Consider the following 56,746-nt stretch of genomic DNA (forward strand, 5'->3'; position numbering starts at 1 on the left):
TGACTGCCTTGCGCGCCCCCGTCGTCGCCCCTCCCCCCGCGGCGAAGCCGGAGGCGCGCAAGGCAGTCAAGCTCTCCTACAAGGACCAGCGAGAGCTGGACGGCATGGAGGCCACCATCGAAGTGGCCGAGACGCGCAAGGCGGACCTGGAGGCCCAGCTCGCCGACCCGACCATCTACAGCAAGAGCGGCAAGGTGGCGGAGGTGCAGAAGGAGCTGGACGCGGCCATCGCCGACATCGACCGCCTCTACGCGCGCTGGCAGGTCCTCCAGGACCTCGCGGCCGGCCTGACCTAGCATCGTCTCCATTCGCGGCTGGAGTTGCTGGCACGCGAAGTTTGCCATTCAATCCAGGGGCTCTCGCGGAGCCATCCCTTCCCTCCAGGGAGTCCCCTGACATGTCTTTCATTTCGTGCCGCCCGGTGCGCCGGGTGTTGTCACCGTTGTGTCTGCTGATGGCGTGGGGCTGTCATTCGGAGGAGGCGGGCCTGGAATCCGCGCCGCCCTCCCTCGCCACCTCGCGAGCCGCCGTGGAGGAGGCCCCGCCGGAGAGCCTCCCCGCGGACTTCCTCCAGGATATCCAACTGGCGCTGCCCGAGGGACAGTCCGTCCTGGTGCGCCATCCGGAGTACCTGTCGTCCAGCTTCGACCCCAACGTGCGCGTCGTCGCGGAGGCGGATGTCTGGGTGACCTTCGTGTCGGAGGCCGCGACGTTCCTCAACGCCTTCGGCTACTTCACCTATCCGGAGGGCAGCCCTCCCACCACGACGGTGGGACTGCAGAAGCACCTCGTCTTCGGCAACGCATCGGCCTGGGCCTCCGGAGGCGCGCTGTCACCGGGTGACCGCATGCGCCTGGGCCGCTTCCCGGCGGGCACCCGGATTGGCTTCTTCCTGGTCTCCAACGGCTGGGATTGGGGCCAGGTCGACTACAGCCGGACGACCTACTACTCACTGGACGCGCTGAACCCGGAGCCCCTCGCCTCGCAGCGCCGGCACCTCGTCTCGCTCTACCACCCGGGCGCGCAGCGGCGCGTGCTGGCCTTCGAGGACTTCGACCGCGCGCACGAGCAGGCCAACAACAACTTCTCCGACCTCATCGTCTCCGTCACCAGCAACCCCGTGACGGGCACGGACCCGTCGGGCCCCAGCATCCCCGACAAGCCCTGCCCCGAGTCCCCCACCGCCGCGCCCGCCTCGTGCCGGCTGCTGCACCAGTACTGCCCCGCCCTGCCCAGCGGCGTGTACGCGCTGAATCCCTGCGGCACCGGCGCCACGCAGAACTACTGCGACATGAGCACGTCGGGTGGCGGGTGGACCGTCGCGGGCTGGCAGGCGGCCTCCGCCAGGACGAGCCTGGGACTCACCTCGCGCGGCACGGTGGGGAGCGAGGACTGGTCTCGCGGCCTCGCCTGCCTTCCCTTCACCGAGATTCGCGTCTTCAACCGCACCTTCAACGAGAGCTTCGTCCAGACCTACCCGGCGCAGACGTGGACCCACACCGCCGTCAACATGGCCATCGGCACGGCCGGCATCGCCTTCAAGCAGGGCACCTACGGCCCGGCCAGCTCGGAAATCATGATGGGCTGCGTGGGCTTCAGCTGGCGAGGCGGCGTCTACCCCGAGATTGCCTGCGACAATGACCACGAGGGCCGGGCCCGAGGACACTTGGCTGACTACGCGGGCGAGTACTGCGCGGGAGGAAGGCTCGACAACACCTGGGCCTGGAGCGACGGCATCACCTGCCGCTACCGGAGCACGCCCTACACCTGGGGCTTCGCCATCCGCTGACATACGCGGGGCCCACGCCCGGCTCGCGCGTGGGCCCCGTCGCGCCGCTCAGTCGTACTTGAGCGCGATGATGGGGTCCACGCGCGACGCGCGAAGCGCCGGCAGCCACGTGGCGACGAGTCCGACGACGAGCAGCACCAGCGGCGCGATGACGAAGGCCCACGGGTCCAACGCGCTCACGCCACGCACCATGCTGGAGACCACCCGCGTCAGCCCGAGCGCTCCCACGAAGCCCAGCGCCACGCCCGCGCCCACCGAACCCAGGCCCTGGAGGAACACCAGCCGCACCACCTCACCGCGCGTGGCGCCCAGCGCCAGCCGCACGCCCATCTCCCGCGTGCGCTGGCTCACCAGATAGGACAGCACCCCGTAGATGCCCACCGCGGCCAGCCCGAGCGCCAGCGCCGCCATCATTCCCAGCAGCACCATGTTGAAGCGCTCGGAGCCCAGCGTGCGCGCCACATGGTCTCCCAGCATCAGCGACTCCGTCACCGGCTGCCGCGAGTCCACCGCCCACAGCTCGCGTTGCACGGACGACACGAGCGCCGCGTGGCCCCCGGAGGCTCGCACCAGGAGGTTCTGCGGCAGCATGCGCACCAGCATCCCGTTGAGCACCGGTGACACCTGCCCCGAGGGCACGTACAGCACCGCGGGCGATTCCCGGTCCAACCCGTTCTCGCGCACGTCCCGAACCACGCCCACGATGAGGCGCGGCGCGGTGTCCCGCAGCGACGGCACCGTGTGGGCCACTCGCAGGCTCTTGCCGATGGCGTCCTCACCCGGCCAGTACTTGCGCGCGGCCGTCTCGTTGATGACCACGACCAGGGGAGCCCCCGCAGCGTCCGCGTCCGCCAGCAACCTGCCTCGCACCAGCCCCAGCCCCAGGGCCCCGAAGTACCCCGGCGACACCGACCGGTACTGGCCAAACCCCACGCCGGGGCCATCCTCGCGGCCCTCGTACCTGCCCTCGATGGCGAAGCCCATGCTGGGCCCCAGCTCCATCGGCAGGGCGGGCGTGAAGCCGACCGCCGTCACCCCCGGCAGCGCTCGCATCCGCTCCTCCACCTGACGGTGGAAGCGCTCCAGGGCGGCCACCTCGCCATAGCGCCCCTCCGGAAGCGACAGGCGAAGCACGTGCACGTCGCTCGCGTCGAATCCGGGACTGACGACCTGGAGCGCGCCAAAGCCCCGGATGAGCAGCGCGGCCCCCACGAGCAGCACCACCGCCAGCGCCACCTGCCCCACCACCAGCAGCTTGCGCGTCCTGCCTCCTCCGGGTCCCGACGTCGCCCGTTGCGCCCCTTGCCGCAGCGCATCCTGGAGGTCCGGCCGCGACGCCTGCCACGCGGGCAACAGCCCGAAGAGCACGCCCGTCAGCAACGACACGCCCACGGAGAACGCCAGCACCGCGCCATTCAGGCCCACCTCCGCGCCGGGCACGGCCAGCTCCGCGGGCGCCAGGGACAACAGCGCGGGCAGCACCGCCGAGGCGAGCACGACACCCAATCCTCCGCCGACCACGGACAACAGCAGGCTCTCTGTCATGAGCTGCCTCACCAACCGCCGAGGCGGAGCCCCCAGCGCCGCGCGCACCACCAGCTCCCGCTGTCGCGCCGCCGCCCTCGCCAGTTGGAGGTTGGCCAGGTTGACGCACGCGATGAGCAACACCAGCCCCACCGCGCCCAGCAACACCCAGAGCGCCAGCCGCAGGTCCCCCGCCAGGAACGTCCGGAGGTCCTCCGCGACGAACCCCTCCCTCGCGCGCAGCAGGTGTGGCTTGTCCGCGCGCAGCCGCTCGGACAGCGTCTTCAGGGCCGCGCTGACGCCCTCCGAAGACACCCCCGCTCGCACCCTGCCGACCACGTGGAGGAAGTTGGAGTCATCGGTATTGGTCCGGTCCAACTGGAGCGGCGTCCACAGCTGCGCCTCCCGAGGATGATGGAAGGACTCCGCCGCCACGCCCACCACCGTATAGGGCTGGTCATTGAGCGTGAACGAGCGGCCGATGACGTCGGGAGCGCCTCCGAATCGCCGCTGCCACAACCCATGGCTGAGCACCACCACCCGAGGCCCGCCCACCACGTCCTCTTCCGGCAGGAAGCCGCGCCCCATCGCGGGCCGCACGCCAAAGGTCTCGAAGAAGTTCCCCGTCACCCGCATGCCAGACAGGCGCTCCGGGAGCCCATCCCCGACGACGTTGAAGCCCGTGGGCAGCAACTCGGACGCGGCGACCTGGGAGAAGGGCGAGCCCTCCGTCGACAGCCAGACGTATTGCGCGATGGCCTGCGAGGTCGCCCGCCCGTCCTCATCCTGACGAAACACCTGCACCAACTGCTCCGACTCCGGGTACGGCAGCGGCCGGAGCAACACCCCGTGCACCACGCTGAAGATGGCGGTGTTCGCCCCAATGGCCAGGGCGAGCGTCAGGATGGAGACAGCGGTGAAACCCCGGCTCTTGAGCAACAGCCGGACGGCGTAGCGGAGATCCTCGAGGAGGATGGCCACGGCAACTCCTGGTGGGGGATACGAGCCCTACGCGCCTCTCCTGTCAGCCATTTCACGGGCCGCCTGCTTTCCCATTCATGGGACGGGGCAATGACTTCACCGCAAGCCAGGGAGAATCTGGATGCGTCTCTCGTCAAGCCGTTCGGCGGGGCGAGTTCCCGATACTTGCTTGGAAAGGGTGACCTGGAGGTGCGCTTGCGTTGACCTCGTCGCCGTGCGACTCCTGCGCGCTTGTCCAATGAGTGAAGGAGTCGTCTTGTCGTTACGGCCCGCGGTCGCGTTGCTGTCGGCGCTGTTCTCTGTCGCCCTGGCCTTCCCCTCCACTGCCGCCGCACAGTCGGCCTCGCTGCCTGGCTTCAACCTGCAGCGGTTGGAGATGGACCCGGCGGGCCTCGGCTCGCTGCTCGTCAGCACCGGTCGCACGCTCCCCGCGGGCATGGTGCGCGTCGCCGTCCAAGGCCACTACGAGCAGCTCCCCTTCCACTTCCAGACGCGCTGGGAGCCAGGCGGCGGCTCGGGCCTGGTGGAGAACAAGTTCACCATGGATGTGACGGCCGCCATCGGCGTGGTGGACTGGCTCCAGGTGGACGCGGAGGTGCCCTTCATCGTCTCCCAGGGCGGCACGGCCTTCATGAATGTGAATGCACCGGAAGGTCAGGGCCTGGGCTCACCATGGCTGGGGGCTCGCGCCGCGCTGGTGCGGCCGGACTTCGGCCTCCAGGTCGCGGTGGACCTCTCCGCCGCCCTGCCGGTGGGCAAGAAGGAGCTGCTGGCGCGCGACGACTACGCGGTGCACCCCAGCCTCCAGCTCGGCTTCCTCGCGGAGACGTGGCAGCTGGGCGCCGAGGTGGGCGTCCTCCTGCGCAAGAAGCAGGACCTGGGCTCGCTGTCCAACGAGACGGCGGACGTCATCGGCAACGAGCTGCGGCTGGCCGGCACGGTGACGTCGCGGGCCGGAGAGCTGACGCGCAGCGAGGTGAGCATGCTCGTCGGCGTGCCGCTCCAGGGAGGCCGGCTGGGCGCGGAGCTGATGGTGGCCATCCGCCGGCACACCACGTCCTGGCTGGACCTCTTCGTCATGGGCGGCCCGGGCGTCGGCGCGGGCCTGGACACGCCCACCTTCCGCTTCCTCGCCGGGGCCTCGTTCGCCACCGGCCGCGTGGACTGACAGAAGCAGGACTGGCGCCTCGCTCTCCCCTCCCGGGGATTCGATGCGAGGCGCCGCGCGCTTCAACTACTTGGGCATCACCCCGAAGGCCTTCGCCATCGCGATGCCGATGCCCAAAAGGCTCTCTCCCGCGATGAAGCCCGAGGACACGGGCAGCACGGTCTCCTCCGCGAGCTTCGGCGCCTTGCGACGCATCACCTCGGCGATGGCGGAGCCCAGGAAGAAGGCGATGGAGCTGGAGCCGGGGATGACGATGGCCAGCCCGAAGCCCGCGGGTGACGGCACGTAGGCCTTCAGCTTCGCCGGCGCCCACCGCTCCAGCAGCACGAGGAGGATGCCGAGCGTCCCGCCGCACGCGGCACCCCAGCGCGCGGTGACGGGCATCGCCGACACGCCCGTGGCGAGCAGCTTCGACACGCCGGCCCACACCATGGTGGCGGGCGCGGGGAACTCGGCCGAGCCGAGCACGTCCGGCGTCGGGATGAGGATGTTGAACACCGGCACCACCACCGCCGCGCCGGCCACCACGCCGAACAACTGCGCGACGAACTGCTGGCGCGGGTTGGCGCCCAGGAGCCAGCCGGACTTGAGGTCCGTCAGCAGGTCCGCCGCGTGCAGTCCCACGCCGCCCGTGGCGTTGGCGCTCATGACGTTGGCGGGGATGTTGCCCGGCGCCAGGCCTCCGAAGATGAGCTGCGTGACGGGGCCCAGCGCCTTGGTGGGCGTGGTGTCCGTCTCACCGGTGACGCGGCTGGCGATGACGCCCATGACGACGGCCAGCGGCATGGCCAGCACGCCCGCCCACCACGGAATCTGGAAGAGGTACGCCATCAGGAAGATGGCGATGGGGCCCAGCACCGCGAAGCCCAGGGGGAACCAGGACGGAGGACACTCGATGCCCGCCAGCGGATCCTCCGCCTCCTGAGCCCCACCCTTGCCGAACAGGCCCGACAGCGCCTTGAACGAGCGCGCCACGCTGCGCCACTGGAAGGCGAAGGCCAGGAGGCCCGAGGACACCAGCACCGCCGAGCCCGTCCACACCATCCACGTGTTGATGGCCCGGTACGTCACTTCCGGAATGGCGCCCTGGGTGACCATGGCCGGCGCGAGGAAGCCGTACGTCAACACCGCGCCCAGCAACATGGACCAGCCCGTGCGGAAGCTCACCAGCGCGCCCGCGCCCACCAACAGGAGGCTGAAGTCGAACGACAGCGTCCACGCGGAGGCCTTCTTGCCCAGCAGGGTGAACGGCATGCTCACCTTCTCCGGGATGTTGGTCAGCCACGAGAAGCGCGCGTCGCGCACCAGCACCAGCAGGGCGCCGATGAGGCCCGCGCCCGCCAGGAGCTTCGACTTGCGCCGGGCCACCTCGCCGTGTCCATGCAGGGCGCGGATGGTCTCCGCGGTGGCGGTGCCGGTGGGGAACGGCAGCGCCTCGATGTTGATGAGCTGGCGCTTGATGGGGATGGCCGCGAAGACACCCAGCGCGGAGATGACGGCGAACCACGCCACCAGCCAGCCGGAGGACGGCAGCGCGCCCGTGAGCATCAGCAGCGCGGGGACGGCGGCCATGTTGCCACCGCCCGTCATGTAGCCGGCGGCCGACGCCACCGAGCCCATGGCGTTGTTCTCCAGCGCGGTGAAGTCGTTCTTCAACAGCTTGAGCGAGCGCAGCGTGCCGAACACCGCGAAGGCCAGGATGCACGCCGTAATCGTGACGCCCAGGCTCCAGCCCGTCTTGAGGATGACGTACAGGTTGGACAGGCACATCACCGCGCCAATCAACATGCCCGCGATGACGGCGCGCACGGTGAGCTGGCGCGAGCCGCCCTGGTAGACATTCTTGAGCCAGTACAGCTCCGGGTCCTGCGTCGCGGAAGCACCCGGCTCGCCTGCATGCGAGTCTGTGGGCTGGAGGCGAAGCCCACTGGGGCTCGGAGTCGGTTGAGAGGGGGACTGGCTCATTGGGGCGGCAAAGATAGTGCAGGCCCCCTCCCCGACGAAGAACTCACTCCGGCAGGCAAGCAAAAGGGGCGAGGCATTCCGGCCCCGCCCCTCGGTGTCGCCGCACGGCGTCACGCCCTGGCGTCAGGCGTGCTCGTCGTGCCCACCGGCGCCATGGTCGTGCCCACCGGCCCCATGGACGTGGCCGTGGGACAGCTCCTCCGAGGACGCCGGGCGGATGTCCTTCACCGTGACGTCGAAGTGGAGCGTCTTGCCGGCGAGCGGGTGGTTCAGGTCGATGACGACGTCGTCGCCCCGCACTTCCTGGATGCGCAGGGGGATGTCGCCCTGCTCCGTCTGGGCCATCAGCGTCTGGCCGGGCTGCGGGTTGAAGCCGGGGGGCAGCATGGCGCGCGGGACGACGCGCACGCCCTCCGGGTCATGCTCGCCGTAGCCCTGGCCGGGCTGCACCACCACCTGCTTGCTGTCGCCCTGGCCCAGGCCCTCCAGCGCGCCCTCGAGCCCGGGGACGATTTGGCGGTGCCCATGCAGGTAGGCGAGCGGTTGATCCGGCGCGCTCTGGTCGATGACCTGTCCGTCACCGAGGTGCAGCCGGTACTCCAGCGAGACAATCGAATCCTTGGTGACCCTCATGCGGGCTCCTATGGCGGGTGAGGCGGTGAGACGGCTTCCGGTGGGAAGGATGGGACGGCTTATGCCCGGCGTCAGGAGGTGGTGGGGCCTGTCGCTCGCTCGACGTCCGTGCGAGCGGGCGGTTCTCCGCGCGCCACGTACACGGCGGCGGCCAGGTCACCGGTGACGTTGAGGGTGGTGCGGCACATGTCCAGGAAGCGGTCCACGCCGAGCACGAGGCCCAGGCCCTCCACCGGAATCTTGAACATGCCGAGAATCATCGCGATGACGGGGATGGAGCCCGCGGGCACTCCGGCGGTGCCGATACCGGCCAGGATGCAGATGAACATGATGAGCGCCTGCTGAGACAGGTCCAGGTGCACGCCATACACCTGCGCGAGGAAGAGCACGGTGACGCCCTCGAAGAGCGCGGTGCCGTTCTGGTTCATCGCCGAGCCGGCGGTGAGCACGAAGCGCGACACGTTGGGCGGCAGCTTGAGGTTCTCCTCGGCGACCTTGAGCGCGGTGGGCAGGGTGGCGCTGGAGGAGGACGTGGAGAAGGCGGTGACGATGGCCAGGCGGCTGTCGCGGAAGAACTCGATGGGATTGCGCCCGCCAAGGAAGCGCACCGACAGCGAGTAGACGATGAACATGTGGATGGAGAGCGCGAGCAGCACCGTGCCCACGTACGCCGCGAGCTGACCGAGGATGCCCAGGCCCAGCTTCGCCGTCATGGAGAACAAGAGCGCGGCCACGCCGAAGGGCGCCAGCTTCAGCACGCCGTCGATGAGCTTCATCATCACGTCGTAGAGGCCTTGAATCGTGTCGCGCAGGTGCCGCACGGGCTCGCCGGGGGTGAGCGCCACGCCCAGTCCGAAGATGAGCGAGAAGACGATGAGGCCAATCATGTCTCCGTCGGCCGCGGCCTTCAGGGGGTTGGTGGGCACCATGGACATCAGCACCGCGCCGAAGGACGTATCGGACGGGGGCGGCGCCGCCTTGATTTGCATGCCGTTCCGCGCGAGCGCGCGGGCCTCGTCACTGAGGCCCACGCCGGGCTGGATGAGGTTGACGAGCAGCAGGCCGATGAGGACGGAGATGGTGGAGAAGACGATGGTGTAGCCCAGCGTGCGGATGCCCAGGCGGCCCACCTGCTTCAAGTCCAGCTCCGCCACGCCCATGACGAGCGCGGCGAAGAGCAGCGGCACCACGAGCATGAGCAGCAGGCGGATGAAAATCTGGCCCACCGGCGAGGCCACGTTGGTGACGGTCCAATCCAGCCAGGGGGCACCGCCCGCGAGGGCATTGGCGGCGAGTCCCGCCACCGTGCCGGTGACGATGCCGATGAGCATCTTGTGGTGAGCCTTCATCGAGCGGACTCCGCGTACCTCCGGTGAGGAGGGCAATGGGGCGGGCAGCCTACCGGCAAAGGAAGGTGGCGCCCACCCTTCGCATGGGACAAAGCTGCGGTCTCCCGTGGAAACCCTCGTCCAGCTCACTGAAGGCGCCGTGTCCCCTCCCCTCTTCCGGCGCCTGCTGCGGCGGCTGGGCGTGCTCGGGCGCGAGCGGCTGAAGGACACGTATCAGACGACGTTCTGGTACGACTTCGGGCCACCGACGAACGTGGTGGAGGACGTCATCTCCAGCCTGAGGCCCCAGGTCGCCGGGCGGCGGAGAATCGCCGGGGTGGAGTGGTGGCTGTCGCGGATGTACCCGACGGACGTGCGGGTGGACTTCCACCAGGACCGGGACGAGAAGCTCGCGCTGCGCACGGGGACGCTGGTGCATCCGCGCATCAGCAGCGTGTTGTTCCTCAACCGGGTGCGCGGCGGGGCGCTGGTGGTGACGCGGGAGAAGCCGGACGAGGACAACCCGTCGCTCGCGCCCTCGCGCATGGACACCGCGGACCTGGTGACGCCGCGGCCCAACCGGCTGGTGTTGTTCGACGGCGCGCTGACGCACGGGGTGCTGGACGCGGAGAACCAGATTCCGGACGGGAAGCTGCCGGGGCGCTCACGGTTGCGGCGCACGCTGGTGATGAACTGGTGGGGGCACCGGCCCACGGACGTGCCCTGCTGGTCGGAGACGCGGCTCTACCGGGCGCTGGGGAGCTGAGGGAACGCGGCGGCCGTCTCGCGCAGGCGGTGGGTGACGCGCTCGGCCCACTCGGGCTCGATTTCCAGGCACGCGGGCTGGCGGCCCAGGCGCAGGGCGGCGGCGGGCATCGAGCCACTGCCGGCGAAGGGGTCCAGCACGGTGTCGCCGGGGCGGCTGTACGTGCGCACGAGCGGCTCGACGACGGAGAAGGGCTTGTGGTGGGGGTGGCTGCCCCAGCGCGCGGCGTCACCGTCATCGTCATAGCCGCCGACGACGGCCCAGACGGTGGGCAGGTCGCCGGGGGCGAGGACGGGCTCGGGGGTGCGGGCGATGACGAGGGCCACTTCGTAGACGCGCAGGGTCTGCTCGTTGGCGTTCTTGTCGGTGGTGCGCTTGCCCCAGGTGAACTCGCCGCGCAGGTGGGGATAGCCCAGGGCCCTGGCGGCGGTGAGGATGGGCTCCTTGCCGAGCAGGTTGGTCCAGATGACGAGCGGGGCGTCCGGCGTGAGGTGGGCCAGGGCGCGGGAGAGCCAGGCCTCGGAGAAGACGCGGTAGTCGCGCACGGTCTCGAAGCGGACGATGGGGTTCTGGTCGATCTTCTTGTGGGCGCGAGGGTCTCTCAGGTCGCCGCCCTTGCGCCGCCGGGTGAGCAGGCAATAGGGCGGGTCGGTGAGCAGGAGCGAGGCGCGGCGCTCGCCGAGGGCGGCGCGGTAGCCCTCGGGCTCGCGAGAGTCGGCGCGGATGCAGCGGAGGGCGTCGGAAGGGAGCGGGGAAGTCATCGTCCGGAGCGGCACCCTACACGGAGGGCCGCGAGGCTCAAGGCCCGACGTGGGGGCATCGGCTCCAGGTAGCATGCGAAACCGTTGCGGGAGGGCTCTTCGAATGCGGCGTCCAGGTACGGCGGTTCCATGGCTGCTCCTCATGCTGGGATGAGAAGGTACCGTGACAGCCAAGCAAGGGAGACCCGGAACGTATGCCCAGGCCCTCGACTCGGGGAATGCCGCCTGCAAGCAAAACCCGGCCTACTGCGCCGCAACGGCGGGGCAGGAGCGCATCGTTCCGCTCGCCGTACGGGCCGCGCAGGTATCCGCGGCGGGTAAGGCTACCGCAAAGGTACTCGTAACCAAGAGCCGGAGTTGGTCACCCACCAAGAAGAGCTGGACCTCCTGCGTGCGGGGGCCAGCACGGCACTGGAAGGAACGGTGGTGCCTGACCTCGTCCTCCATACGGGCAACCCGGTTCAGGTCCAGCGTGTCTACGATTTCAAGTTCCCCTGCCCCGACACCAATCCCCCCAGGTGGAGGCAGTCGCCGCCAGGCAATCCACTCAGGGCACGGCACCAGGGCGATGCGTACAGATTGACCTTCGGCACGACTCCCGTCCTGGTGACGCCCAGAGGTCTGTTCCCATGAGTGAGCACTTCCCTCGCATTCGCATCGAGTCGGACGAACAGGGATACGTCGTCGTTCGTGACGGGCTCACCTTCTGCTTCTATTTCCACCGCGCTCATGAAGGGCTCGGGCCCGCCATCCTTCAAGCGCTGGAGCGCTTCCAGCGAGCACTGCCCCCACAGACGCTGACCCTCCAGCCCGACTCGGAAGGATATTGGATGACCCTGAAGCCCTCGGACTGGGAGAACATCCAGCGCAGCCTGCTTCAGGACGAATGGCCCCAGGTCACCCTCATCAGTGACTCCAGGGGCGTTCCCGAGTTCTCCTTCAGTTACTCAGGAGTCCCGATGGACGTCACCACGAGAGGTGATTCCATCGATCGGTCCTGCGTCGCTACCTTCAGCCTGCCAACGGAGTATCTCGAACAGCAGGGCCCCGAGAGTGTCCGTGAGCTGGCGTTGGAAATCGCCGCGTCGCTGCCGTTCACCTCCGGCTACGCGAGCCCCTGCTTCAACGCCCTGATGGACCTCATGGGTGTTCGCCAACGCGTGCGTGAGCTGGCTTTCAGCTATCCCGGTATGGAGATCATCGACGACTCCGTCAGCCTGGACATCGGCTCGCGGGTGCGCGGGGCACACTGGCTGACGTTCTTGGGACAATCCCTGCTGAGCGCGCTCGGCGGTGCGAGCAAGCTCCGCGCACGGCTCTCGACGCCAGGAATCGAAGTGCTGGAACTGGATGCCCAGCGCGCCGTCATCACCCTGGGAACGTGGCCCGAGGCGGGCGACTCGACACAAGGTGCGACACTACCGGCCTATCGCGAACTCGCCCGCATCCTGGAGCCGTGGCTCTACCACCGCGACTCGGACACGCTCTACGACCCAGACTTCCCACCCAAGGAGCAACTTCGATGGGAGCGCCGTTTCCTCGACTGAGGATGCGGCGAGACAGTCACTTCAACGAAACCCCTTCTACCATCACCGTGCGCCCCTTCGCGTCCCACAGCTTGAGAATGAATCGACCCGACTCCACCTCGGTGGAGGACTCCACGAGGACCACCAGGGTCTGCGCCACGTCGTCACGCAAGGGAGCGGACTGCCAATGCGACACGCCCTTGAGGTTTCGCCCATTGCTAGCAGTCAGCGAGGCTCCCGTCGCCACCCAACCTGCTCCCCCAGCCCGTGCTCGCAACCTCAGACGAATCGCACGCCAACGAGGCCGATACGCCACAAGGTCTATGTGCGAGACGAACACATCGGGAGGCACCACCACCTTCGAGCGAGGCAACTGCCCTATCCAAATGCTCTCGGTGCCTTCAAGCGTGGCAAAGAACGTCTCGAGCTCTCCCGACGACCGCCCTTCCAACTGAAGCCTGTCCAGTTCGAACTGGACCTGCAACAGACGCCCCCTCAGCTCATCCACCTCCTGCCGGTAGGACTCCACAGAACGGGCACGGCGGTAGACCTCAACCTGGGATTCGCTCAGCGACGAATCCACCACCAGCACGAACGTCACCCGCTCCGGCGCCGCGCCATCTCGGAAGCGCAATCCCAGGCGCAGCCGCTCACCCTCCCGGAATGCACTCGACGGAACAAGCACGAGGTGGTCCTCGGAGAGCCCCAAGCGCTGGAACCGCTCACGCCCCTCCAAGGAGATTTCGTCCGGCAGGATGCGCGCATCAAAGAAGAACGTCGTGGATCGCCCGGGAGCAATACGAATCTCTGAAGCGGACACACGCATTTCCGCCCCCACTTCGATTCGACGCACGGGGGCCAGTTCCCCCCCCAGGGCCACCATCATTCCCCACGCAAGAACGAAGACCGCAGGCACGGCAGACAAATCACGGCCTTCCTAGATGAGTCGTAGCGGAAACGTCTAGGAATACCTCAATCTTCTTCTCGCCCGGGTAATTCTCCAGGTAGGGAATTCCGATATTCTCTTTACCAAACCAGGTGAGCTGGAAGCATACGGGGATGCGCTTGCCATTGGGGAGCTCGGCCTCGGTGAACCAACCGAAGAAGCGCTCCGTGCCAGGAAAACTGGTGCCGTAGAAGCGGGTGTCCAAGGGGAAGATCACAACGCCATCCCTGTTTCTGATGTCCTCCGAGGCGGCGTAACCAATCAAGGGCCCTTCCGGCGGAGCCGTCGTCTCTCTTTGGTCCATGGAGTTGAAACTGGAATTGGGAATGAGCCAGATAGCCCCGCCTGCCACCCCACCCACCACCTTTCGAGGTGGCTTGATGCCCAGCTTCGTCATGGCCTCGATAGCCGACTGCGGACACTCCTTCTCCGGAGACGTCGTCCGGACCTGAGGAGCCCCTCCGGCACAAGCCCCGGCGAGGCATGCGACCGCCGCTGTCTTCCCCAGGGTGCTGCTCACCGATGACCGCTTCCTCGTGGCGACCGCCACCTCGTTGGGGGCCTCCATGGCGCGCTCGGCCGTCAAGACGGGCGCCTGCGGCGGGACCTCGGGAGACGCCTCGACAACGCGAGGCATCGACGAAGAAGCAGCTGTATCAGAGGGGTGCGGGGAACGACTCGTCACGACGGGACTTCCTTTCTCAGCAGGAGGTGTGAGGGGGACGACCGCCTGCATGGAACTCGGGGACGGCTCGCGGCGGGCGAGACCCAACGCCGCGAAGCAGACGACGAGGAGCGCGACGACTCCGACCCCGAGCGGCCAGCCTCGCGACCTTCGCGTCGGGGCCCGCTCGGCCCGCGGTGGCTCCACGGGCGTGACAATCCCTGAAGCCACTGCCAGCGAGTCCTCGACGCGAGGCGAGACCAGGGCCGCTTCGGCGACGGCCTCACGAGGCGGCGGTGGCTCCTCGAACTCCGGCGAAGCAGAGAGCGACTCGGAGGGAGCGGACCACACGACCTCGGGCACCATGCGCACCCGAGGCGTGTCCGCGTCCACATCGCGCGGAGACTCGGGGTCCGGAGGTCGGTCGAGCGACACCTTCCACGCCGGCTGCCGCTTCTCCTTCGCGACCTCCCAGAGCGCCTGCAACAGCGCCTCGGTGCCCGCGTAGCGATCTTCAGGACGCTTGGCCAACAGCCTCAGCGCGATGTCTCCCAGCGCGGGAGGCACCTTGGGATTGACGACGTGCGGAGCACGAGGCGTCACCGTCTCGATGGCCGGCAGCAGCCGGTCATACGGGAGCCTCGGGTCGAACGCATAGCCATCCGTCAGCGACTCATACAAGAGCGCGCCCAGCGCATAGAGGTCGCCCGGAATGCCCGCGTCGAACCGCGCGCCCTGCTCCCACTGCCCCTCGCGCAGGAAGGCCACGCACTCGGGCGGCAGGAGGTGCGGCGAGGCCGGCGCCACGCCCACCGTCAGCGTCGTCGCGCCCGGCATCCGCACCGTGCCCAGGTCGATGAGGAACGGGCGCTCGTCCTCGCGACGGATGAGCAGGTTGTCGCCCTTCACGTCGCGGTGGTGCAGGCCACGCCGGTGCAGGTCCGACACCGCGCGCACCACCTCGGTGAACACGGACAACAGGTGCGCCGCCGACGGCTTCACCCTCCAGCGCCACTCGTGGAACGTCTCTCCGTCGATGAAGTCCGTGACGAAGAACAGGTACCCATCGGGTGGCTCGGGCCAGCGGTCCACCGCGTGGACTCGGGGCAGGTTCGGATGGGGCGCGCAGGCCAGCAGCGTGGCCACCTCGTGCGACAGCCGACCGTTGACGTCCTCCTCCTCGGACACCTGGGGCCCGGCGGGACGCAACGCCATCTTCATCGTGTAGAAGTTCCCTCCCCGCTCGACCTTGAACACGCGGCCGAAGCCTCCCGCGCCCAGCGAGGCCACCACATTCCACGGCCCCACGGCGCTGCCTGGCGCGAGTTGGTCAGGATGGAACGGCGCGGACCTCACGGCGACGACTCCTCCCGCGAAGGTCCGCTTTCCTCGAAACTCCCCAGCCCACGTACGCCAGGGCCCGCGGACGCCCACGCCTCGATGCGCGCGGCCCCCTGCGGAGCGAGGGGCTCGGTGACCACCCAGTGAACGGGGTTGAGCAAGGGTAACCTCCAGGGTTGACCCTAGCCTTTCTTCAGGGACTGTCACGATTTTTCCCACCCGGCAGGTGGGTTGGCGGTGGCGAAGGGGACCCAACTCCCTCCGTTGGCTCCCGGCCATCCTCCCTGCTCAGTCCGCGTCGTGCTCGAGCACGTCCACCTCGTCGCTCTCGGCCACCGCGAGCGCGGCCTCGGCCCAGCGCCCGCGCAGTCGGGACTCGGAGGCCAGCGCCTCCTCCCAGGACGGGCCATCCGGGAGCAGCCGCGTCGACTGCGTCAGCACGAGCCGCTCCAGCGCCAGTTCCTCACACAGCGCGCGCAGCCCCTTGGCATCCAGTCCATTCGCGACCAGCCACGCGTCGCGCCTGCGCACGGGCACCGCGCGCTCGCGCCACCACGCGGCCTGGGCCTCCTCCACCTCGTCCGCAGTGGGGGACAACCCCATCGTCCGGGCCCACCCCGCCAGCAACGCCCGTCGCAGCCCCGCCTCCGCGAGTGCGCGCGCATCGGGGGCCTGGCGCAGCACCTCCAGCACCTGCCCCGAGGGCACGACGGCGCCAGGAAGCCGCGTCACGTCCTCCACCAGCCGTCGCCGCCGCACCAGGGACGAAGGAGACCGCCGAATCCCAGGCACCGGGGGCACTCGCGAGGCCACCCACTCCGCGGCGGCCTGGATGCAGGCCCGCGCGTCCCGCTGCTTCAAGTCCTCCATGCCCTGGGGGAACCAGCGCTCCCAGGCATCCCGGGTGGCCTCCGACCACCCTTCCCTCGCGCGCTCCATCAGCCGGGGCCACGTGCGCTCCTGGTAGAAGAGCGCGCTCGCCGCGTCCACCAGTCCCCGGGCCAGCCGCGCATTCAACACGCCCGCTTCCCGAGCCCGCTCCGCCACATGCCGGACGTTGACGAGCGGCACCGTGAGCGGGCGCCAGCCGTGCTCCGCATCCGCGTGCAGCAGCGCCACCTCCGCGTCGTCCGAGATGACGCCGTCGCGGTACCACTCGAAAATCCGTCCGACGCCCACCATGCCATGAGGCGCCAGCTCCACCGCGCGCAGCGCTCCCATGCTGGAGCCACCGAAGACGGCCACGCCCGCCTCCAGCGCGGCCAGCAGTTCGTGGTGCCACACCGACGGCTGGGCCTCGAAGACGCCGTCCACCAGGGCAATCGCACGCGGCCGGGCGCCGAGCGCGCGCCACACATCTCCCTGCCGGGCCGGGGGCACCACCACGCAGGGGGCCAGCTTCCGAGCCTCCTCCGCACGGAGCGAGGGCCCCAGGAAGACCACCAGTTCCTCCGCGCGCCGCTTCATAGGAGCTCCGAGATGAGCATGCCCGGCACCACCACCCGCCGCACGTGCAAGCCGGGCACGGGCGCGTCCATTTCCACCGAGGCCACGCGAGCAAACCCCGCGCGCTTCAACCGCGTCAGCACCCGTCGCACGGCGACCTCGGCGGGCCCTCGCGCCACCGCGCCCAGGTCCGGCAGCTCCCCGGCCCGCCGCCTCGCGCGCACGCCCGCGCACGCCTCCGCGAAGTCCCGAGCCGCCTGCCGGTCCACCGACGCCACGTCCTCGCGCGCGCCGTGGATGTCCGTCAGCCGTGACTGCGCGGCCTCCAGCAACGCCTTCAAGAGCGCGGTGTCGCGCTCCAGCGCGCAGGCATACCCCGCCGTGAGCGGCACGGGCCCTTCCTCCAGGTCCACCAGCACCGCCGCGCCCACGGGCAGGCCCACCGCGCCCGGCGTGCGCGCGGACGGCGTGGCATCGAACAGGTACACCGCGAAGCCTCGCTCCCGCAGTTGCTCGGCCAGCGCCGCCGTCCGAGGCGCGGCCCTCGCCAGCTCCGCCGTCCGCAAGAGCCGCCCCCGCACGGCCTCCTCCGTCCACCCCTCCGGAAACACCCGAGCGAGCTGATCTCTTTCAACGGCCTCCAGGAGCGCATGCAAGAGCGCCTTCGCCGCCTCTGGATGCGCGCCCGAGCCGTTGCTCGTCCACGCCGCCGCCACCGGCCCCAGCGACGGACCTCCCGGCGGAGTCACGTGCACACCTTGCGCGGCGACCCAGACCGCCTGGCCCGAGCCCAGCTCTCTCGCCTCGCGCCAGGCACACCGCACCGCATCGCCCCACAGCCGAGGCTCCACGAGCGCCCCCGCGGAGCCCAGCGAGTCCGCGCCCCACAGCGTCCCCAGCCGTCCCTCCAGCTCCGCGCGAGCCCCCCAGGCGAGCCGCCCCGGCACCACCGTCTCCGCTGCCCAGAGCTCCGCGGTCTCGAACAGCGCGCCCCACGCGGCCTCGTCCGGGGTGAGCCCCTTGCCGTTGCACACCTGGAGCACGTGCCCGCCCGGGCGCACCGCGCACGCCACCTCCACACCGGTGCGGTCCAACCCGGTGACGCGAGCCACCCGCGTCACCCCCATGGCCCGGGCCAGCCGGGACGACGTCATTCGCTCGAAGGACACCCCCGGCGGATAGCACCTCGGCCGGGCAAGGTCAGCAGCGACGCGTGAAGCCCTCTCCCTCGGGGTGGCACGCGACACCCGCGGCGCCCCCATCCCCCCGCCTTAATCGGACTTAATTCCGCTTAATCCCTGGCAGAGGGAAACGTCTGGGATAAGGCCGCCACTCGCTGGACGCGCCTGGCCTGTCCAAGGCAGACACCGGGTGGCTGGCGAGCAGACACACAACCGATGGAGTCGAACCATGTCGAAGCACTTCGTGCGTTCGTTGTTCCTGGGGGCGGTGGTGGCTTGCATGAGCGCTTGCGGCGGCGCGGAGACCGAGACGCCGGAAGCCGAGGTCGTCGTGGGTGACGTGGAGCAACGGGTCTGTTCGGTGGGCTCGTTCACGAACAATTGTCGTGATTGGGGCGGCGGTGGCTACGTGGACTCCGCCTGCACCGGCGGCACGTATCGATGGAAGTTCTGGGCCTGCAAGCAGTACCAGGCGGGCACCCAGAAGTACCGCCAGGAGTGCGGCTCCGAGCAGTACGTCTGCGGGAGCAGCGCGACGGTCCGCCCGAGTTCATCCGTTTCGGCGTGCGTCCAGAACTGCTAGCCGGCTGACTCACCGCCGGGCGAAGCGGCCCCTTCGCCCGGCGTGGGAGCTGGAGACCACGAGCGCCTCCAGCCGATGCTCACGTCAGACTCAAGGGACGGTGATGGGAAAGAGCGTGGCGCGCGCGGACTGGGTGCTCACCACCACGCCCGAGCTGTTCCGGATGGTGACCGTCATCGTCAGCCGCGTGGTGGCCCGGGCGGGGATGACACAAACGGGTCCGGTCGTCCCGCAGCGGGAGTCGCTCCACTCGTAGGTGTATCCAGGGCTCGCGCCAATCATCTCATAGAAGAGGTAGGTCGGCCCGTCATGGTAACCGATACACCGGACCGGAGTCGGCACGTCCAGCGCATCCGTGTCGACATAGCATCCCAGTGTCCCCACGGTGAGCTCGGCCTCGTCCACCGCCAGCGCTTCTCCTTCCCGCTGCTCCGGACCTCCACACCCCACACCCAGCCAGAGCGCGGCGCCCACTGACAGCCATCCAGCGCGGGAAGAGAAACGGGCCTTCGGGGTCTTCTGCGACATCAGCATCTCTGTCGGGCGCATGGGGCTCCTCGTGAGGTGGGGGCTTCGCCGTGAGTGGCGCGCAAAGACTAATCAACCTCCATCCCCTCAACCACTCGTCTATCACTGACGGAAATATCCACACGAATCAGCAACCCGCTTCGCCTGCTGCTCTTCCAGGAATGCGCTATCATGTCAGCGCTGCGCGACGATGAGTGCTTTTCCGGGAGATCACATGCGAAGAATGCCTTTGTTGGGTGTCTCGTTCCTGGTGGCGGGTCTGGTGATGGGCTGTGGTGGTGTGGAAGCGGAGGTGTCAGAACCGGCTGACGCCGAGCAGGAGCAGTCGCTCGCGCCAAGCTGCCCCGCGGGTTTCACGGAAGTGTATCTCTGGGGTTGCAATCGACTGGCGGCCCACCAGCCGCCCTGCAACTACGCCGGGCCCGGGCACTACAACGTCCTGCATCTGCACTGTCAGTCGAGCACGCAGTTCTACGATGCGGGCCCGACGGGCGACTACGCCTGTGGGGACTGCTTCTAGGGCGCGGGAAGGACAGACGGGCCCGTGTCGCCTCCCAGCCCGTCGCCTCCGATGGAGGGTGCGCGTCCGCTTCCGTGAGCGGCTCTCACTCACGGACATACCGGCCGAAGTTCACGTGGGGCATCGCACGGGAGAGCTCCGCGAGCAGGGCCGCGCCCGCATCCGGCAGTCCCTCGAACCACCAGCGGGTGAGCCCCAGCTCCTCGACGGACGCCGCCCAGGGCGCCTTGGTGAATCCGCGCAGGACCGCCTCCGTGTGAAGGTTCCCGGAGAGGTTGAGTGACTTCAGCCCCGAAAGGTGTGGGGCCGCCGCGAGGGCGCTCATGCCCGCTTCCCCAATCTCGCTCTGGAGGAGATTCAGCGTCCGGAGTCGAGAGAGGTGACGCGCCTGGGCCAGCGCCTGGACACCTCCGTCCCTGATTTGACTGATGCTGAGATCCAGCGCGGTCAGGTGCTGGAAGTGCTCACCGGCGGCCAGCGCCCGGCATCCCGCCTCATCGATGAAGGTCAACGACAGGTTCAGCGTCGACAACTGACTCAAGGAGGATGCGCCGCCGAGCGCGCACGCCCCTTCCGAGCCGATGGGATTGCCGCCGAGGTCGAGGGACCTCAATCCCGACATCGATGGTGAGTGGGCGAGCGCCCTCGCACCCTCGGGACCGACGCCATTGTGGGAGAGCATCAGGGTCTTGAGCTGAGACAGGTGGGGGAGGCTCGCGAGCGTCCGTGCCCCCGCATCTCCCACCTCGGAGGAGAACAGCCACAGCTCGCGCAGGCCCGTCAGGCGGGGCGCTTCAGCGAGGGCCTGGGCGACTCCGGGCCCGTTGTCGCCCAGGTCGAGCGACGTGAGCCGGCTCAACGACGACGTCACCACGCGCATCCCCGCGAGCCCGAGCCCATTGATTCGGATGTCCAGGTACTCCAGCCGCGTCATCCGCTCGAACAGCGCGCGCGCCCCATGGCTGCGCACGTCGTTTCCCGCCATCGACAGCTTGCGCAGGTCCGCCAGGTGGGGCGCCTCCGAGAGCAGCCGGGCGCCCTTCTGGGTGAGCCCGCTCCACTCGATTCCGAGCGCCCTCAGGCGTGGCAGCTGGGTGGCCCGGGCCAGCACATGCGCCCCCGCATCGCCGAGCAGTCCGTCGGACTCCTCATCCTCCCGGTCCTGCCAGGACCCCAATCCCAGCTCCCGCAGGTTGGTCAGGTACGACGACTTGACGAGGGCCCGAGTTCCGCCGGGGCCCACGCCGTTGCCGTGCAGGTCCAGATGCGTCAACTCGCGCAGCCCCGGCGCGGAGGCGAGCGCCCGTGCACCCTCGAAGCCCAGCCTGTTGCCCTTCAATTGCAACCCACGAAGTCGGGTGAGGCCCTGGGCCCTCGCGAACACCTCGCCCGCGTCCGGCCCCAGCCGGCAGTGCGTCAGGTCGAGCACCTCGATGGCATCGAGCAGGGAAGAACCCAGGGCCTGCTCCAGCCTCTCGGCGCGACTGTCGAGTCCCCCCAACTTCAGCGTCCGGACCGGCTCGCCGCGCAGGAGCCGGGGGCCCACCTCCTCGAGCCGCGCCGGTGTCAGCGTCACCTCATCGACGAAGCCGCGGGCCCACTTCACCTCGCGGCGTCGCAGTCCCAGGGGCGCCAGCCACTCCTCCTGGTGCTTCGCCAGCAGTGCCTCGGAGCGGGCAAGGAGGGTGTCCCGCGTGAGCGTGTCATCCGGATAGCGGGCGAGCGCGCACTGCATCTCGATGAACTCACCTCTCGGGTCTCCCCGCGCGGTGAGGGTGCTGGCCAGCGCGAGCCGGGGCGCATCGTCGTCCAGCCGGTCGCGAATCGCGGTGATGTCCTCGAGGCTCTTACCCAATGCGTCGGACAATAACGGAGACCCGGTTGTATTTGCCAACCGGAAACCCGGGCCCTCTTTCGAGGGCGCGCATCCGGTAGGGCTCCGCGAGGCGGGCGCGAGCTTCACGGCCCCGGAGAGGGAAGCTGACACCGGGGTCCACTGTCAGACCCGACTGCTATTCCCGTGGTACCTCGAATTCATCGAGACACGTCGAGTCGACCGGGATTGCCACTGACACGGACCTCAGGACGGGGCGTCGCCCGGGAGTTGCACTTGTACCCGGATGTAGAAATGCCCCTCGAGGCTCATCTCAGCGTCACCCGGAACGACTGACACCGCGCTGCAGTGCCAGCCACCGAGGAGCCTGAGTCCATGCGCCGTCCCATCACGGATGGGTATCGCCATTCCCTTGTCCTCGCTGTCGGTCTCACCCTCTTCGCGACGGGGGCGCTCGCCCGTCCCGGGAAGCCTCCACCCGCGCAGTCCACGTGGAAGGCCCACGGGCTGGAGCACACCCATCGCCGCATCCAGCCCGCCGAGCGCGAGCCGGATGTCGCCCCCGAGCTGTTGCGTGAGGAGCCAGCCCTCGCCACGGCATCGCGGGCCCTGCTCGCCTGTGACACGGCGGCCTTCGCGGCCGCCAGTGGCCCCTCGCTCGTGACATTGGTGAAGGGCTCCACGGAGGAGTGCATCAACACGCTGTTCGGTGTGACGGGCACCCAGGCCGGGCAGGTCTTCATGGAGAGCAAGATGGTCACCATTGCCACCGCGCTCACCCCCAACGCCCAGCTGTACGTGGGCGACAACACCGCGCAGACGCTCCAGCTCATCCTGTTCCTGCGCGCTGGCTACTACGTGCAGTTCTACCAGTCAGGCGCGGTGGGCAGCTACGGCACAGCGCTGCGCAGCGCCATCCGCCCGGCGCTCGCGGCCTTCATCGCCAACTGCCACTTCAGGGACGTCAACGACGCGCACGGCACGGTGCTCCAGGAGTTCGTCACCCTCATCGACAGCGCGGGGGAGACCGCCTGGCATCTGGGCACCTTCAAGGGCCTCTTGGACCGGTTCAATGACACCACCGTGGCCTCGTCGTCCATGCGAGGCGCCACCAACAGCGTCTTCAACGGCCTCTATCGGGGCCACTACAACACCGACTTCGTGACGGCCGTGCGAGCGGACACGTCCATCCTCGACTCGCTCGACTCCTTCATCACCCGCACCCGACACCTGCTGGCCACCTCCAACCAGTACCTCACCGTCAACGCGGCGCGCGAGCTGGCCCGCTTCCTCCAACACCCTGGAACCCTTCAGACGCTGACGCGCCTCAAGGTGAAGGGAGTCTTCGACAACCACTCGATGACGGGCCCCACGGCGGGTCTCTGGGTGGGCACGGCGGAGATGGCCGAGTACTACGACAGAGCGAACTGCGCCTGGTACGGCATCTGCGACTTCCGGCGGACGGTGGAGCAGACGGTGCTCGGCACCACGCATACCTGCGGCGCCACGCTGCGCCTGCGCGTGCAGGACATGACGGCCTCGCAGCTCACGCAGAGCTGTGAGCAACTCGCCGCGCAGGAGTCGTACTTCCACGACAAGTTGAAGACGAACCGCGTGCCGGTGGCCAGCGACAACAACACGTCCCTGGAGGTGGTCGTCTTCGACAGCAGGTTCGACTACCAGACGTACGCGGGCGTGCTGTTCGGCGTCACCACCCACAGTGGCGGCATGTACCTGGAAGGAGACCCCGCGGCCTCCGGCAACCAGGCCCGCTTCATCGCCTACGAGGCGGAGTGGCTGCGGCCCACCTTCGAAATCTGGAACCTGCGCCACGAGTACATCCACTACCTGGATGGCCGCTTCAACATGAAGGGTGACTTCACCGCCAGCAGCAGCCAACCCACCATCTGGTGGATTGAAGGCCTGGCCGAGTACATCTCGAAGCAGGACGACAACGACAGCGCGGTGACGTCGGGCACGGGCAGGGTCTTCCAGCTGAGTCAAATCCTGCGCAACGACTACAACAGCGGCGCGGACCGCGTGTACTCGTGGGGCTATCTGGCCACGCGCTTCATGTTCGAGCGGCACCCGGACCAGGTGGGCACGTTCCTGGCGCAGTTCCGCGCGGGCAACTACAGCGCCTATCGGCAGTCCCTGGATGCGTTGGGGACAGTGAACGACGCGGAGTTCCACTCATGGATTCTCTGTGTCGCGGCGACCACGGACCCGAGCACCTGCGTGCCACCCGACTCCGGGCCTCCACCGGGCACGACTCCGCCCTGCACGGCGGCCAATGGCCAGAGGCTCGACAACGGCTGCTACCGGGGCCCGCTCGCCTCCACTGGCAGCGCGCTCTACTTCTATCTCTATATGCCCCCCGGCGCGCGCAACCTGCGCTTCAAGGCCAGCGGCGGCACCGGCAACGCGGACCTGTACATCCGCGCCGGCACGTGGCCCACGACGACCACGTATGACTATCGACCCTACCTTCCGGGCAACGACGAGACGGTGGAGATTCCCACCCCCATGACAGGTGGCTACTACTACCTCATGCTCGCGGGCCGTACGCCATTCTCGGACGTGAAGCTGGAGGCCCACTTCGACGGGGCGCCCTGACCCGAGGGTGACTTTGCGCGAGGACTTCAATACACGACATCCCTGAGCAAGGAGTGGGATGGCGGCTTGATTGAAAAGCCATTCCACTCCTACCGTCCGGGCCTTCTCTTGCGCGGAGGCAGTGCCATGCGATGCATGTTCTTGCGTTGGACGTGTGGGATGGCAGTGGGACTCGGACTGATGGGCTGCGGTGTCGAGGACCCGACTGCGCCCGTTCAAGGAGAACTCCAAGGTGAAGTGGAGCAGAGTGTCTACAACGCGGTCTGTGAGACGGACGCCGCCGGTTACCAGACCGGGGCTTGTCTGGAGTTCGTGCCCCTTTCCCAATTCTGCGCCTTCGTTCCCTATACCTCGGGGACCGCTTATTGCGATCCAACCCTGCGCCACCCGGGCACGCCGACGTCGATGTGTGGCACGTACATCAACAGCAACTTCTGCCGGGATGGCATCACCGTCAGACCCAGATGACAGAACTGCGTGATCCCCACTGCACTCCTTGCGGAACCTGTTCGCCTGGGAATGTCTGCCCATTGAGGTGTTCCTGTAGAGTCCTCCAGCCAGACGCCGCGGGAACGGGCGTCGGGCTGGAGGAGTGAATGGCGCAGGGACACTTCGACGTCGCGGGGAAGGTGGCGCTCATCACCGGCGCCTCACGTGGACTGGGGAGACACTTCGCCTTCATGCTGGCGCGTCAGGGTGTGGCCACCGCGCTGGCGGCGCGTGACACGGAGGCCCTGTCGGGCGTGGCGCGGACCATCCAGGCCGAGGGAGGCAAGGCCCTGGTGGTACCGCTCGACGTGACGGACTCGCGCCGGGTGCGCGCCGCGCTCGAGGAGGTGGAGGCCGGGCTGGGCCCCTTGTCCATCCTGCTCAACAACGCGGGCACGGTGGATTCGCTCCCCTGGAACGAGCAGGACGAGGCCGAGTGGGACCGGGTGATGGACACCAACCTCAAGGGCGTCTGGTTGATGGCACAGGAGACCGCACGCCACCTCATCCGTCACCGCCGAGGAGGCACCCTCATCAACATCTCCTCCATCCTCGGCGGCGTGGTGGAGAAAGGACTGCCCGCCTATTGCGCCTCGAAAGCGGGCGTCAATCACCTCACCCGAGCACTCGCCGTCGACCTGGCGCCCCATGGCATCCGCGTCAACGCCCTGGCGCCCGGCTACTTCGAGACCGACCTCAACCGGGAGTACCTCGCCACTCAGGAGGGCCGGGCCATGGTGGAGCGCATCCCCCAGCGGCGCACCGGCCACTTCGAGGAGTTGGATGGGCCCCTGTTGCTGCTCGCGTCAGAGGCCTCTCGCTACATGACGGGGAGCGTGCTCACCGTGGATGGCGGCTACACCAACGTCTCCGCGGGATAGACAGTCCTTCGACCACCCTCTCCCCGCCTGATGAAGGGCGAGCCCCGGCGGGCTGGGACGCAGCCGCGTTCCCGGAGGACGCGGACCCGGTGACTCGCACCGTGTGGCCCCTGGGCGCTCACTCGGTACGCTGCTTGCTTTCTCACTCCTCCGCACGTCCAGGCAACGAGCTGCCCGGGCTTGGCCAAGGAACCCCACCCGCACCAACCGACTGGTGTTGAACCGGCTGCTGGTCGATGCGGGCCACACGCCAGCGGTCCTCTACAGCCCGCTGAGCGTCCATCACATGACCCTGCCCCACGGGGTGGAACACATCCGTGAGGGACAGAAGGTCTGGCAAAAGCTCGTCACTGAGTCTGGCAACCTGGATGCCCCGGATGCGGCGTGGGTGGACTTCAACCGTGAGCAGGAGCTGAGGAGGCGCTTGAGCCTGCTTTAGTGCGGGGCCTCGTGGCTACGCTCTCCAACCCACTCCCGCGAACCTGGGGCGGACCGGTGAAGCTCACTTCGCGCCTGGCACCGCGCGCGCGACGAGCACGGAGCGGTACGCCGCCCGGTACGCCCAGGCCAGATACAGGTGGAGGGCCAGGACGATGAAGGTCATCACCATCCCACTCGGGGCGAGGAAGGCGTGGAAGGCGACGATGTTGACGGTGACGGGCGCGAGGAGGACCAGCGCCAGCGGCACGAAGCGGTTCGTCAACAGCAGCAGGCCCACGAGCACCTCGGTGCCCTTGATGAGCGACATCATGTAGCCCGTCTTCATGAGCGCGGCGCTGAACGCCATCGCACCTTCGGGAATGGGCTCCGAGGGCGGGGGGATGAAATTCAGGAAGCCATTCAGCCCGAAGACGAAGAAGAGCAACCCCGTCAGGACCCGAGCAACCGTCGGCAGGTGGCGAGCCAGCGACTTCGTGTCCTGCCCAGCTCCAGTGACATTCCCATTCAACGTCGTTTCCGTTCCCATGGCGTACTCCTCCTCGGCATCCCTGCCTCTGCCATCACGACGAACGACCTTCCAGGAGATCGACATGGCGACGATTTCATCTGGAAGCCGCCGGCAAGTGCTCGGAATGACAAGAGCCCCTGCCCTCGCCGCTACGGCTCCAACCCGCTCACGCGAACCTGGGGAGGAAGCACGAAGCGGGCGACCTCGACGTCCCGCTCCTTGCGAGGGTCGATGCCCTCGTCCTTGAAGCGCTGGAGGACCACCAGCGCCTGGCCCTTGCGCACCAGCTTCACGTCCGAGCCCCCACCGGCCCACCAGACGCTGAAGGCCCGCGTCATGTCCTGGGGCACCTCTCCATTGGAGAACCTCCCCTTCAGCGCGCGGACCTCCTCGCTGCCGTCCGCGTGCTTCAGCACGGCGCTCGCCGTGAATGCCCAGGGCGAGCCATCGTCTTCGTGGGCGTCGGGCTTGAACCGGAACCCGGCCTGCCAGACCTCCGCGGGCGCGCACTGCTTCTTCCGGGCGGCATCCCCACCGACATACTCCCCCGCCGGCCGCACGGAGGCGGTGACGCCCAGGGCCTTGAGCTTGCCTCCGTAGGCCTGCGCCTCCGCCTTCGACGCGAAGCTGTTGGCGACGAGAATCTGGAGACAGGGCTTGAGGCCCGCGAAGTCCGTGGAGGACAGACGAGCGAAGTCTGTCTTCAAGTCCGCCTGCTTCGATATCCGCGCCTGGAGCTCATCCTGGGGACCCAGCTCCGGCTCCGCGGCGAGGATGACGAGGAAGCGCTTCGCGAAGCGTTGCTCCGAAGGCGCGGGCTTCTGGGCCCACGCGGTCGACGAGAAGACGCCTCCCACCACCAGCATCGCGACACAGGTGCGTCTCCACCCCATGGACAGCTTGGACTCCTTCATGAACACCCCTCTTCGCCCCATGGGCGAGGCCCGCCCTGGACAGGACAGCGCCGCCTGAGTTCACACGGGCGGGCCGGAGCCACGCAAGCGCGCGTCACCTCCCGAGCTTCGCGGACACCCCCATGTCCCCGGAGCCGACGTCATCGGAGACACCCTCTGAGGAGCCCCTGCCTCGCCCCTCGTGGGAGCGGCGCGCTCCGTCCTATGCTCCGTGCGAAGCGGCCCGAGCACTCGCGTCCCGTTCCACGACCTCGGGGGGACTCGGACTCACGCCGCATTCATGCCCGCGCGGCGAGGAGTCGAACGAAGTGAACGGTCCGGACAGTGGAATGGCGATCGCGGTGTTGCTGGGCATGTTGATACTGCTCGCGATGGGCGGCGGCATCGGCGTCGGCCTCACCCTGCTCCTCAAGAAGCTCTTCAAGTTCACGACGCCCGTGGCCATTGGCGTGGGGCTCGTGTTGCTCGTGGTCGGCGCGGTGGGGCTCTTCGCGGTGGTGTTCGACGACCTGACCGCCTCCTGGTGGGAGGCGCGCACCGCCAAGGTCGTGCACTTCACCGTGCCCAAGGGCTTCAACGGCCGGCTGCACCTGGTGTTCGACCCGAACGGGCCCGCCGTCAACGAGGTGGACGGCAAGCTGGAGGTGAAGGTCAGCGGCGCGAAGGCCCAGAAGGTGAAGGCCGGCCTCGGGCTGGAGAACGACTACGCCGAGGTCGAGGCCCATGACACCGAGGGCAAGCGAGTCGACGTGTTCCTCGACTCGAGCGGCTCCCGCGACGGCGTCGTGTACCGCGGGTACTGGTTCGGCAACCAGGCGGGGCGGACCTACGACGACTCGCCCATCGGCCAGCCGGAGTGAGGCGGGGGACGCTCAACACTACTTAACACCCCATGGACTCCAACCATGCGATGGAGGACGCGCCCCCCTCGGGGACTTGGGAAGCACACAGTCCCGACGTCGAGGGGACAACGGGTGGCGTCCCGCGAGGAAACCGTTTCCGGACTCGCGCGAAAAACATGGTACCGGTGGACCGTCGCGGCCACCAGAAAGGGAGCTGTCGGAATGCTCGCCATCGGAGACCTCGCGCCAGACTTCGCCGCCACGGACTGCCATGGCGCTCCCCTGAGCCTGTCCGCGCTCCGGGGCCGCCGGGTCATCCTCTTCTTCTTCCCCAAGGCCTTCACGCTCGGCTGCACCATCGAGAACCGGGCGTTCAGGGACAACCACCACCGCCTCCAGGCCCTGGGCGCTGAATTGGTGGGCGTGTCGGTGGACACCCAGCGCACCCAGTGCGCCTTCGCGGAGAAGGAAGACATCCACTTCTCCCTGCTCGGAGACCCGGACCGGGTCATCAGCCGGGCGTATGACGTGCTGTGGCCCGTGCTCCGCGTGGACCGCCGCGTCACCTTCATCATCGGCCCCGACGGCCGCATCGAGGACATCATCCGCCACGAGGTGCGCGTGTACCGCCACCTGGACGACGTCCTGCGCTACCTCGAGTCCACCCCGCTCCCCGTCGCCTACGACACGGCCGCCTGAGGCCCGGGCGTCAATCCCAGGAGCAGTGGTACTCGCAATGAGACGCGCCCCGGGCGCGGCACATCGGGTGCGTGATTCGCGGCATCAGGCCCCCCGACAGCTCGATGGCGCGCTCGTGCCAGCCGATGATGGTGAGGCAGTCCGCCTCCGTGACGTTCTCCGCGCTGAAGGTGCGCAGCACCGCGGACCGGGGCCCCATCCAGTCGTACGTGCGCGAGCCCACCGCGTAATAGAACCGGTAGATGCGCGCCGCCTGACTCAAGAGGAAGTGCGGCTCCCCCGCCCTCACGAAGGCATGCTGGGGGCCGTGCAGCGACTCGTCCGCGGACGCACGCCCCATGTCGATGAAGGCCCGGCCCTCGTCCTCCGGCGACAGCACCTCCGCGATGGCCGTGTCCAACCGCAGGTTCAACTCCAGCGGATACCAGGCCACCGGCAATATCGACTTGCGAAGCAACGCCTGGTCCGACGGAGGCAGTCGCCCGAGGACTTCGTCGACGCGAACCTGCCCGCCGTGTCGGCGCAGCATGTTGAGCCGGGATATGAGCACGCCCCCCTTGATGCGAGAGCCCGAGCCTTCCAGAACCATGAGAAGTCCGTGGGTTGCACCAACCGCGGCCATTGTGACAGCGGCTCGGCGAACAGGGCAAATTGGCGCCCCAACCAACTGTCGCCCAATTTGCTGTCATTTCCTGAGATTCTTGAATTCATGCGACGCTGGCGACGCGGAGGAAAATAACCTGGGGGCGGCTCGGGGGTTGAAGGCTTCGTGAGCATCAGGGAGACAGGCGGCCGGGTGGTGGCGATGCCGTCTCGTCGGCTGGCCCTGGAGCGGGCGCCGGACGAGGTGCTCTGCCATGCCTTCCTGGACGGCGAGGAGGCGGCCTTCGAGGTGCTGGTGAGGCGGCACCGGGGGCTCGTCTTCTCGCTGGTGCGCCGCTACACGATGCGGCCCGAGGACGCGGCGGACCTGACGCAGGCGGCCTTCCTGCGCGCGCTGGAGGCCTCGCGGCGGGTGTTCGCGCGCTTCACGCCAGCGGGCCCGGCGCCCTTCCGCGCGTGGCTGGTGCGAATCGCCCTCAACCTGGCGAAGAACCACGCGCGGCACGGCCAGCGGTGGCGGCCGGTGCTGGTGGAAGCGGCGAATGACGAGGTGGCGGAGGCCCCTGGCGAGTCCGCGCAGGAAGGCCTGGAGCGGGCGGAGCGGGCGCGGCGGGTGCGCGAAGAGGTGCTGACGCTGCCCCGGCGCCAGAGAGAGGTGCTGACGCTGCGCGTGGACGCCGGGTTGGCGTTCAAGGACATCGCGGAGACGCTCGGCATCACCGAGAACAATGCGAAGGTGCAGTTCCACCATGCGGTGAAGCGCCTGAAGGCGCGGGTGGGCGCGCCCGAGGAGATGAGCTGATGGCTGCATGCCCTGACCAGGAAGCGCGGCTGGATCTGCACGCCGCGGGGGCGCTGGACGCGCCGGAGACGGTTCCCCTGCTCCGACATCTGGAGTCGTGCGAGGGGTGCCGCGAGGCCTTCGCCGCGTCGGTGGAAATCCTGTCGCTGATGACGCTGCCCGCGCCGACGACGGCGGAGAAGGTCGCCCAGGAGGCCGTGCCCGAGCGCGCGCTGGGCACATGGAAGCGCGAGCGCACGAGCCAGGCCCTGCGACGGCGCACGGTGGGCTCGCTGGTGGCCGCCGCCGCCGCGGTGGCGGTGATGGTCCTGGTGCCAGGAATCCCCCGGCCGTGGGCGCCGAGCACCCCGCTGGAGCCCAAGGCCGCGCCGATGGCGGAGGAGCTCGCCGTGGAAGCGAGCACGCTGGCGGACTTCGAGGCCTGGGCCGGGCTGGAGCCGCTGGAGTCCGGCGGCGAGTTGGAAGACGAGGAGGCCCTCGACGACGTCGCGGGCTGGGACGAGGAAGATCCGCTGGGAGAGATGCTGTGAAGACAATGACTCGCACGTCGTGGGTGGCGTTGACGGTGGTGCTCGTGCCCTTCCTCGCGCTGGCCCGGCCCGGCGACAAGCAGGGCTCGGAGCCACGGCCTCGCGATGCCGAGCGGATGGAGCGCCTGGAGAAGCGGCTGCGGCTGCGGCAGGTGCTGACGCTGTCGGAGGCGCTGGAGCTGGACAACGCGCAGGCGCTGAAGATGGAGGAGACGCTGCGCGGCTTCGACGAGAAGCGGCGCCCCTTGCGGGAGCAGGTGCGCGACGCGGCTCGCACGCTGCATCAGGCGGCGCGAGGCGACAGCGCGGCGCTGACGCAGGTGGACGCCGCCGCGCAGCGTGCGTTCGAGGCACGTGAGCGCATCGCCGTGTTGGACCGGGAGATGTATCAGGCGCTGGCCAAGGAGCTTCCTCCGGAGAAGCGGGCGAAGCTGGCGCTCGCCCTCGCGCGCGGTGGACTCAAGTCCAAGAGCTTCTGGAGGCACGAGCCCTCGGGGGATGCGCGGGGCGACGACTGACGCCCCACCCCGGGGGATGAGACTGGAGTCGGGGACGGACGGGCAGCCGCCCCATGGGCGACATGGGCCCCGTGCCTACCGTCAGGGAGCCGACGGCGCGTGGAGCGCCGCCACCGAGGAGGCTTCCATGCGTCTACTGCCCCGACTCGCGCCCCTGTTGATGGGCCTGGCCCTCACGGCCTGCGCGAGCATCGACGTGAGCAGCAACTACGACCCAGGCGCCGTCCAGCAGCTCGACGGCTACAAGACCTATGCGTGGCTCCCGCAACCGGAGGGGAGCGACAAGCGGGTCTACAACCCCATCGTCGGTGCCGAGGTGCAGCGCGCGGCCGACGACTACCTGCAGTCTCACGGCTACCAGAAGGTGGAGGCGGGGGCGAACCCCGACTTCCTCATCGGCTGGCATGGGGCCATCGACAACAAGATTGAAGCGGACACCGTCAACGCCTACTACGGCTATCCCTACGACCCGCTGTGGGATCCGTTCTACGGCGGTGGGCCCGTCGTCATGGGCGCGCCCGAGACGTATGTGCGGGAGTACGAGCAGGGCACCCTCCTGCTCGACATCGTCGACGCGAAGTCCAAGAAGCTCGTCTGGCGCGGGCAGGCGCAGTCGGAGGTCAACGAAAGCGCCCAGGCGGAGAAGCAGCAGGCGAAGATCACCAAGTCCGTGACGGAGATTCTGGAGCGCTTCCCGCCGAAGCCGGGCAAGAAGTGACGTGCGGGGTCCGTGTCCGGCGCCACCGACGTATGGGAGCGTCAGGCGCCGGACACGGGCTTGTCCCCGGAGCAGAGTCGTCGGAGCGGGCGGACGTGAGCAGCTTGCGCGGGCTCCATGTCCCGTCTCCGCCGAATCGCCGGCTGCCTCTTGCTGCTCGCCTGCCTTGACGGTTGCGCCGTCTCGGCGCCGCGCTCGGAGCTGGTGCGGCGCGTGGGCCGCTCGGACTTGTCGGTGGAGGCCCTGCGCACCCGGGTGAGGGACATGGCGCGGCGCTTCTCCGGGCTGCTGGAGGTCTCCGCGGATGAAATCGCGGCGCGCTCGGGCTCCGAGTCCGTGCGCGCGGCGATGACCACGTTCAAGATCAACTCCGTGCCGGCCATGCAGGCCGCGCTGCTCCAGCCCGACCCCGTGGCGGCGCTGGTGGATGCGTGGGCCCTGCTCGCGCAGCTCGAGCTCGCGCTCCCTGAGTGGGCCGTGAGCGCCGGTGCGACGCCGGAAGTGACAGCCAAGGCCGAGCGGATGTTGCGCGAGCAGGAGGCCGAGGTGGAGGCGCTGTGGAAGGACGTGTCCGGCAGGGAGGACGTGTCCCCCGCGCACAAACTCGTCCATGAGTGGGCCGCGAAGAACCCGCTCGTGGGCTCGCTCGTCGCGCGGGTGTCCACCGTGGGGCTGCTCTCGGACGTGACGTCCCAGTCCGGGCTCAGCGCGAGGGCGACCGCGGGGGCGCTGGTGGAGGACGTGCGGGACATCACCGCGCGCGTGGACCTCTACGCCGCATCCCTCCCCCGCCAGGCCCGCTGGCAGGTGGAGTCGATGGCGCAGGAGGCCCTGCAGATGCTCCCCGCTCAGGAAGCGATGAAGGACCTGGAGCGCGTGGTGGACACGCTGGACCAGTTCGGAGGGCTGGCGGCGGGGACTCCCGCGCTGGTGGCCCGGGAGCGGACCGCCGTGCTGAACGCGCTCGATGCGGGCAGGGAGGCGCTCCAGCACTTCATCGAATCGGAGCGACAGGCGCTCATGGTGGACGTGAGGGGAGAGCGGCAGGCCATCCTCTCCGCGCTCCACACCGAGCGCGTGGAGACGATGCAGCAGGGCGAGCGCATGGGCTACGGGCTGGTGGACCACGCCTTCCAACGCGCGGCCACGCTGGTGGACCGCGTCTTCCTGTGGCTGCTGGGGCTGACGTTGCTAGGCGTGGTGGGAGCCATCGCCGTCGCCTTCCTGCTCACGCGTGCATGGCGTGGACGCATGGGCTGAGCGGAGCGCGGTGGCAGCGCATTCAGCACGCAGCCTCGACATCCTGACGCCACCGGTCGACGAGCCTTGCCAATCTGTCAGGCGGACCTCGCGCCGAGGTTGGGAATCTCCTCTGTGCAGGGCGGGCTTCGTGATTGCATTCGTCCCAGCCATGGACCCGCGCTCGCGTCAGGACCTCGTCACCGGTGCCTTGCTGGGAACCCTCGTGGGAGATGCCCTGGGACTGCCCCGAGAAGGGCTCGGCCCGCGACGGGCGCTCCGCATGTTCGGCGGCGCGCCGCTACGACACAGGCTCGTGCTCGGCCGAGGCTTCGCGAGTGATGACACGGAGCACGCGTGCATGACGGGCCAGGCGCTCCTCGCGCAGCCCGAGGACGCATCGCTCTTCGCTCGCGACCTGGGGTGGCGACTGCGCGGGTGGTTCCTCGCGCTGCCAGCGGGCATCGGCTGGGCGACGGTGCGCGCCATCGCGAAGCTCTGGCTCGGCTTCTCTCCCGAGAGCAGTGGCGTCGTCTCCGCGGGCAATGGCCCCGCGATGCGCGCTCCTCTGCTGGGAGCCTGTCTCGCCACGCAACCGGAGCGGCTCGATGCCTTCGTGCGCGCCTCCACACGGCTGACACATCGAGACCCTCGGGCCGAGGATGGAGCGCGACTCGTCGCACGGGCCGCCGCGTATGGCGCGCTGCATGGGCCCGAAGGCGTGAAGGACTCGGCGGCCGCGCTGCGGATGCTGCGCGAGGCCACCACCACCGCCGAGTTCCATGCGGTGCTCGACACACTGAGCGCTCACCTGTCACGAGGTGCGTCACTCGTGGAGCTCGCCCAGTCACTCGGGTTGGAGCGTGGTGTCACGGGCTATGTCATGCACACGGTGCCCGTGGCGCTCTATGCGTGGCTGCTCCATCCGGACAACCTCCCTCGCGCGGTGGAGGAGGTCATCCTGCTCGGCGGAGACACGGACACGGTGGGCGCCATCGTGGGAGGCATGCTCGGAGCCACCGTTGGCGCGGGCGGCATTCCTCCCGCATGGTTGGACGGAGTCGCCGAGTGGCCCCGCTCCACGCAGTGGATGCGCACGCTCGCCGAGCGCCTGGCGCGGCAGTTTCCAGCCGGCGAGCCTCCTGTCGAGAGGACTGGCCCGCTCGCCCTCTTCTGGCCTGGGCTGCTTCCCCGCAACCTGGGGGTCCTCGCCATCGTGCTGGCGCACGGCCTTCGCCGCTTGCTGCCGCCCTACTGAGCGCCTCGTCCCCGACACGCATGCCCAGGCCTCCTGTCTGGGAGGCTCCGAGCAGGGCACTCGTGAACACGCGGCGGTCCGCTCCACCTCCGCCGCTCACACGTGCGTATCAATGGTGGGCTGCTCGGCCTCCGTGCCCCCGCCGACGCCCCGGGCCGCCTTCAGGCTCTCGGGGATGATGAGCGGCCTTTCCAGCCGAGCCCGGTCCCACTTCCCCAGGTCCGCGCACGCGGCATAGGACGTCTGGAGGAACTCGAGCAGATACGCCCGGGGGTCCTTCGAACGGCGCACTGACTCGTAGGGCAACAGGAACTCCTTGAGCCCCGGGTCATACCCCCCCTCCGGCGGCTCCACACGCGCGGCGGAGAAGCCCGTCGGCTCTGGCGCGGCGTAGCAATAGAAGGCCGCGCCTCCCAGTGCCTCGGTGCCGGGCCAGAAGCCCGCGCTGCAGACCTCCTCGCAGTACGCCTCGGCCGTCACCGCGTCCGCGCCTTCCCTCACCGGCGCGGGCCGACCGCCGAAGCGCGTCACCGCCAGGTCGAAGCTCCCCCAGAAGAACTGCACCGGACTGCACTTGCCGGTGAAGCGCGCGCGGAACTCCTTCAGCACCAGGTCCGCCTGGAGCAGGGCCCTCCACCAGCGCTGGGCGTGCTCGGCAACATAGGTATCGTGCTGCCTGTCCTGGCTGAACGGCGTGGTGTCGTCCGGTATCTCCACCGGCTGCTCCCAGATGCTCACTTCGATTCCCAGCGAGCGCAGCGTGGCCATGACGTCCCGGTAGAACTCCGCCACCGGGCGAGACGTCAGCTCCATGACTCGCACGTCGCCCCGACTCGTCAGGAAGCGCAGCTCGCTGGCGAGGAAGTCGAAGTCCACCTCGAAGCCCCCGTTGCCGTAGGGGATGAGCGTCGTCGTCAGGCCCCTGGCCGTCACACGGAACGACACGTTCCACCAGTGGTTCTCCGGTGGCGTCAGCGCCAGCCGCACCTTGCCGAGCACCTGGGTGTACCGGTGCAACGTGGCATAGGTGTCCTTCCACTCCGCGAAGGGAAGCGCGGGCCACGCCTCCTCCCGCGAGCTCAATCCAGGTATCGACGCGATGGCCATGCAGCTCCCTCCTCAAGGGCCACGTCCACCACGACGGTGGCCCCCTGGAGGCCCGCATGCCAACCCCCTGCGGACGACATGGCACCGGCCCGGGCGGATGCCTGCTCCGGGCCGGCGAGAAGTCAGCCGAGGGCTACGGCTGGGCGAGCGCGGCGTCGACGGCCTTGCGCAGCTCGTCGCTCTCCGGCGTCACCTTGCTGGGGAAGCCCGCCTTCACCTGGCCATCCTTGCCCACGACGTACTTGTGGAAGTTCCACTTGGGCGCGTCGTGGTTCTTCGCGAGGAAGGCGTAGACAGGGGACTGGCCGGCGCCCTTCGTCTCCACCTTCTCGAACATGGGGAAGGTGACCTTGAAGCGCAGCTCGCAGAACTTCTTGATGTCCTCCGAGCTGCCCGGCTCCTGCCCGCCGAAGTCGTTGGACGGGAAGCCCAGCACGACAACGCCCTTGTCCTTGTAGTCCTGGTACAGCTTCTCCAGGCCCGCGTACTGCGGCGTGTAGCCACACTCCGACGCGGTGTTCACGACCACAAGGACCTTGCCTTGGAAGTCGGAGAGCTTCTCTGCCTTGCCATCGAGACGGTTCGCGGACAGGTCATGCAGGGACATGGGCTTCTTCTCGCTCAGGGGCTGGGACTTCGCGGGAGTGGAGGGCTTCGTCGCCGTGTCCCCGGCGAGTGCCGGGGTGACGAGGAGCGCCGTGGCGACAGTCACTACATGGAGGGTTCTCATGTGGCCGCAAGGATGCCGAAGCCCCGCCCCCGTTTCACGACCTTCTGTCCTGTCTTCGACATCCCACCCTCACCGACTCCCCGCCGCACCACGACGCGACGCGTGAGGCGCCTCGCCCGAGAAGAGTGACTTGAGCACCCGCCCGGTGGCCGTCTTCTGCTTCGCCACCTCGCGAGGCGTGCCCTCCGCGACGATGAGTCCACCCTCGTCACCACCCTCCGGACCCAGCTCCACGACGTGGTCCGCCGCGCCGATGACGGATGGGTGGTGCTCGATGACCACCAGCGTGTCGCCCCGGTCCACCAGCCGGCCCAGGAAGGTGATGAGCTTCTCCACGTCGCCCAGGTGCAGGCCCGTCGTCGGCTCGTCGAGCACATACAGCGTGGGCTCGTGCCGCGCGGAGGCCGTCAGCTCGGAGGCCAGCTTCAGTCGCTGCGCCTCACCGCCCGACAAGGTGTTGGAGCCCTGCCCCAACTGGAGGTAGCCCACGCCCAGGTCCGACAGGCATTGCAGCGGCGCAGCCACCTTGGGGATGGAGCGGAACACATCCTTCGCCTCGTCGGCGGACAGCCGCAGCACGTCGCCGACGGACAGGCCGTGGTAGCGAATCTCCAGCGTGGCCGCGTCGAAGCGCGCCCCGCCGCAGGCCTCGCACGGCGTCACCACGTCCGGGAGGAAGGACATCTCGTGGGAGATGGAGCCCTGTCCCTCGCACGCGGTGCACCGGCCACCCGCGGCGGTGTTGAAGGAGAAGCGCGCGGCCGAGAAGCCCCGAATCTTGGCCTCGGGCGTCGCGGCGAAGGCCCGCCGCAGCTCGTCCCAGATGCCCAGGAACGTCGCCGGCACCGAGCGCGGCGTGCGACCGATGGGCGACTGGTCCACCGACATCACCCGCTTCACCGGGTCCACGCCCTTCAGCGACTCGAAGGGCCCCGGCTTCGAGGACACCAGCTCCAGCGCCTCGCGCAGCGCCGGGTACAGGACCTGGCGAATCAGCGTGCTCTTGCCGGAGCCCGACACGCCGCTGACGACGTTGAGCCGGCCCAGGGGCAGCCGCAGGTCCACGCGCTTCAGGTTGTTGGCGCGCGCGCCCTTCAGCTCCAACCAATGCTTCGGTTCTCCACGTCCGGAGGGAGGCCGCACCTGCGCCTCACGCAGCGCCCGCGCCGTGGGGGAGTCGCTCTGCAGCACCACGTCCGGAGGTCCCTCCGCGAGGATGCGTCCGCCACCCCGTCCACCGGTGGGCCCCAGGTCGAGCAGGTGGTCCGCGGCGCGGATGGTGTCCGAGTCGTGCTCCACCACCAGCACCGTGGAACCCGTGTTCACCAGCGCGCGCAGGTTGTCGAGCAGGCGGTGGGTGTCGCGCGGATGCAGGCCGATGGTGGGCTCATCCAGCACGTACATCGCCCCGGTCAGGCCCGCGCCGAGCTGCGCCGACAACCGCAGGCGCTGCATCTCTCCGCCCGACAGCGTGGCCGCGTTGCGGTCCAGGGACAGGTAGCCCAGGCCCACGCGCTCCAGGAACTCCATGCGCCGCAAGAGCTCTTGCCGGGACGGCTCGCCCAACAGCGCGCGGTCGCCCTTGAACTTCCAGCCCTTCACGCGTTCCAGCGCGGACGCCACGGACTGCTTCACCACCTCGTGGTAGCGCGCCCCTTCCAGCCGCACGCCGCGAGGCACCGGGTCCAACCGGCTGCCACCGCACGCGCGGCACGGCGCCGTCTCGCCCTCGGCCTGCGCCGCCGGCCCGCCCTGCACGCCCGTGCCCTCGCACGAGTCGCAGCGGCCCTGCTTCGTGTTGAAGGAGAACCAGCGAGGGTCCAACTCCGGCACGGCGGTGCCGCACTTCGGGCAGGTGCGCTCGGTGGACAGCAGCGTCTCGCCCTTCGACGCGCGCAGCTTCAGCGCGCCCTGCCCCCAGCCCAGCGCCTTGTCGAACACGTCGCGCGGCAGCTTGGAGAGCTTGCCCTCGTACATGACGAGGTCGATGTCGTGCTCGCGCGTCTTCGCCAGGCGCGGCGGGTCATCCGTGGACGCAAGCTCCCCGTCGACGATGGCCGTGGTGATGCCCCCGCGCGCGGCGGCCGTGAAGACATCCAGGTACGTGCCCTTGCGCGAGCGCACCGCGGGCGCCAGCACCGTCCCGTCCCCCTTCATCGCGGTGAGCTGCGCGAAGAGCAGCTCCGGGGAGAGGGAGGTGATGGGCGTGTCGTCCTTGGGGCAGTGCGGCTCGCCCAGCTTGGCGAACAGCAGGCGCAGGTAGTGGGCCACCTCGGTGACGGTGGCCACCGTGCTGGTGCCACCCGCGCGCGAGGTGCGCTGCTCCAGCGCCACCGTGGGCGGAATGGAGCTGACGCGCTCCACGTCCGGCCGGGGCATGGTGGGAAGGAACTGCCGCGCATACGGACTGAGCGTCTCCAGGAAGCGCCGCTGTCCCTCCGCGAACACCACGTCGAAGGCCAGCGAGCTCTTGCCCGAGCCACTCGGCCCGGTGACGACGGTCATCTTCCCGAGCGGAATCTTGCACGACACGTCCTGGAGGTTGTGCTCGCGCGCGTGCTCCACTTCGATTGCCGGAGCGGCCTCCTTGCCCGGCTTGCGCAGCTTCACCGCGCGGCCCAGCGGCTTGCGCTCGCCTCGCAGCGCCTCCGCCGTCGCGCCCTTGCCCCGCGCCACGTCCGCGGGTGTGCCCTCCGCCACCAGCCGGCCACCGTCCTTGCCGCCCACCGGCCCCAGGTCGATGACCCAGTCCGACGCCTTCATCACCGACACGTCGTGGTCCACGACGATGACGCTGGCTCCTCGGTCCACCAGCGCGTGCAGCGCGTCGATGACGTGACGGACGTCCTCCGCGTGGAGGCCCGCGCTCGGCTCGTCGATGAGGAACAGCGAGCCCTTCGACTCGGAGGCCAGCGCGCGCGCCAGCTTCAGCCGCTGCGCCTCGCCGCCCGACAGCGTGGACAACGGCTGTCCCAGGGGCAGATAGCCCAGGCCCAGCCGCGCCACCGGCCCCAGCGCGCGATGGAGGGCCGTGTCGCTTCCGAAGTGCTGGAGCACCTCCGACACCGTCATCTCCAGCACCTGTGCCACGCTGAAGCCCTGGTGGCGGACGGCGAGCACCTCTTCCTTGAAGCGCCGGCCCCGGCACACCGCGCACAGCAGGGCCACGTCCGCGAGGAACTGCATCTCCACCGTCTCGTAGCCCTCGCCCGAGCACGCCTCGCAGCGCCCCTTGTCCACGTTGAAGGAGAAGTGGGCCGGCGTCAGTCCTCGCACCTGCGCGTCGGGCTCCGCGGCGAAGCGCTCGCGCAGCCTGTCCCACGCCTTGGTGTACGTGGCCGCGTTGCCGCGCGACGTGCGCCCCAACGGAGACTGGTCCACGAAGGTGATGGACTTCACAGCCTCGGCGCCCTCCAGCGCGTCCACCGCGCCCGGAGCCTCCACGTCCTTCACGCCCAGCCGCCGCGCCAGGTGCCGGTAGAGCACCTCGTCCACCAGCGTGCTCTTGCCGGAGCCGCTCGGGCCCGTCACCGCGCACAACACGCCCAAGGGTACGCTCACCGACAGCGCCTTCAGGTTGTGCTCCCGCGCGCCTCGCACCTCGATGGAGCCCGTCTTCGCGCGCGGCGTCCTCGACGACTCGCCAGTCCCCGCGAGCAGTCGTCCGGTGGGCAAATCCTTGCGCTTCGCGAGCGCCTCCGGCGTGCCATCGAAACACAGCCGTCCACCCTCGCGGCCCGCGCCAGGGCCCAGCTCCAACACACGGTGCGCGGAGCGGATGACCAGCGGGTCATGTTCAATCACGAGCGCGATGTTGCCCCGCTCCGCCAGCTCCGCGATGGCCTCCGTCAAGGGCGGCACGTCCCCGGGATGCAGGCCCACGGTGGGCTCGTCCAGGACGAACAGCGAGCCGGTGAGCGAAGTCCCGAGCGCCGCCGTCAGCGACACGCGCTGCGCCTCGCCTCCGGACAACGTGCGCGCCTGCCGGTCCAACGTCAGGTAGCCCAGCCCCACGCGCTTCAAGTAGCTCAGGCGTCCGGACAGCTCGCGCCGCGCCAGCTCCCCCTGCCCCGTCGTCGTGCGCAGCGCCTCCAGTCGGGTCACCGCCTCCGTCAGCTCCAGCCCGTGCCAGCCCGGCAGGTCCAACCCGCCCACGCGGTACGCACGCGCCTGCTCGTTGAGCCGCGCGCCACCACAGCTCGCGCACAGCGAATACGCGCGGTAGCGCGCCAGGAGCACGCGCACGTGCATCTTGTACGTGCGGCCCTCCATCCACCGGAACCACGCGCGCACGCCCGGGTACGCCCGGCCCTCGTCGTAGTCCCCCGCGCCCTGCAGCACGGACTCCTGCTGCGCCGGCGTCAGCGTTCTCCAGGGCGCGTCCATGGGAATGCCCTTCGCGCGACACCAACGCTGGAGCATGCCCCGCTCCCACTCCGTCGACGCGCCGGACCAGGGGCGGATGGCCCCCTCCGACAGACTCAGCGCCGGGTTGGGAATCACCTTGTCCCAGTCGATGCCGATGGTGCGCCCGAAACCCCGACACGCCGCGCACGCGCCCACCGGCGACTGGTAGCTGAACAGGCCCGGTCGCGCGGCCTCGAACTCCCGCGCGCACTTCGGACACACCAGCCCCCGGCGCACCCGCTTCGGCTCGGCGCCGGCCACCAGCACCACCGCCTCGCCCTCCGAGCGCGCCCACGCGTCCTCCATCGCCTGCGTCACGCGCGACAACTGCGACGCCGACAGCTTCACCCGGTCCACCAGCACCCGCGCCACGCCCGCCGAGTCCGTCGCCTCCGACGGCTTGAGTGACTCCAGCTCCCGCACCTCGCCCTGCACCACCAGCCGGTGATGGCCGTCCTTCAGCAGCCGCGCGCGCACGTCCAGGAACGCGGCCGTGTCGGCGATGCGCAGCGGAAAGGCGATGAGGGCCTGGGCATCCGGCGAGTCACGCAGGAGCGCCGCCGCCGCGACGCGCGCATCCGTGCGCACCGCCTCCACGCCACACGTGGGGCACACCGGCATCGCCTCGCGCGTGAAGAGCGCGGACAGGTACGGCTCCACGTCCGCCAGCGTCGCCACCGTGGAGCGCGAGCTCTTCACCGGCGCGCGCCGGTCCACCGCCACGCCCGCGGCCACCGGCTCCAGCGCGTCCATGGGCGGCCGCTCCAGCCGCTCAAGAAACTGCCGGGCATACGGGCTGAAGCTCTCCACGAAGCGCCGCTGCCCCTCGGCGTACAGCGTGTCGAGCGCCAGGCTGGACTTGCCCGCCCCGGACACACCGGTGATGCAGACCAGCTCCCCTTCCGCCAGGTCCACGGAGAGGTCCTTCAGGTTGTGCGTGCGCGCGCCTACGAGGTGGGTCTTGTGCATTTCGGGTCGGAGGTTTAACGACCTGACACTTCAACGCCACAGACAAGTGAACCAACGGGCCCTGGAATGCCCCCCCTGGTTGGGTGAAGGGCGAGCGGCTTGCTACAACTGGGGTACAATGAGCGCGCGGGGGCGGCGCCCGGCCCAGGTGCCCAGATGCCCCGCGATGCAGGAGCTGCCCATGGCCGAGGGAATCGACAGGTCTCCCCCCCGTGACGCGCTGGTCCACGCCTCGCCCTCGCTGGTGCTCCTGGAAATCGACGGCCACACCGCCTCCGCCTTCGTCGCCACCGGACAAGGACACCTCGTCACCAGCCTGCATGCCGTCGCCGGCGCGCGGCTCATCCACGCGGTGATGGCGGATGGAACGCGAGCGGAGGTGGCCCAGGTGGCCGCCATGGATGACCGCCGTGACCTGGCCATCCTCCGGTTGCCCGTGACGGACCTGGCTCCACCCCTGGGGCTCACGCCCGCACCCCTGCCCGCCGAGGGAGACACCGTCTACGTCCTCCGAGCCGGCGCCGGCCCCGCACCGGAGGTCCGCTCCCAGCAGGTGCGGGCGGTGCAAGTGCTCGGCGACTGGCTCACCCTGCTGGAATTGACGCGCACGCTTCCGGAGGAATCCTCCGGTGGCCCCGTGCTGGACACGAGCGGCGCGGTGGTGGGCGTGGCCACCGCGGCGCTGGCCAACGGCCGCTCGCTGGGGCTCGTCATCCCCACGCGCTACATCGCGCCGCTGCTGCGGGGCTCGGCCGCCTCGCCGCTGTCCGCGCTGGAGGCGCCGCGTCGCAGGGCGGGCCGCGTGCGTCAGGTGCCGCAGCACCCGCTGAGCCTGCTGGAGGGCGCGACGACGGAGACGCTGGAGTCCATCGCCACCACGCTCGGCCACGCCATCAACGCGGGCGCTCCCGCCTACAACCGGGGCGACGTGGACGGCTGCTACCGCCTCTACGCCCGCACCGCCGAGCGCCTCATCGACACGTGCCACGCATTCCCCGGCGCCCAGCGCGCGCTGCGTGACGGCCTCACCCGCTGCGTGGACCTGCCCGACTCCGACGACCGGGCCTGGGCCCTGCGCGATACGTTCGACGGGCTCCTGGACGTCATCGGCCGCTGGCTGCAAATCCGTCCGGAGGCCTCCCGCATCGCCCGGCCCTCGGCCGCGCTGCCCAAGCGCTACCTCAACTGAAACCGACGCTTCGGCTCACGCCTCGTCCCAGCGCACGCGCAGCGCGTAGCCGGACGGCTGCCGCTCCAGCACCTCCACCCGAGGCTCCACCCGGGTGCGCCGCAGCACGCCCTCCACCACGCCCGCCACGAAGTCCGGCAGCGGGTCTCCGTCCATCACCCGCACGCACCACTCGCGCTCCTGCACCGGCTCCAGGACCATCTGCATGTCGTCGCGTCCCGCCTTGAGGTACGTGGGCAGCCGCGTCAGACAACGCTCGGTACCCAACAGTGGCGCCGCGGTCGCGAAGATGCGCCCCACCAGCGTCTGCGCGAAGCCCTCCACGTAGTGGTGTCCCAGCGCCCGGTTGGCCTCCTCAGCGGGTTGTCCCGCGCACGCGAAGCGCCGCGCCACACCCAGCGCCGCGCGCCACACGTTGAGGGGGTAGGACTCCTGTGACGCCTCGGTGTCGTAGCCGATGTCCCGCAGCGACTGGGCGAACGCGCCGGAGGGTTTCAGCGCATGGACGAACAGCCCCTCGAAATTGCGCCGAGGCACCTGCACTGGCACGTAGGGCGCCTTGCGAAGCCCCACCTCCGCGTCCTTCGAGCCCCGACGCTCCATGGCGTTCCCCCCTCCGAATCCGCCGGTCCGCACCGGCCCGGAACCACACTAACAGCCCGCGTTCCACGCGGCTTTGCTTGCCCCGGGAAACTAGCGCCTCAGCACACTTTTACAACACGAGGGCTCGTGCAACGATGGTCGTTTGCATGCAAGGAGTCCCATGCGGGTCCTGATAGTCGCTCAGGGAGGGGCGGACCTGTCGCCACTGGAAACCCTGCTGGAAGCCAGGGGGAACACGGTGGTCCATGTCGCGCGCGACGTGGACGTTCCGGCGGCCTGGCGCGCCGAGCCCTGTCCCCTCGTGGTGCTGGATGCGCGCGAGCCGAGCTCTCGCATGCCCCTCGTGCGGGCCCTGCGCAGCCTGCCGGGCGGCCCCTCGGCGGTGGTGTTGCTGGTGGGACGACGCGACGGGCTGCACCTGCTGGGACCCGCGCTGGAGGACGGAGCGGACGAAGTCCTCGCCTGGCCCATGGAGCAGGAGGAGCTGCGGCTGCGGCTGGACATGGCCGAGCGCCGCTATCTGCGCCGCGAGTCCCGTACAGCCGTGCCGTCCGGCGACGAGCTGCGGGACACCATGCTGGCCGTCAGCCCCGTGCCCACGTCCATCACCACGCTGGGAGAGGGCCGCGTCGTCGCGGCCAATGACGCCTACTTCCGGGCGTTCGGCTACTCGCGCGAGGAGATGCTGGGGAAGACCACCCTCGAGCTGCGGCTGTGGGAGCGACCGTTCGAACGCTCGCAGGTGATGGAGCGGTTGCGCCAGCACGGCTCCGTGCGGGGCGTGGACGCGCAGTACCACACCCGCGAGGGCGAGCAGCGTCACACGCTCTTGTTCATGGGGCTGGTGCCCTATGCGGGCGAGCCGCACGTCATCTCCTTCTTCCCGGACATCACCCCGCTGAAGCAGGCGGAGGAGGAGGTGCGCCGCTCCGAGGTGAGCTTCCGCACCCTCATCGAGAGCCTGCCGGACCTGGTGGCCGTCTTCGACCGCGATGCGCGCGTGCGCTACGCCAACCTGAAGGTCGCCCGCGCGCTGGGCTACTCGGACGTGCGCGAGCTCATCGGCAAGCACATCTCCGACATGATTCCCCCCGAGGACCTGGCCTCGGCGGACGCGCGCATGCACGAGGCCCTGCGCACCGGCCGCAACGCGCTTCAAGAACGGCGCATGGTGCGGCGCGACGGCGGCATCCTCCACGTGGAGTCCACCACCTTCCCGCTGCACTTCGACGGCGAGGACTCCATCGTCTCCGTCGCGCATGATTTGACGGAGCGACACCAGATGCAGGCGCGGCTGATGCTCGCCGAGCGCATGGCCTCCGTGGGCACGCTCGCCGCGGGCGTGGCGCATGAAATCAACAACCCCCTGGCCTACCTCACCGCCAACCTCGCCTTCGCCCGGGAGGAGCTGACCAACCTGCCCGTCTCCGGCGTGGACCCGACGCTGGCGGAGGCCCTGGCGGATGCGCAGTCCGCGCTCGCCGAGGCCCAGCAGGGCGCCGAGCGCGTGCGCACCATCGTCCGCGACTTGAAGACCTTCAGCCGGGTGGACTCGCTCGAGGACGCCGTCGTCGACGTGCGCCGGGTGCTCGACTCCACGCTGAACCTGGCCACCACCGAAATCCGCCACCGCGCCCGGCTGGTGAAGTTCTTTGAAGATGTCACGCCCGTGCGCGCCAACGAGTCGCGGCTGGGCCAGGTGTTCCTCAACCTGCTCGTCAACGCCGCGCAGGCCATCCCCGAGGGCTCGCCGGACCGCCACGAGATTCGCGTCTCCACGCGCATGGGCGACGGTGGCCGCGTCATGGTGGAGGTCTCCGACACGGGCGTGGGCATCGCCGCGGAGCACCTGCCCCGCTTGTTCGACCCCTTCTTCACCACCAAGGCCCCCGGCGTGGGCACGGGCCTGGGACTGTCCATCTGCCACAACCTGGTGACGGCGCTCGGCGGTGAGATTCGCGTCCGCAGCTCCCCCAACCGGGGCTCCACCTTCCAGGTGCTGCTGCCCGCCGCCGAGCGTCCGCGCGAAGTCGTCCTGCCCCGGCCGCTCGACGTGCCCTCCGCGGAGAAGCGCGGCCGGCTGCTCGTGGTGGACGACGAGCCCCTGGTCTGCACCGCCCTGGGCCGCACGCTGCGCCCCCACCACGACGTCACGCTCGCCACACGCGCGCAGGACGCCCTGGAGCGAATCGAAGCCGGCGAGCACTACGACGTCGTCTTCTGCGACTTGATGATGCCGGGCATGAGCGGCATGGACTTCTACTCCACGCTGATGAAGCGCTACCCGGACCAGGCCCGCCGCGTCGTCTTCCTCACCGGCGGTGCGGTGACCCCCCAGGCCCGCGCCTTCCTCGAAACCGTCACCAGCCCCCACCTCGAAAAGCCCTTCGCGGGCCGGGAGCTGCTGTCGTTGGTGCAGGAACGACTGGCCCGGGCCTGATCCGGGTCATGGTCCACCTGGGGAAGAATCGGACAGGCTCACGCGCCGGCTGTCCTTCAATTCCCCAGCGGGTCCACGGCCTTTCCCAGGCCGCGTCACACGCCAGGCACGCAAGCCCGCAGCTTCATTGACCTCAAACTAAATTCCCCGAGTAAGCGCTCGCGATTCCTGAAGAAATTCCAGGGACGAACGACCGCGTCATGGGCTGGTACGCGTGTTGCTCAGGGCTGACGCGCCGCACCGTGGAAGGCCTTTGCGGGGTGGCGGAGTCGAGCGCGGTCCGGAGGTCTTCGGGTCCGCTCGGCACATCAGCTGACTGGGAGACATCTGGCGTGACGGCGGACAGGAACAAGCTCGGTGGGACGCTCGCGGGGTGCGTGCTGGGGCTGGGCGTGGCGCTGGTGGCCACGGCCGGTACCGCGTGCGCGGCGGCGCCCTCCGCTTCGTCGTCCACGTCACAGTCGCGCGGCGTCGAGGCCTTCACGGCGGCCACGGTGGTGGAGCGGGCGCGGGCGAAGGCGGCGCGGGCGTATGTGGAGCCGGTGTCGACGCTGCCGGAGTCCTACCGGGCGCTGGACTACGACGCGTACCGGGACATCCGCTTCCGTCCGGAGAAGGCGCAGTGGCGCGAGGCGGGGCTGCCCTTCCAGGCGCAGTTCTTCCACCCCGGCTTCTTCTTCCAGTTCCCGGTGGCGATGAATGAGGTGTCCGGCGGCAAGTCCTCGCCGCTGCGCTTCTCGCCGGAGCTGTTCACCTACGGCCCGCTGGTGAAGCCCGGCCCGCTGAAGAAGGCGGACGGCTACGCGGGCATGCGGCTGTCGCATCCGCTGAACCGCGCGGACATCTTCGACGAGCTGGTGGTGTTCCTGGGCGCCAGCTACTTCCGGGCGCTGGGCCAGGGCAACCTGTATGGCCTGTCCGCGCGCGGGCTCGCCATCGACACGGCGACGTCGCGCGCCGAGGAGTTCCCCGCCTTCCGTGAGCTGTGGCTGGAGAAGCCGGCGCCCGGCGCGGACCGCGTCGTCGTGCACGCGCTGATGGACAGCCCCAGCGTCACCGGCGCGTATCGCTTCACCGTCATCCCCGGGGCGAACACGGTGATGGAGGTGGAGGCCACCGTCTTCGCGCGCAAGGCCGTGGAGCAGTTGGGCGTGGCGCCGCTGACGAGCATGTACCTCTTCGGGGAGAATGACAGGGGCGACTACGACGACTTCCGGCCGGAGGTGCACGACTCGGACGGCCTCTTCGTCTGGACGCGCACGGGCGAGCAGCTCTGGAGGCCCCTGCAGAACCCCGAGCGCATCAACGTCTCCAGCTTCCAGATGGACAGCCCGCGCGCCTTCGGCGTCCTGCAGCGCGACACGGCCTTCAACCACTACGAGGACCTGGAGGCACACTACGAGCGCCGCCCCAGCGCGTGGGTGGAGCCGGTGGGCGAGTGGGGTCCGGGCGTGGTGCGGCTGGTGGAGCTGCCGACGCCGGACGAGACGAACGACAACATCGTCGCCTTCTGGGTGCCCCAGAAGCCGCTGGCGGCGGGGGACTCGATTCGCGTCGCCTACAAGCTGCACTGGGGCTCGCGCTCGCCGTGGCCCGTGACGGGCGCCACCGTCGTCAGCACCCGCCTGGACGCGGGAGATTCCTGGAAGGGCGCCCGGCTGAAGGACGCGCGCCCCATGCGCCGCTTCGTCATCGACTTCTCGCCCGTGCCGGACATGAAGGAGAGCGACACGCCCGTGGAGCTCGTCGTCAGCGCCGCCTCGGGCAAGGTCCTGCGCCCCATCGCCGCCCGCCACACGCCCTCGGGCGGCTGGCGCGCCACCTTCGAGCTGCACCCCGCCTCCCCTGCAGTCCCTACCGAGTTGCGCGCGTTCCTGAAGCGCGGCTCGGAGACCCTCACCGAGACCTGGAGCTACCTGTGGATTCCGTGACGACGCTGACTGCCTGCCCCTCCGTCCCGTCCACCGTGTGGGCAGTCCCGCGTTCTCGCGCGGCGCTCGACACCTTCTTCCGCGGCTTCGGCTTCAGCGACGAGACTGACTTGTCCGCGCTGGCGGCGTGGGTGCTGGACGGCTACAGCGCCCATGGGGGCCAGCCGCAGGCGGCGGTGGCGCTGGCCCGCGCGCGCATGGAGACGTGGCTTTCGAGCGTGCTGGGCCTGGAGCACGCGGGTCCGGGCCTGCTGGCGCGAGGCCGCGCGGCCTTCGTGCTGTGCGACGGCGCGAGCCGGGGTGCGCGGCTGCTCACGCGGCCCGCGGCGCCGGAGGACTTCGTGCGCGCGGTGCGTGCGGCGGTGCCGGTGCCGGCGCCCGCGCAGGTCAGCGCGGTGATGCCCGAGCAGCAGCTCGTGCTGTGGCCGTTCGGTGAGCTGCTGCGCCGCTGGTGGCGCGGGGCGTCGCCGGACGTCTCCATCTCCCGCTGAGCGGGGGTGCTCCGGAGCCTCGCGATGGAAGCCCACTCGTTTTCGCCCGAGAGCGCCGGCTTCCGGCGCGCTGGAGTCCTGGGCCTGGCGGCCGTCACCACCGTCGTGGGGACGCTGGAGATGCACCGCCTGCTGAGCGCGCAAGGCACGTCGGCTCCGGAAGTGGTGTTGGTGTTCCTCTTCGCGCTGTGCTTCGGGTGGATTGCGCTGTCCTTCTGGACGGCCATCGCGGGCTTCCTCCAGCTCGCCCTCGGCCCCAGGCTCCCCGGGCTGCGCTACCCCTCGGTGGACGAGGAGGCCGTACCGCTGGCGTCGCGCACGTCGGTGGTGATGCCCATCCACAACGAGGACCCGGCCTCCGTCTTCGCCAACGTGCAGGCGACGTACGAGTCCGTCGCGGCCACCGGACACCTGGACGCCTTCGACTTCTACGTGCTGAGCGACTCCACGCGCGCGGAGGCGTGGGTGGCGGAGGAGCTGGCGTGGTCCGACTTGTGTCGCCGGGTGGGCGGCCAGGGACGCATCTTCTACCGGCGGCGCACGGACAACACGGGGAAGAAGGCGGGCAACCTCGGCGACTTCTGCGAGCGGTGGGGACGCCGCTACGACTTCACGGTGGTGCTGGACGCCGACAGCCTGATGGACGGCCGCACGCTGGTGACGATGGCGCGGCTGATGGAGCTCAACCCGCGCGCGGGCATCCTCCAGGCGCCGCCGCTGAACGTGGGCCGCACCACGCTCTTCGCGCGGCTGCAGCAGTTCGCGGGCCGGGTGTACGGGCCCATTGTCGCCGCGGGCGCGGCGGCATGGCAGTTGGGCGAGTCCAACTACTGGGGCCACAACGCCATCATCCGCACGGAGGCGTTCATCAACCACTGTGGCCTGCCGGTGCTGCCGGGCAAGCAGCCCTTCGGCGGACACATCCTCAGCCACGACTTCGTCGAGGCGGCGCTGATGCGGCGCGCGGGCTACACGGTGTGGCTGGTGCCGGAGCTGGGAGGCAGCTACGAGCAGCCTCCGCCGAACCTGCTCGCGTATGCGCAGCGGGACAGGCGCTGGTGCCAGGGCAACTTGCAGCACCTGAGCCTCGTCATGGCGGGAGGCCTGCATCCGTTCAGCCGGGGCCACTTCCTGATGGGCGTGATGTCCTATGTCGCCTCGCCGCTGTGGCTCTTGTTCCTGTTGTCGGGCCTGGTGGCGGCGCTGCATGACCGGTTCTTCCTGGACGTGCACTCGCTGGACACGGCGAGCCTCGCGTTCGATGCGCCGGGTTCGCTGCGCCTGTTCGCGGTGTCCATGGGGATGCTGCTGACGCCCAAGCTGCTGGGCCTGACGCTCGCGCTGGTGCGCCCGGGCGAGGCGGCGAAGATGGGCGGCCGCGTGCGGCTGACGCTCAGCGTGCTCCTGGAGAGCGTGCTGGCCTCGCTGCTGGCGCCGGTGATGATGCTGTTCCAGTCGCACTTCGTCTTCGGGACGATTCTGGGCTACCGGGTGAACTGGTCCAGCCAGCAGCGCGAGGACGCGGACCTGCCCTGGGCGGAAGGGGCGCGGCGCCACGCGGCGCACATGGCGGCGGGCGTGGGGCTCGTCGCGGCGGCGGCCCTCGTGAATGCGGCGATGGTGGCGTGGCTGATTCCGGTGGTCGCGGGCCTGCTGCTCTCGGTGCCCCTGACGGTGCTGACGGCGCGCTCCTCGCTGGGGCAGTGGGCCGCGCGCCGGGGGCTGTTCCTCCTCCCTGAGGAGACGGAGCCGCCCGAGGTGCTGGAGCGCGCGCAGTCCATCACCGAGGAGCACGCGGTGGAGCCCGTGTCGGACGCGGTGGAGCGGGTGCTCACCGACGCCAAGACGCACGCACTGCACCTGGCGCTGCTGGAGTCACAGCCGGGGCTCGCCGAGAGCACCTCCACGCCCGCGGCCCTGGAGGGCGCGCGACGCAAGCTGCTGGGAGGTAGCGCGGAGCCGCTCTCCGCTCAGGAGAAGGTGGCGGCCCTTCTGGACGTCGGCACGCTGAGCGAGGCCCGCGAGCAGCGCCTCACGCGCGCGCTGTCCTGACCTCAGGCGGCGGCGAAATCAGTCCTCGTCGTGCAGCACGAGGTCCAGCTTTGGGAGCGCGTGTCCTTCCAGGGAGGCCCGGCGGACCTCGCGGTCCTCGAACCTACGGGACATCAGCGCGCGCAGGTTGAAGCGCGCGGCCCGGGCCAGCCGAGCGGCGCGGGCCTTGAGCGCGCCACGCGACACCCGCTGCGCGGAGGTGAGCCCCACGAAGACGCGGTTGGCCGTCGTCTGCGAGTCGAACGCATAGAGCTGCACGAAGCTCGCCCGCCACGTCTGGAGCATCGCCGGGTACAGCGGATTGGGAGAGCGGTGCACGTTGCTCACCACCACGCCCTCCGGAGCGAGTCGCGCCCTCGCCGCCTGGAGGAACTCCCACGTCGCCAGCGACTTGGGCATGCCCCGAGGGCCATAGGCATCCAGGAGGATGACGTCATAGGCGGGCCCGGGTGTCTCGATGAAGCGGCGCCCATCGGCCACGTGCGCGTGCAAGAGGGCGTCCTCACGGAAGCCGAAGTAACGCCGGGCGACCTGCAGCACCTCCGCGTCGGAGTCCACCGCGTCGATGTGCGTCTGGGGCAGCGCGGCGCGCAGGAACATGGGCAGCGAGCCTCCCCCCACGCCAATCATCAGGATGCGCTGGGGATTGGCCACGAAGGCCACGCCGCCAATCATGCCCTGCGTGTATTCGAGCTCCAGGCGCAGCGGGAAGCCCTGCCCCATGACGCTCTGGTAGGCGCTGTCCCAGCCGAACTGGAGATAGCGCCGGCCCTCGTCATCCTCGCTGACGATGCAGCGGTGTGAGCCGGCGAGTCCCACGTGCAGCACGGTGCGTGGCTGGGAGAGCCAGCGGAAGACCCGCGCGAGATAGCGCCGGGAGCGCTCCACCCTGCCCCCGGGAAGGGAGAGGCCGAGCGGTGCGCCCTGGCGGGGGAGAACCCGCTTCCAGGGCGCCTCACACCACCAGGGACCTCCCGCGCGCGGCCAAGTCACACGCGAAGGTCTATCATTTCCCCGGCCGGCTTTTGACAGCCCCGCTCACGCGAAGAGACGACGCAGCACGGCCACCATCGCCGCCACGTCGGACGCGCACGCCATCTCGCGGATGGAGTGCATGGACAGCATGGGGTTGCCCACGTCCACGGTGCGGATGCCGAGCTGTCCCGCCGTAATCGGGCCGATGGTGCTGCCGCATCCCAGGTCCGTGCGCGTGACGAAGTGCTGCGGCGTCACCCCCGCCTCGCGACACAGCGCGGCGAAGTACGCCCAGGACTCGCCGTCAGTGGCATAGGACTGATTCACGTTCGACTTGATGACGGGCCCGGCGCCCATCTGCGGCTGGTGCTTGGGCTCGTGCAGCGACGCGTAGTTGGGGTGCACCGCGTGCGCCATGTCCGCGCTGACCAGGAACGACTGGGCCATGGCGCGGTGGAACGCGTCCGGCTTTCCGTCGGAGAGGCTGAGCGTGAGGCGCTCCAGGAGCGTGCGCAGGAAGGGGGACGCGGCGCCCTGCGCGCTGCGGCTGCCCACCTCCTCGTGGTCGAACAGGATGACGCCGCTGGTGGCCTCGCGCGAGGCGGGGCCGGTGAGCAGCGCCGTCAGGCTCGAATGACAGCTCGCGAGGTTGTCCAGGCGCGGCGCATGGAGGAACTCCTCGTGCACGCCCGAGCGCGTGGACGGCTGCAAGTCGTAGAGGCACAAGTCGTAGCCGAGGATGTCCGCGGCCTCCGCCTTCACGCCGCCCTTCGCCAGCTCCTTCACCAGCAGGGCGCGCAAGTCAAAGGCGCCCGCGCTCTCCAGGCCCAGCACGGGCACCATCTGCTCCTGCGGGTTGAGCTTGAGGCCCTCCGTGTTCACCCCCCGGTTGAGGTGGATGGCCAGGTTGGGCACGCGCAACAGCGGCTTGCGGAAGTCCACCAGGTGGCCCCGGGGCTTGCCGCCCTCGAGCAGCACCACGCGGCCGGCGAGGGACAGGTCCCGGTCCGTCCAGGTGTGGAGCAGCACCCCACCGTAGATTTCGACGCCGAGCTGCTGGTAGCCGTTCTTCGTGACTTGGGCGTTGGGCTTGAGCCGCAGGTTGGGCGAGTCGGTGTGGGAGCCGACCAGCCGGAAGCCCGCCCGGTCCACCGGCGCGGTGCCGAGGTGGAAGGCGGCGATGCTGGTGTCGCCCCGGGTGACGTAGACGCGCTCACCGGGCTTCAGCGTCCAGGACTCGCGCTCGTCCAGGGCGCGGTAGCCGGCCTGCTCCAGGCGGCGGGCCGTCTCGCGCACCGCGTGGTACGGCGTGGGCGAGGCATCGATGTACGCGAGCAGGTCATCGGCCAGGGCATCGGTGTCGGTGGGGCTCATGTGGGCCCGAAGCTAACCGCTGGCGGGCGTCCCGCCACGTCCGAATCACGTCCCCCGAGCAGGCAGTCGGGCCCCCGTCCCCGGCGGAGGGACGGTGGAGGACGGCCGGGCCTGGGGGGCGGCGTCGAGGAAGGTCCCCAGCAGCACCCACCGGCGGGACTGGTCCTCCTTGCCGCGCCGGGCCAGCAGCGGCGTCGTGTAGTGCCAGAAGGGCAGCCGGTACACGGTGATACCGCCCACGGTGCTCACGCGCGTCATCTCCGACAGGTGCCCGTCCTTCTCGTAGACGAGGTACTGGTGGTCCACGCCGGGCATGGTGAGGCTCACGTGCATGTCCACGTAGCCGTCGCGGGCTTCGACTTCCTCGGGGTGGTGGTCGTTGTGCGGGCCGGAGTAGTCGCCAGGCCCGTAGCACAGCACCTGGATGCCCCACTTGCGGCGCAGCACCCGGCCGCTGACGGACGCGGCGAAGGCGGCGAACGTGTCCGAGCGGAGCATGGTGGTGAGGCCCACCGCTTCCGCCGCGCGCCAGGAGCGGGAGCGCCGGTTCTCCAGGAGCGCGGTGCGCACGCGGACCGTCTTGGGCAGCAGCTCCATGTAGTTCATCGTCATCCCGGAGATGGAGTCGAAGGGGATGGGGTCCTCCATGCGCACCAGGGTGTCGTTGAGCGCGGTGTCGAGCGCATCGCGACAGGAGGCGGCGCGAGTCGCGTCCACCACGCCCTGGAGGGAGACGAAGCGGCGCGCGGGGTCCAGCAGCGCGCCCGACACCGACGTGTCCCGCCCGTCCAGGATGCGGCGGCCCTTGGCGGTGAGGAGGTCGGCGAACTCGGCGGGGAAACGCTTCATGGCGCCCCGAATACGGCTTCACGGGCCGGTTGTCCTGCGGAATGCGCGGCGCGGCGGCGGAGGGACGAGGCCCTGTGGATCAGCCCATGACATGCCGCGTCACACCCGGAGTACGGATGGAGTTCCGCTGGGCGGCAACCTTTACCGAGATCCTGCGATAACCTCCTGATTCGTCGAATTTCGGAGAGTCCCCCAAGCATGGATCCCATCCGCAACCGCCCCCGCGTCGTCACGTCGAACCCCTCCACGTCGCTCCAGCCGCAGAAGGAAGCGCAGCAGACGGTGGCCCCGGCGAGGACCAACGCGGTGGGCCATGCGCAGTTGAGCACCTTCGAGGCGAAGCTCGCGGCGCCGGCCGCGGCGACGCAGCCGCTGCCTGGTGCGTGGCGTGGCGGGCCGGACACCGAGGTGGGCAAGGCGGTGCAGGCCATCTGGGAGCGGATGAAGACGATGCCGGGGGCGGATGTCTCCATCAAGGGTGACACGCCGGCGTCGCTGCTGGGCCGCGCCATCCTGGACGGCAAGAAGGTGTCGAACGAGCAGATCATCGCGATGTCGAAGGTGACGTTGGATCAGCTCGCGACGGATCCGAAGGACCGGGAGAAGGTCCTGAAGAAGGTGCCGAACGCGCGCGAGCTGCCGGTGCACAAGTTCACGGTGGCGATGCTGTCGGCGGCGACGGGGATTGATCCGAAGAAGCTGTCCGAGGCCTGTCCCGACCTGGGCCTGACGGGCGCGCCGGGCACCCCGCTGTTGTACGCGGCGGAGGGCCAGGGCATGCAGCGCTCCACCGCGCTGCACGACTTCACGGACTACCTGCGCGGCGCGGGCCTCAAGGGCATGAACAAGGCCGTGTGGGGCGTGGAGAACCGCATCCTGTCCGCCATCGTCTCCGCCGTGGGCGGCGGGCGGTACTGAGCAGACCGGGGTTCACGCCGTGAGGCGTGTCAGGGCCGTGTCCCGCACAGGGGCACGGCCCTTCGTCTTTCAGGGGCGAGCTTCGAGGGTGCGACGCCCCATGTTCCGGCACGAGTGACTTCGGAGCTCAGTCGCCTTGTTCAGCCGCCGCGCCCGAGAGCTTCGCGCGCGCAGCCTCCAGTCGCTTGGCCCGAACCTTTCCCGCGACACCGAGCAGCTTGCGGTCACGTTCCCAGCGCTCACGGGTGGGCGCATCGACCTGGGCCCATAGCGGCTCGCTCTCGGCGACCGCGCGCTTCACCTGGGCCAGCGCGCCGCCGAGGGCCACATGCGTCGCGGCGGAAGCGGGGTCCGCCTGGGCCAGTCCGCGCATCATGACGGCGAGCGAGAGCAGCTCCTCGCGGGTGGAGTCGGGCCAGCCACTCCGTCGAGCGAGCTGGAGAAGCCAACCCAGGAGCGCGAGCTGGACGTGACAGTCCTCCACGGTACGGAAGGGCTTGAGGTAGCGCGTGTAGCCATCGCCCGGGAGGACTTCATCCGAGGACACAGCCACGTCCTCGAGCCGGAGCTCCGCGTGGGGGACCTCCGGCACGAAGGGAAGCTCGGGCAGTTCGGTGACGTTGATGCCCGCGCGTCTGGCGTCCACGGTCACCAGCCGGAGCCGGTTGCGGCCCTGCTCGTCCTGTCCCTCGGAGGCGACGATGAGCAGAACCTCCGCGCGCGAGCCCAGCGTGACGAAGGACTTCTCCCCCGTGAGCGTCCAGCCCGTGGCCGACGGGGCAAGACGTGTCTGGATGGCGGCCGGATGCCCACCCATGGCCTCCGTGGCGCAGAGCGCGACGGGCTTGTCGGCGGGGAGCATGGGGAACAGGAAGCGATGTGCGGCGTGGTACCCGGAGGCAAAAGCGAAGCCGAGTCGGTCCGCGCGAAAGCCTCCCGCGAGCGCGAGGTCCGCAGGATCCGGAAAGCGCGACGCGATCTCCACGTGACGGCGCCACCACGTCTCGACAGAGTCGAGGGTGGCGGGCTCGGGGGGCTCGGTGAGCAGGAAGGAGAGAATGTCGTTCACACCGTGACTGTACTTCGCCCCAGTGAAGGGGGCACTTGCAGCTCACCGCGCGACTCCACCCCAACCTCACACTCAATGATCCTTCACCGTCACGCCCACGCCGCCTCGGCGTTGCCAGGACTTGTCATGCTCGATACCAGAGGGCCCCCTGCGACGGAATGACTGGCGGAGAAATCACATCACAACCAGACCATCCACACCCCTCGCGCTTTCTGACACCGCCAGGGCCCCTCCAGCGAACTGGAGGGAATCACATACCGAGAGGGCCGCTGAAGTCATTCCAGACAGGCTGCAAAGCAACTAGGCCCGCGGGAACCTCTCCACGGGCCTTCGCGTCACCTCACCCCGCCAGACGCTTGCGCCCGCCCGTGGACTTCTTGCTCTTGGCGGGCTTCGTCGCGGTCTTCTTGCCCTTCACGGGCTTCTTCGCGGAGCGGGACTTGGACGCGGACTTCTTCTTCACGGGCTTCTTCCGGGCAGGGGCCTTCTTCTCCGGCGCCAGGATGGTGCCCCGGCACTCGGGCGCGCCACAGCGGCACACATAGAGGGACTCGGAGTCCGCGCCCATGTCCTCGGTGCGCTCGTAGGCGTAGTCGTAGACCAGCTCCTCACCCACCTCGAGCGCGCGCAGGGCGAAGATGTAGATGCGCTTCTTCTCGATGAGCGCCTCGCAGTTGGGCGCGCACGAGTGGTTGATGTAGCGCGCCTCGTTGTGGAGGGTGCCCGCGTCGAGCACCGTCTTGGGGTCCAGGTTGAACAGGAAGGTGTGGTGCCGACCCATGCCCTCGTCGTCGTAGCGACGGTCCGCGTCCGCCTGGGTGATGCGCTCACCGACGTACTCGATGATGCGCTCGCCCTTGCGGATGCGGCGGGTGGCGAAGGCGCCCGTGCCCTGGATGGACGACGGACGCAGCTCGAAGGGGATGGGCTTGGTAGAAGGAGTGAAAGTAAGGGATGTCATGCGGGTATGAGTGGCCCGGAGTTCACGTCGGCCAGGACGCTCCATCAACGGCGGTGTAGCGTGCACCAGACGGACTCTCGATGAAAGGCGTTCGATGATGCGGTGGTGGCTGGTGCTCGGTGCGGTGAACGCTTTCCTG

49 protein-coding genes (1 of these 49 cut by a window edge) are annotated in these 56,746 nt (G+C 69.5%); 26 read left to right on the top strand and 23 right to left on the bottom strand.

What is annotated here, in order from left to right:
- Together HUW62_RS08895 and HUW62_RS08900 are read left to right on the top strand one after the other, a co-directional pair.
- A partial coding sequence (locus HUW62_RS08895) for an ABC transporter C-terminal domain-containing protein (protein WP_255203320.1) occupies positions 1-296 on the top strand: 296 nt, incomplete at its 5' end.
- Between the two features lie 101 nt (positions 297-397).
- On the top strand, positions 398-1,789 hold the full coding sequence (locus HUW62_RS08900; RefSeq protein ID WP_176434176.1) for a fibrinogen-like YCDxxxxGGGW domain-containing protein: 1,392 nt from the start codon (positions 398-400) through the stop codon (positions 1,787-1,789).
- 48 nt (positions 1,790-1,837) lie between these two features.
- On the opposite strand, the gene HUW62_RS08905 is transcribed toward HUW62_RS08900, so the two are convergent.
- On the bottom strand, positions 1,838-4,294 hold the full coding sequence (locus tag HUW62_RS08905) for an ABC transporter permease (RefSeq protein WP_163867926.1): 2,457 nt from the start codon (positions 4,292-4,294) through the stop codon (positions 1,838-1,840).
- A 256-nt stretch (positions 4,295-4,550) separates the two neighbouring features.
- Between HUW62_RS08905 and HUW62_RS08910 the strand changes: the two genes are divergently transcribed.
- A complete protein-coding gene (locus HUW62_RS08910) occupies positions 4,551-5,462 on the top strand; it encodes a flagellar motor protein MotB (protein WP_176434177.1) in 912 nt (303 codons plus the stop codon).
- A 66-nt stretch (positions 5,463-5,528) separates the two neighbouring features.
- Here the strand turns inward: HUW62_RS08910 and HUW62_RS08915 are convergent, their stop codons facing one another.
- The 3 genes from HUW62_RS08915 to HUW62_RS08925 form a co-directional block, all read right to left on the bottom strand.
- The gene (locus HUW62_RS08915) at positions 5,529-7,427 is read right to left on the bottom strand and encodes an OPT family oligopeptide transporter (RefSeq protein ID WP_176434178.1); all 1,899 of its coding nucleotides are present in this window, start codon (positions 7,425-7,427) and stop codon (positions 5,529-5,531) included.
- A gap of 123 nt (positions 7,428-7,550) precedes the next feature.
- The gene (locus HUW62_RS08920) at positions 7,551-8,060 is read right to left on the bottom strand and encodes a peptidylprolyl isomerase (RefSeq protein ID WP_176434179.1); all 510 of its coding nucleotides are present in this window, start codon (positions 8,058-8,060) and stop codon (positions 7,551-7,553) included.
- 71 nt (positions 8,061-8,131) lie between these two features.
- The gene (locus HUW62_RS08925; RefSeq protein ID WP_163867922.1) at positions 8,132-9,409 is read right to left on the bottom strand and encodes a dicarboxylate/amino acid:cation symporter; all 1,278 of its coding nucleotides are present in this window, start codon (positions 9,407-9,409) and stop codon (positions 8,132-8,134) included.
- Between the two features lie 106 nt (positions 9,410-9,515).
- Here HUW62_RS08925 and HUW62_RS08930 point away from each other — a divergent pair, with 106 nt between their 5' ends.
- The gene (locus HUW62_RS08930) at positions 9,516-10,154 is read left to right on the top strand and encodes a 2OG-Fe(II) oxygenase (RefSeq protein WP_176434180.1); all 639 of its coding nucleotides are present in this window, start codon (positions 9,516-9,518) and stop codon (positions 10,152-10,154) included.
- Here the strand turns inward: HUW62_RS08930 and HUW62_RS08935 are convergent.
- Positions 10,133-10,915 (bottom strand): DNA methyltransferase, encoded by a 783-nt coding sequence (locus HUW62_RS08935; RefSeq protein WP_163867920.1) that lies wholly within the window; start codon positions 10,913-10,915, stop codon positions 10,133-10,135. The two genes, HUW62_RS08930 and HUW62_RS08935, sit on opposite strands and share 22 nt — an antisense overlap.
- A gap of 629 nt (positions 10,916-11,544) precedes the next feature.
- On the opposite strand from HUW62_RS08935, the gene HUW62_RS08940 reads away from it, so the two are divergent.
- Positions 11,545-12,462, top strand: coding sequence for a type VI immunity family protein (locus HUW62_RS08940; RefSeq protein WP_163867919.1), 918 nt, complete (start codon positions 11,545-11,547; stop codon positions 12,460-12,462).
- 16 nt (positions 12,463-12,478) lie between these two features.
- On the opposite strand, the gene HUW62_RS08945 is transcribed toward HUW62_RS08940, so the two are convergent.
- The 4 genes from HUW62_RS08945 to HUW62_RS08960 form a co-directional block, all read right to left on the bottom strand.
- Positions 12,479-13,294 carry a DUF2381 family protein gene (locus tag HUW62_RS08945; RefSeq protein WP_163867918.1) on the bottom strand — a complete coding sequence of 272 codons (816 nt, stop codon included), beginning with the start codon at positions 13,292-13,294 and terminating at the stop codon, positions 12,479-12,481.
- Positions 13,295-13,367: 73 nt separating this feature from the next.
- On the bottom strand, positions 13,368-15,407 hold the full coding sequence (locus HUW62_RS08950) for a serine/threonine protein kinase (protein WP_368670373.1): 2,040 nt from the start codon (positions 15,405-15,407) through the stop codon (positions 13,368-13,370).
- A gap of 273 nt (positions 15,408-15,680) precedes the next feature.
- Positions 15,681-16,859, bottom strand: a complete 1,179-nt coding sequence (locus HUW62_RS08955) for a TfuA-like protein (protein ID WP_176434182.1) — start codon at positions 16,857-16,859, stop codon at positions 15,681-15,683.
- Positions 16,856-17,992 (bottom strand): YcaO-like family protein, encoded by a 1,137-nt coding sequence (locus tag HUW62_RS08960; protein ID WP_255203322.1) that lies wholly within the window; start codon positions 17,990-17,992, stop codon positions 16,856-16,858. Before HUW62_RS08960 ends, HUW62_RS08955 begins: the two co-directional genes overlap by 4 nt.
- Before the next feature lie 256 nt (positions 17,993-18,248).
- Between HUW62_RS08960 and HUW62_RS08965 the strand changes: the two genes are divergently transcribed.
- Positions 18,249-18,602: a hypothetical protein gene (locus HUW62_RS08965; RefSeq protein WP_163867915.1), complete on the top strand. Its 354-nt coding sequence runs from the start codon at positions 18,249-18,251 to the stop codon at positions 18,600-18,602.
- Positions 18,603-18,692: 90 nt separating this feature from the next.
- On the opposite strand, the gene HUW62_RS08970 is transcribed toward HUW62_RS08965, so the two are convergent.
- A complete protein-coding gene (locus tag HUW62_RS08970; protein ID WP_176434183.1) occupies positions 18,693-19,151 on the bottom strand; it encodes a hypothetical protein in 459 nt (152 codons plus the stop codon).
- A gap of 193 nt (positions 19,152-19,344) precedes the next feature.
- Between HUW62_RS08970 and HUW62_RS08975 the strand changes: the two genes are divergently transcribed.
- Positions 19,345-19,650 carry a hypothetical protein gene (locus HUW62_RS08975; protein ID WP_163867913.1) on the top strand — a complete coding sequence of 102 codons (306 nt, stop codon included), beginning with the start codon at positions 19,345-19,347 and terminating at the stop codon, positions 19,648-19,650.
- A gap of 85 nt (positions 19,651-19,735) precedes the next feature.
- Here HUW62_RS08975 and HUW62_RS08980 read toward each other — a convergent pair whose 3' ends face one another.
- Entirely contained in the window at positions 19,736-21,517 is a 1,782-nt protein-coding gene (locus HUW62_RS08980; protein WP_176434184.1) for a hypothetical protein, read from the bottom strand.
- Between the two features lie 342 nt (positions 21,518-21,859).
- Here HUW62_RS08980 and HUW62_RS08985 point away from each other — a divergent pair, with 342 nt between their 5' ends.
- From HUW62_RS08985 to HUW62_RS09000, 4 genes are all read left to right on the top strand, one after another.
- A complete protein-coding gene (locus HUW62_RS08985; RefSeq protein WP_176434185.1) occupies positions 21,860-24,100 on the top strand; it encodes a M9 family metallopeptidase in 2,241 nt (746 codons plus the stop codon).
- Between the two features lie 126 nt (positions 24,101-24,226).
- On the top strand, positions 24,227-24,568 hold the full coding sequence (locus HUW62_RS08990; RefSeq protein ID WP_176434186.1) for a hypothetical protein: 342 nt from the start codon (positions 24,227-24,229) through the stop codon (positions 24,566-24,568).
- A 128-nt stretch (positions 24,569-24,696) separates the two neighbouring features.
- Complete coding sequence (locus tag HUW62_RS08995) at positions 24,697-25,470, top strand: SDR family NAD(P)-dependent oxidoreductase (RefSeq protein ID WP_176434187.1); 774 nt, start codon at positions 24,697-24,699, stop codon at positions 25,468-25,470.
- Between the two features lie 217 nt (positions 25,471-25,687).
- A complete protein-coding gene (locus HUW62_RS09000; protein ID WP_176434188.1) occupies positions 25,688-25,909 on the top strand; it encodes a hypothetical protein in 222 nt (73 codons plus the stop codon).
- Positions 25,910-25,972: 63 nt separating this feature from the next.
- On the opposite strand, the gene HUW62_RS09005 is transcribed toward HUW62_RS09000, so the two are convergent.
- A complete protein-coding gene (locus HUW62_RS09005; RefSeq protein WP_163867908.1) occupies positions 25,973-26,437 on the bottom strand; it encodes a DoxX family membrane protein in 465 nt (154 codons plus the stop codon).
- 131 nt (positions 26,438-26,568) lie between these two features.
- The gene (locus tag HUW62_RS09010; RefSeq protein ID WP_176434189.1) at positions 26,569-27,333 is read right to left on the bottom strand and encodes a hypothetical protein; all 765 of its coding nucleotides are present in this window, start codon (positions 27,331-27,333) and stop codon (positions 26,569-26,571) included.
- Between the two features lie 329 nt (positions 27,334-27,662).
- Here HUW62_RS09010 and HUW62_RS09015 point away from each other — a divergent pair, with 329 nt between their 5' ends.
- Together HUW62_RS09015 and HUW62_RS09020 are read left to right on the top strand one after the other, a co-directional pair.
- Positions 27,663-28,193, top strand: coding sequence for a hypothetical protein (locus HUW62_RS09015; protein WP_163867906.1), 531 nt, complete (start codon positions 27,663-27,665; stop codon positions 28,191-28,193).
- 204 nt (positions 28,194-28,397) lie between these two features.
- Complete coding sequence (locus HUW62_RS09020; RefSeq protein ID WP_163867905.1) at positions 28,398-28,874, top strand: peroxiredoxin; 477 nt, start codon at positions 28,398-28,400, stop codon at positions 28,872-28,874.
- A gap of 10 nt (positions 28,875-28,884) precedes the next feature.
- Here the strand turns inward: HUW62_RS09020 and HUW62_RS09025 are convergent, their stop codons facing one another.
- A complete protein-coding gene (locus HUW62_RS09025) occupies positions 28,885-29,463 on the bottom strand; it encodes a TIGR02265 family protein (RefSeq protein WP_163867904.1) in 579 nt (192 codons plus the stop codon).
- 180 nt (positions 29,464-29,643) lie between these two features.
- Between HUW62_RS09025 and HUW62_RS09030 the strand changes: the two genes are divergently transcribed.
- From HUW62_RS09030 to HUW62_RS09055, 6 genes are all read left to right on the top strand, one after another.
- On the top strand, positions 29,644-30,279 hold the full coding sequence (locus HUW62_RS09030; protein WP_163867903.1) for an RNA polymerase sigma factor: 636 nt from the start codon (positions 29,644-29,646) through the stop codon (positions 30,277-30,279).
- On the top strand, positions 30,279-30,809 hold the full coding sequence (locus HUW62_RS09035) for a zf-HC2 domain-containing protein (RefSeq protein ID WP_163867902.1): 531 nt from the start codon (positions 30,279-30,281) through the stop codon (positions 30,807-30,809). Before HUW62_RS09030 ends, HUW62_RS09035 begins: the two co-directional genes overlap by 1 nt.
- A 5-nt stretch (positions 30,810-30,814) precedes the next feature.
- The gene (locus HUW62_RS09040) at positions 30,815-31,327 is read left to right on the top strand and encodes a hypothetical protein (protein WP_217911219.1); all 513 of its coding nucleotides are present in this window, start codon (positions 30,815-30,817) and stop codon (positions 31,325-31,327) included.
- A gap of 127 nt (positions 31,328-31,454) precedes the next feature.
- A complete protein-coding gene (locus HUW62_RS09045) occupies positions 31,455-32,045 on the top strand; it encodes a DUF4136 domain-containing protein (RefSeq protein WP_163867901.1) in 591 nt (196 codons plus the stop codon).
- A 117-nt stretch (positions 32,046-32,162) separates the two neighbouring features.
- The gene (locus HUW62_RS09050) at positions 32,163-33,305 is read left to right on the top strand and encodes a chemotaxis protein (protein ID WP_163867900.1); all 1,143 of its coding nucleotides are present in this window, start codon (positions 32,163-32,165) and stop codon (positions 33,303-33,305) included.
- Between the two features lie 130 nt (positions 33,306-33,435).
- On the top strand, positions 33,436-34,542 hold the full coding sequence (locus HUW62_RS09055; RefSeq protein WP_368670374.1) for an ADP-ribosylglycohydrolase family protein: 1,107 nt from the start codon (positions 33,436-33,438) through the stop codon (positions 34,540-34,542).
- 96 nt (positions 34,543-34,638) lie between these two features.
- On the opposite strand, the gene HUW62_RS09060 is transcribed toward HUW62_RS09055, so the two are convergent.
- The 3 genes from HUW62_RS09060 to uvrA all read right to left on the bottom strand — a co-directional run bounded on the left by HUW62_RS09060 (position 34,639) and on the right by uvrA (position 41,755).
- A complete protein-coding gene (locus HUW62_RS09060; RefSeq protein WP_176434191.1) occupies positions 34,639-35,649 on the bottom strand; it encodes a DUF5996 family protein in 1,011 nt (336 codons plus the stop codon).
- A 133-nt stretch (positions 35,650-35,782) separates the two neighbouring features.
- The gene (locus HUW62_RS09065; RefSeq protein WP_163867898.1) at positions 35,783-36,379 is read right to left on the bottom strand and encodes a glutathione peroxidase; all 597 of its coding nucleotides are present in this window, start codon (positions 36,377-36,379) and stop codon (positions 35,783-35,785) included.
- 69 nt (positions 36,380-36,448) lie between these two features.
- Positions 36,449-41,755, bottom strand: coding sequence for an excinuclease ABC subunit UvrA (gene uvrA / locus HUW62_RS09070; RefSeq protein WP_176434192.1), 5,307 nt, complete (start codon positions 41,753-41,755; stop codon positions 36,449-36,451).
- Positions 41,756-41,936: 181 nt separating this feature from the next.
- On the opposite strand from uvrA, the gene HUW62_RS09075 reads away from it, so the two are divergent.
- Positions 41,937-42,944, top strand: a complete 1,008-nt coding sequence (locus HUW62_RS09075) for a serine protease (RefSeq protein ID WP_163867896.1) — start codon at positions 41,937-41,939, stop codon at positions 42,942-42,944.
- A gap of 15 nt (positions 42,945-42,959) precedes the next feature.
- On the opposite strand, the gene HUW62_RS09080 is transcribed toward HUW62_RS09075, so the two are convergent.
- On the bottom strand, positions 42,960-43,547 hold the full coding sequence (locus tag HUW62_RS09080; protein ID WP_163867895.1) for a DUF2378 family protein: 588 nt from the start codon (positions 43,545-43,547) through the stop codon (positions 42,960-42,962).
- A 160-nt stretch (positions 43,548-43,707) separates the two neighbouring features.
- Here HUW62_RS09080 and HUW62_RS09085 point away from each other — a divergent pair, with 160 nt between their 5' ends.
- The 4 genes from HUW62_RS09085 to mdoH all read left to right on the top strand — a co-directional run bounded on the left by HUW62_RS09085 (position 43,708) and on the right by mdoH (position 50,461).
- Positions 43,708-45,987, top strand: coding sequence for a PAS domain S-box protein (locus tag HUW62_RS09085; protein WP_176434193.1), 2,280 nt, complete (start codon positions 43,708-43,710; stop codon positions 45,985-45,987).
- A 332-nt stretch (positions 45,988-46,319) separates the two neighbouring features.
- A complete protein-coding gene (locus HUW62_RS09090; protein WP_240356684.1) occupies positions 46,320-47,918 on the top strand; it encodes a glucan biosynthesis protein in 1,599 nt (532 codons plus the stop codon).
- The gene (locus HUW62_RS09095; protein ID WP_240356682.1) at positions 47,915-48,409 is read left to right on the top strand and encodes a hypothetical protein; all 495 of its coding nucleotides are present in this window, start codon (positions 47,915-47,917) and stop codon (positions 48,407-48,409) included. Before HUW62_RS09090 ends, HUW62_RS09095 begins: the two co-directional genes overlap by 4 nt.
- 24 nt (positions 48,410-48,433) lie before the next feature.
- Positions 48,434-50,461, top strand: coding sequence for a glucans biosynthesis glucosyltransferase MdoH (gene mdoH, locus HUW62_RS09100; protein WP_163867891.1), 2,028 nt, complete (start codon positions 48,434-48,436; stop codon positions 50,459-50,461).
- Between the two features lie 18 nt (positions 50,462-50,479).
- Here mdoH and HUW62_RS48585 read toward each other — a convergent pair whose 3' ends face one another.
- The 3 genes from HUW62_RS48585 to HUW62_RS09115 form a co-directional block, all read right to left on the bottom strand.
- Positions 50,480-51,349, bottom strand: a complete 870-nt coding sequence (locus HUW62_RS48585) for a spermidine synthase (protein ID WP_368670375.1) — start codon at positions 51,347-51,349, stop codon at positions 50,480-50,482.
- A 150-nt stretch (positions 51,350-51,499) separates the two neighbouring features.
- Positions 51,500-52,810, bottom strand: a complete 1,311-nt coding sequence (locus HUW62_RS09110; protein ID WP_176434195.1) for a M18 family aminopeptidase — start codon at positions 52,808-52,810, stop codon at positions 51,500-51,502.
- A 45-nt stretch (positions 52,811-52,855) separates the two neighbouring features.
- A complete protein-coding gene (locus HUW62_RS09115) occupies positions 52,856-53,659 on the bottom strand; it encodes a hypothetical protein (RefSeq protein ID WP_176434196.1) in 804 nt (267 codons plus the stop codon).
- Between the two features lie 198 nt (positions 53,660-53,857).
- Between HUW62_RS09115 and HUW62_RS09120 the strand changes: the two genes are divergently transcribed.
- Positions 53,858-54,577 (top strand): hypothetical protein, encoded by a 720-nt coding sequence (locus HUW62_RS09120; protein WP_163867888.1) that lies wholly within the window; start codon positions 53,858-53,860, stop codon positions 54,575-54,577.
- A gap of 127 nt (positions 54,578-54,704) precedes the next feature.
- On the opposite strand, the gene HUW62_RS09125 is transcribed toward HUW62_RS09120, so the two are convergent.
- Together HUW62_RS09125 and HUW62_RS09130 are read right to left on the bottom strand one after the other, a co-directional pair.
- Complete coding sequence (locus HUW62_RS09125; protein WP_163867887.1) at positions 54,705-55,646, bottom strand: acyl-CoA dehydrogenase family protein; 942 nt, start codon at positions 55,644-55,646, stop codon at positions 54,705-54,707.
- A 340-nt stretch (positions 55,647-55,986) separates the two neighbouring features.
- Complete coding sequence (locus HUW62_RS09130; protein WP_163867886.1) at positions 55,987-56,607, bottom strand: SET domain-containing protein; 621 nt, start codon at positions 56,605-56,607, stop codon at positions 55,987-55,989.
- A gap of 94 nt (positions 56,608-56,701) precedes the next feature.
- Here HUW62_RS09130 and HUW62_RS09135 point away from each other — a divergent pair, with 94 nt between their 5' ends.
- A protein-coding gene (locus HUW62_RS09135; protein WP_163867885.1) for a DUF423 domain-containing protein crosses the window boundary here: on the top strand, positions 56,702-56,746 show its start. 330 nt of this gene lie beyond the right edge of the window; only the first 45 of its 375 coding nucleotides appear in the window; the start codon lies at positions 56,702-56,704; the stop codon falls past the right edge of the window.

This window comes from Myxococcus sp. AM011 (assembly GCF_013372595.1).
In the GTDB taxonomy this organism is placed as follows: domain Bacteria; phylum Myxococcota; class Myxococcia; order Myxococcales; family Myxococcaceae; genus Myxococcus; species Myxococcus eversor.

Excerpts from the sequence above, each read along its gene's own strand:
- mdoH (WP_163867891.1), top strand. The coding sequence starts at position 48,434 with ATGGAAGCCCACTCGTTTTCGCCCGAGAGCGCCGGCTTCCGGCGCGCT.
- HUW62_RS09040 (WP_217911219.1), top strand. The coding sequence starts at position 30,815 with ATGACTCGCACGTCGTGGGTGGCGTTGACGGTGGTGCTCGTGCCCTTC.
- HUW62_RS09080 (WP_163867895.1), bottom strand. The coding sequence starts at position 43,547 with ATGGAGCGTCGGGGCTCGAAGGACGCGGAGGTGGGGCTTCGCAAGGCG.
- HUW62_RS09005 (WP_163867908.1), bottom strand. The coding sequence starts at position 26,437 with ATGGGAACGGAAACGACGTTGAATGGGAATGTCACTGGAGCTGGGCAG.
- HUW62_RS08960 (WP_255203322.1), bottom strand. The coding sequence starts at position 17,992 with ATGACGTCGTCCCGGCTGGCCCGGGCCATGGGGGTGACGCGGGTGGCT.
- HUW62_RS08915 (WP_176434178.1), bottom strand. The coding sequence starts at position 7,427 with ATGAGCCAGTCCCCCTCTCAACCGACTCCGAGCCCCAGTGGGCTTCGC.
- HUW62_RS08955 (WP_176434182.1), bottom strand. The coding sequence starts at position 16,859 with ATGAAGCGGCGCGCGGAGGAACTGGTGGTCTTCCTGGGGCCCTCGCTC.
- HUW62_RS09065 (WP_163867898.1), bottom strand. The coding sequence starts at position 36,379 with ATGAGAACCCTCCATGTAGTGACTGTCGCCACGGCGCTCCTCGTCACC.
- HUW62_RS09025 (WP_163867904.1), bottom strand. The coding sequence starts at position 29,463 with ATGGTTCTGGAAGGCTCGGGCTCTCGCATCAAGGGGGGCGTGCTCATA.
- HUW62_RS08965 (WP_163867915.1), top strand. The coding sequence starts at position 18,249 with ATGTCGAAGCACTTCGTGCGTTCGTTGTTCCTGGGGGCGGTGGTGGCT.
- HUW62_RS09115 (WP_176434196.1), bottom strand. The coding sequence starts at position 53,659 with ATGAAGCGTTTCCCCGCCGAGTTCGCCGACCTCCTCACCGCCAAGGGC.
- HUW62_RS08990 (WP_176434186.1), top strand. The coding sequence starts at position 24,227 with ATGCGATGCATGTTCTTGCGTTGGACGTGTGGGATGGCAGTGGGACTC.
- uvrA (WP_176434192.1), bottom strand. The coding sequence starts at position 41,755 with ATGCACAAGACCCACCTCGTAGGCGCGCGCACGCACAACCTGAAGGAC.
- HUW62_RS09110 (WP_176434195.1), bottom strand. The coding sequence starts at position 52,810 with ATGAGCCCCACCGACACCGATGCCCTGGCCGATGACCTGCTCGCGTAC.
- HUW62_RS09120 (WP_163867888.1), top strand. The coding sequence starts at position 53,858 with ATGGATCCCATCCGCAACCGCCCCCGCGTCGTCACGTCGAACCCCTCC.
- HUW62_RS09020 (WP_163867905.1), top strand. The coding sequence starts at position 28,398 with ATGCTCGCCATCGGAGACCTCGCGCCAGACTTCGCCGCCACGGACTGC.
- HUW62_RS08970 (WP_176434183.1), bottom strand. The coding sequence starts at position 19,151 with ATGCGCCCGACAGAGATGCTGATGTCGCAGAAGACCCCGAAGGCCCGT.
- HUW62_RS08985 (WP_176434185.1), top strand. The coding sequence starts at position 21,860 with ATGCGCCGTCCCATCACGGATGGGTATCGCCATTCCCTTGTCCTCGCT.
- HUW62_RS09060 (WP_176434191.1), bottom strand. The coding sequence starts at position 35,649 with ATGGCCATCGCGTCGATACCTGGATTGAGCTCGCGGGAGGAGGCGTGG.
- HUW62_RS09130 (WP_163867886.1), bottom strand. The coding sequence starts at position 56,607 with ATGACATCCCTTACTTTCACTCCTTCTACCAAGCCCATCCCCTTCGAG.
- HUW62_RS09075 (WP_163867896.1), top strand. The coding sequence starts at position 41,937 with ATGGCCGAGGGAATCGACAGGTCTCCCCCCCGTGACGCGCTGGTCCAC.
- HUW62_RS08940 (WP_163867919.1), top strand. The coding sequence starts at position 11,545 with ATGAGTGAGCACTTCCCTCGCATTCGCATCGAGTCGGACGAACAGGGA.
- HUW62_RS08925 (WP_163867922.1), bottom strand. The coding sequence starts at position 9,409 with ATGAAGGCTCACCACAAGATGCTCATCGGCATCGTCACCGGCACGGTG.
- HUW62_RS08975 (WP_163867913.1), top strand. The coding sequence starts at position 19,345 with ATGCGAAGAATGCCTTTGTTGGGTGTCTCGTTCCTGGTGGCGGGTCTG.
- HUW62_RS08920 (WP_176434179.1), bottom strand. The coding sequence starts at position 8,060 with ATGAGGGTCACCAAGGATTCGATTGTCTCGCTGGAGTACCGGCTGCAC.
- HUW62_RS09010 (WP_176434189.1), bottom strand. The coding sequence starts at position 27,333 with ATGAAGGAGTCCAAGCTGTCCATGGGGTGGAGACGCACCTGTGTCGCG.
- HUW62_RS09050 (WP_163867900.1), top strand. The coding sequence starts at position 32,163 with ATGTCCCGTCTCCGCCGAATCGCCGGCTGCCTCTTGCTGCTCGCCTGC.
- HUW62_RS08900 (WP_176434176.1), top strand. The coding sequence starts at position 398 with ATGTCTTTCATTTCGTGCCGCCCGGTGCGCCGGGTGTTGTCACCGTTG.
- HUW62_RS09015 (WP_163867906.1), top strand. The coding sequence starts at position 27,663 with ATGGCGATCGCGGTGTTGCTGGGCATGTTGATACTGCTCGCGATGGGC.
- HUW62_RS09035 (WP_163867902.1), top strand. The coding sequence starts at position 30,279 with ATGGCTGCATGCCCTGACCAGGAAGCGCGGCTGGATCTGCACGCCGCG.
- HUW62_RS09045 (WP_163867901.1), top strand. The coding sequence starts at position 31,455 with ATGCGTCTACTGCCCCGACTCGCGCCCCTGTTGATGGGCCTGGCCCTC.
- HUW62_RS08935 (WP_163867920.1), bottom strand. The coding sequence starts at position 10,915 with ATGACTTCCCCGCTCCCTTCCGACGCCCTCCGCTGCATCCGCGCCGAC.
- HUW62_RS09085 (WP_176434193.1), top strand. The coding sequence starts at position 43,708 with ATGCGGGTCCTGATAGTCGCTCAGGGAGGGGCGGACCTGTCGCCACTG.
- HUW62_RS08995 (WP_176434187.1), top strand. The coding sequence starts at position 24,697 with ATGGCGCAGGGACACTTCGACGTCGCGGGGAAGGTGGCGCTCATCACC.